This window comes from Carnobacterium pleistocenium FTR1 (assembly GCF_000744285.1).
Classification (GTDB): Bacteria; Bacillota; Bacilli; order Lactobacillales; family Carnobacteriaceae; genus Carnobacterium_B; species Carnobacterium_B pleistocenium.
The window spans coordinates 1,326,443-1,384,113 of record NZ_JQLQ01000002.1 but is presented as its reverse complement, the minus strand read 5'-3'; the positions used below and the strand labels follow the sequence as shown (position 1 = coordinate 1,384,113).

Genomic DNA, 57,671 nt, shown 5'->3' with positions numbered 1-57,671 from the left:
ATCAACAAGGTATTTTGAATACCGTATCAGTGATATGGACAGCTATACAAACAATATTTAGCAGTGTTATCACTCTTATTGTTGCTGTAGTAAGTGTAGGGCTTAACCAGATTAAAACTTTCTGGAATACTTGGGGTGCTGCTATTACTGCAGTCGTTCAAGCAAATTGGGTATTTATATCCAATGTTTTTGGTACTACACTTAGAAATATTTTAACTGTTGTTAAGTCAGTTATCACACAAATAAAAAATGTGTTTGTACTTGCTATGAATGTAATTAAAGGAATTGTACAAGTCGTTCTCTCTGTAATTAAAGGAGATTGGGGCGGCGCTTTAGATGGCATTAGAAATATAGTTTCTGCATTTGGGTCTTTTATCAGAGATACATTTAGTAATTTTATGAATACTGCTAAAGAACTTGTTAGTAATGGAATAGATGGTGTTAAGGGTTATTTTGATGGCCTTAAAAACATAGACCTTACAGCTGCCGGTAAAGCAATCATAGATGGATTTTTAAGTGGTTTGAAATCAGCTTACGAGAACGTGAAGAATTTTGTAGGCGGTATTGCAGACTGGATAGCAGAAAATAAGGGGCCTATCTCTTATGATAAAAAACTATTAGTCGGAGCCGGTGAAGCTATCATGTTTGGTTTAAACAGAGGGCTAGAAGATAACTTTTCAGATGTTAAACAAACAGTCATGAGCCTAACTGGCATGATTAGTAAGACGTTCGAAAAAGGAATCAGCACAAATCCTTTAGAGTATAGTGGAATCGCTGTAGGAGACGTTGATTTTAGTGATAGTAGTGCTAATAAGGCTATTGAATCTATACAAGCAGCAAGAGAATTCGCAAGTAAAGTGGTTAATTCAATTCCAACTGCAGAAATGTCAATGGGGATCAATAATAAAATGAGCACACAATACGTTGTAGGTTCAACAAGTAGTGCTGATAAATCGGCTACAAGTAATGATGACTATGGAACAATGATCACGTTATTGCAACAATTAGTTAGTAAAGATGGAAATGTCTACTTTAATGACAGTTTTATAGGAACTATTGGACCTAAAGTAGATACATTTTTAGGAACAGAAACGACAAACAGTGGAAGGTGGGGAGGATAATGGGGTTTAATACAAAACAAAACAGTCCGGAAAAGTTTGGGTTGCGGTTAATCAACCGTTATCTACCATCACCGGAAGATGTGGAATTACCGGAAGATATACCTGGCATGCATGGATCAGTTGATTTTTCTATGATGTTTGGTGAACGGATTGCTAAAAACAGGCCGTTAACATATGAATATAAATTATATGAACCAGATGCTATTAAACGTAATTTCGTCAAACGACAAATTGAAAACTGGCTATTAAGAGGTACTCATGAACCATTATGGGATGATTCTGAGCCGTTGTATCATTACATGGCTAAAGCTACTAGTGTAGAAACAAGTGCAGATGAGGCGAAAGGCGTGATGAGTTACACCATCACATTTGACGCATACCCTTATAAGATTAAAGATACGCCAGAAGATGATCCTTACTGGGATACGAAAGATATTACAGATTATGTTCAAGACACAGCGTTTACAATAAGCGGGAGCAAGGCGATTAATCTAGTTAACGTTGGAATTATCGGAAGCGTACCAACGATTATAGCAAGCTCAGCAATGACCATTCAAAAAGGAAACAAACTATTTCAAATTACATCTGGCACAACTAACTCAGATCGTTTCAGGCTTGAAGTTGGAGAAAACCCAATGACAATTACTGGAAACGGTACAATCTCATTTAGTTGGTATAAGGAGGTCAAATAGTGTATTGGTTAACCTTGTACAACGGACCGAATGACAAAGAAGGAACGGTTATTCATAATCCTTTTCCTAAAGGGAGTAAAACGTCAGCAGCAAAAGGAAAATTAGCGATTAAAGGAATAGCGAATATGTCATTCACTATCAACCACTTGAATCCCATGTGGGGGCAAATTAAGCCTTATCACACACTAATTAAGGTAGAGGATAGTCAGACAAACGAATTGGTTTTCAATGGCCGTGTGCTTAATTTAAAGCAGTCCATGTCAAGTGGATGGATGTTTTCAGAGACTTATGAGTGTGAGGATGTCTTAGCTTATTTATACGATAGCATACAGTTGTATATGAAAGTACAGAACGCTTCCGTATCCGCGTTTTTGCAATTAATGTTAGACCAACATAATTCGCAAGTAGAAGCACATAAACGATTTAAGTTAGGAAATGTAACAGTTACGGATCCAAACGATTCGCTATATAGATTTTTAGGTTACGAGAAAACATATGACGCAATCAAAGAAAAACTACTCGATTCATTGGGTGGTTTTTTAGTTGTACGTTACGAAGCAGATGGTATGTATCTGGATTATTTATCAAGCGTTGGTATGAAATCAGAAACAGCTATTCGATTAAGAAAAAATCTTAAAAGTATGGACAAATCAATTGCGCCACAAAATATCATTACTAAACTGGTTCCTTTGGGAGCTGAGTTAGAGGGTAAAAACGGAGTTGTTGATAGTTTTGATAACTTAGGTGATGGAACAAGAGTAGCAAGAGTTGAGATTGAAGATCAAAACGATTTACTAAATATACCAGTGAGTTTATTGCCAAATGGGACAGACGTCGGAAGTTATTTAATAATATATGGAACCGCACCTAATTATGTTATTTCAGCTAGTAACGGTTCAGAAACAGAAGACTCCGCACAACCTAGAATGACAATTGCTTCTGTTAATAATGGTTTGAATTATCTTTTAAATAATGCTTTAGTAGCTGAATTTGGCGTTATACAAGGAAAGGTAGAATACGACGATGTCACAACACCTGCAGCGTTAATGTCTAAAGGTATAACCGACTTAAATAGCCAAACAATCAGCATGACCTACAGCGTTGTATCCGTTGACTACTCATTGATTGACGGTAGTTATGATCAATTGAAAATTGGAAACTGGCACGATTTAGAAAATCCAATATTGACGATTGACGAGCCAATCCAGATTACAGAAATAGGGATTGATTTCATTGATCCTAGAAATCCGGATTTAACACTTGGAGAAAAGCAAACAAAATTGTCTCAGTATCAAAAAGAATCAAATAAGCGAGTGGCAAATATTATTCAACTACAAAAAACGGTAGAAAGCCAAACAAAATCAATTGTTAAACTAACGTCTGCAAATAACGAGGTTGTTAAAAAGTATGACAAAATGCAACTATCTTATGATAGTTTGAGTGCTACTTTGGAAATAGACAATCAAACTGGTACAAGTTTAGCTTTAATAAACCTAAAAAAAGCAATAGATGATTTAGGTGAAGAAATTCCAACGTTCAGTTTAGCCACATCTACAAGCGACGGATTAATGTCTAGCGCCGATAAAATCAAACTAGATGATTTAGAAGAATACACCGAGGCTACTCAATCCAAGAGTGGTCTTTTTAGCGCATCTGACAAGACTAAACTAGATTTGGTCACTGTTAGTAGTCCGGTTGATTTGAACGACATAGTAACGAGATTGATAGCATTAGAACCACAAGAATAAGGAGTGAATTGAGTTGATTCAATTTAAAAAAGAAGGAAAAGTTGCCGCACAGTTTGCACATTAAATTAGAAAGGACTGATGGCTTTTGGCAGAAACAACAGAGCAATATCGTGCAAGAATTAATCAAATAAAAACAAGCGTTGAACAAGAACCTGAAATTAGAAAAATGCGTGATGATATCGCTGAAGGGCTGGGTAAAACAGGAAACAGACAAGCGGATATCGAAATTAGACAAGATACCTTAGAAGATGATTTTGTAGCGGTGCAGCAAGATGCTTCATCCGCTTCTCCATCTGGTGCAGAGGTGGTACTTGCTCGCGGAGGTTATGAAACGTTAGGTAAAAGATTGACCGAAGAAGAAACACAAATTTCCGCTCAGCTTGAAAAAAAGACGGAGTTAAAGATATTCAGTCATATACCTTCTTCGTCCGAACTATCAATTAATGAATTAGGATTAGTTCTAATTCCTCGCTTTCCGATAGCAGAAAGTTTTAATGAAGTAGATGGTATTGGTTGGAATAGTTTTAAATTTTCAACTGGAAAATACGAAGTAATCACAGACTTAATAAATGATAACGAAAGTAAAATAATCATCAAAAATAACAAAGGTATCATCAGGCTTGCAAAAGGAGTTAATCAAGGTTTAACGGTAATTGATAATATTTTGAATCAACATCTTGATTTTAAAAACTTAGTTAAATATCGAATTAAAGTAACTCTTGGAAATGACTATAAAAACTTGGGACAGACCGGTAACACAGGTTTTACTATAAGTCCGGATGTTGGTGCTACCGTTTACTATCCGGATATAGGTAGAGTTAGTGATGCATATAGCGTTTATATAAATCCTACTAGTAGTGACGGTGGTTATTTAAGAGCTAAAGTTAGAAAGATAGCGGGAAGGAATCAAATTTACGATAGTGATATATCAAAAAATGGTGGTTTCACGACAATATCAACTGACCGACTTGTAATTCCAATGGGAGAAGTACGAGAGTTTATTTTAGAAATATCTACAAGTTCAATTAAATTGATGATAAATAATGTTTTATATTTAGACGTAAACGAAGATTTAAGTTGGCTAACTAATAACCCTTGCCGTTTGTCGTTATGGGGATCTAATTTTGATTTAAATTCTACTTCTGTAGAACATTCATTTGATAACCTTCTAATTGAGGAAGTGAAATAATGGCTACTATCAATGTAATGGACTATGGGGCTGTTGGCGATGGGATAACTGATGATACAACGGCAATTAGACGAGCTTTGTCTGCAGGGAATTATAATACAATTGAATTTCCTGCAGGTACTTTTTTAATCAAAGGAACTCTGTCCGTGAATTCAGGAACAACATTCAAAGGTGCAGGAATAGGATTAACGAAACTAAAATTGGGTGATGGATATTCTCTTGATGAAATTTACTTTAGAGACACAAACATTAGCCCAATAATTGTTACCAAAACATTATCTCAGGAGATATTATTTCAAGACTTTACATTAACTGGAAATACTAAAAAATTATTGCGCACTGGTTGGGGGATGGGTGGTATTATTGCTCAAAACACAGCACACGTTAGATTTGAAAGGGTTCGTACAGAATGGATAAATATCACTGATGATTTGGTTGGATATGCGTATGGTTTTGGAATTACGTCAATAGATGCCGATGATATCGTTTACTCATTTTGCGAAGGTGAATATGCGGGCTACCAAAACTTTGGCTTTTTTGACCGCACTACTAATAGTAAGATGTTAGATTCTTTCAGCGGTATGGGTCATAGGACGTCATCTCAGATTCATAGAAGTTGTGATAATATTGAAGTACTAAGAAACAGGATTATACAAACAGCAAACCCCGGATCATTAGAACCACATGGTGCATTTACAATACATGGTAGGTCAGGCGGAGAAGAAGCTAGTAACATTTTACTAGAGGACAATGTAATCGAAATGACTGGTGGATATAAGTCAGCTTTGCAAGCTTTCCAAGCATCGTTAAATCTCACCGCAAGAAGAAATACAATCAAGTCTAATGGTGAAGGTATTCGATTAGGTAGTGGTAAAGGGGCGTTATTTGAAAATAACACTCTCATATCTCAAAAAGAAGCAGGGTTAGAGCTAGAATACGGAAATATTGGTATTAATGTTATTGAGGGGTCTGATGCGGTTCTCAAAAGCAATAGTTATCAAGGTTTTGACACAAATAATTTTGCTGATTCAACGTCAATTATATCTGCAAAAGAAGACACTCAAGGTTTGTCAAATGACTTATATTTTTGCAAAATCTATCAAAATATAAACGGACAAATATCAGAGGTAAAGTCAGTTGTAAATGTTGATGGTGAAAAGAGGATTGTTCGTCCCATCATTAAATATTAGTTCGTTTCAAATTCTATTATCTCGGACATTTTTATCATTTAATGTGTTATCATAATATTTGTTATTGAGGGTACTTCACTTGTAAAGTACTCTCAATGCAAAAAATAAGATAGGGTGATAAAATTGAAGAGATACATAGAGCTAGATTCTATGCGAGGACTAGTAGCGGTTTCCGTAATAATTTGGCATACAATGCTAATACTGATAGAGCCAATTTCAACGCTAATAAGAATTGCACCAATTAATATATTTTATGCAGGTAATGAAGGAGTTATTTTTTTCTTTATCTTAAGTGGATTTGTTATGTCTCTTCCATTTTTTAAAAAAGATATAGAGTATTCAGAATTTCTTATTAAACGCTTTTTTAGAATATATATCCCATATTTATTGATGATATTATTCACTTTTTTGTTATATTTTCTGTTTAAAGATATACAAATTAATGGTCTTACTGGATGGTATTATAGAAAATGGGATACGCCGCTAGATGTTAAGACATTTCTAGAATATATAGGAAGTATAGGTATCTATCCCACTTCATATAATCCGGTTATTTGGTCATTGATTCATGAGATGAGAATTTCAATTATTTTCCCAATAATAATGATAATGATAAAAAAATATAATTGGAAGAAATCCCTTTCTATTGGTTTTATGCTTTATTTAGTAGGTCAGTTAAATGAGTGGTTTCATATACAAGAGTCACATGGTGCTCATTTAAGTCTATTCGATACATCTCATTATATGTATTTTTTTATTATTGGGGCATTGATGGCTAAACATAAGGATGAGCTAATAAACGCCGTTAAAAAATATTCAGTTACAAAAAAAGTAGTATTGACTGTTATAGCTTTTCTTTTCTATTTATATTCAAGATTTTACGCATGGATAGTAAGGGTATTATTTGGAACCGACTCTATATTGATGGATTTCAGTTATAGTATTATTGATTTAGGCGTATGTATAGGAGCCTCTATGCTGATAATATTAGTATTATCTAGTAAAAAAATACAAAATAGACTTTCTAATCCGATATTAGTTCTTACAGGAAACTTATCATATAGTCTATACATGCTTCATATACCTATATTGTTAGTTGTATTTAGATTATTATATGGAAAAATATCGTTAATTATAGTTATTTTTGTAGCATATGCTTTAATTTTTTCTCTTTCTTACTTAACTTATAAATATATTGAGATACCATCTATGAAGATTGGGAAAAACCTTGCAACAAAAAGAGCTAAATCTTTACAAAGCAAAACTGTTTAGTTGAACCAAACTGCGCGGTAGATGAAAAGATAAGGGAGAAGTCAAAAGATAAAGTTGTTATTGTTTTAAATAATAGTTAAAATAAAGAAAGCACTCACATATAGGGCGGGAACCCTGTGAGTGCTTGGTATATTAGCTTGTTGTTAAACCTATTATATCATGTGAATAATTAATTTAATAGATAATAGGGAGCGGTTTTTTGGAAACAACTAAAGAGTTATTTAATGAGTATTTAGATGGTAATAGCTTTAATGGTGAGTTAGATGAATTCGAGAAATATATGATGGGTGTAGTTAAAGATTCTTATGAGGTTATGCTTCAAGAATCGCCTGAATCTTATCCTGAAGTATATTTAGGTATAGTCAATGATTATACTTTTAATGCAATAGCTTTCAAATATAAAAATAATTATTTTATCGGTTTGAATATTGGTTTGATTCGTATAGTGAAGAATTTTTATAATTATTTGTTCTCACGGAATGATGTATTTAAAGAAATAGATACGAGCGAAGAACAAAATCCTGATATAGATATTAATTTATCAGAATTAGATAATTATATAGATACAATAGGTGACCTTTTCAATAATTATGATTTCGAAAGCGTGTATCCAAAGTCAAAAGAAAGAAAAAACAATGCTAAGCATTTCGCAGCTAATGCTGTAAGCTATCTTTTTTTTCATGAATATGGACATATTGTACATGGTCATTTAGATTATTCCATCAAAACTAACAAAAACTTTGTTTTTTTCGAATCAAACTCAAAGAATGAAGGAAACTTAATTAGTCAATGTTTAGAAATGGATGCCGATAGTTTCGCTGCTACAAAAACTATTAGCCTTATAAAAGATCCGGAGTTTTGGTCTGGTTCAGCGTTAACTACAGGATTTTCATCTGTTTTTATGTTTCAGTTATTATCTACAAAAATCGATAATTTAAATGAACTTTCTAATTATTCTCACCCTATACCTGCTATTAGACAAATGATTTACCTAAATATGGTCTATGCGTTCTTTTATCAATTTAGCGAAAAATCTGCAGAAGAAATAGCTTTTAAAGTAGTTGATGTTGTTTTGAAAGAGCATAAAATAGTCTTTATGGATGTACTGGGATTAGAAAAAGAATCCTTGGCTATTGTTAACTCGGTAAATGAAAAAGTAAATCAACATTTCAAAATAATAATGAATACTTGGAATGAAATCAGAGATGATTTATCGAAATATGCATATGGTCCAATAGCAGAGAAAAAAATTTGGAAATAAACTTCATTTAATTATTTGGAGGGGTAATGGTGTATATAATAATTTTGCAAGGTAGCTATAATGAAAAAACAATAAAATATGATAATTACGAAGATGCTTTAGAAAGTTTTAATAAACATCAAGCGGCAGGAAGGAATTGTTATCTAACAAAAGTATTAATGTCATCTTTTTAATAGAATATGCCAATAAATAAAGGAAATACTTTTAATAATGTGTGTTATAATTTTAAGAAAGGAGGTTTTTTATTTGGACAATGAGACAAAAGTATCTTTAGGAAAAATATTAGGAAATATATATCTAATTCAAAAAAATCAAGGGGTTTGTGAACAAAGTGACTCACATATTTTTGGTTTGCTTAATGGAGTAGAACAATCTCTTAATACTGAATTGGAAAATGGGGATTATATATCCAATGAAAAAATAACTGTGGTAGAGGATGCCTTGCTTCCGTATGTAACTGGTGAAAAAGAATATGAAAATCATTTGAATACCACAATAAGATTAGATTTAGAACACACAAAAGGCATTAATCAAGTCGAGTTTATTAATATTTGTAAGTTTTTGTCAGGCAGAGATGGATTTCAAGAGATTGTTAAAAAACTAGGGATTTCTGAAATCAGGCTTTAATAAATAAATTTCATTTTGAAATAATCAAAGCTATCGGTTAACTGAAAATAAATAAAAACGAAGATCTGCTCAATCGAGTAGGTCTTTTTATATTGATTTAATTTATTTAAAGAAAGGTGGAACGGTATGGAGTGGAGTGGACTAGAAACACAAATGACGTCAATAATTACAAGTTTTACCATTATAGGAGGAGCGTTAATCTGGATATACAAAAAGTTAGTATCTGAACCAGATAAAAGAATGGCGGAAAAAATACAAAGAGATAATACAGAATCACTCAAACGATCAGTTGAGCCTTTGACACGATCAATCGAACTGCTTAACCACAACTTAGCTGATAGCGCGAAAGATAGGGAACAACTAAACTTAAAGGTTGGACTACATGACGAAGAGTTGAATGATCACGATAAACGAATAAGCATTTTAGAAATAGGAAAGTAGGAGATTTTAATGGAGAGCATTTTAACAACATTAATTTTGTCAGCAATTGGAGGAAGCGTAGTAGTTTCTGGAATAACAGAAGTAGTAAAGCAAAATAGTAAACTGTCTGGTATTTGGGTTATTGTATTTGCTCTTGTGGTAGGCGTGGTATTATTTGGAGCTATCGCACTGGTATTTAACCTGCCACTTGCTGAATCTTTGCTAACAGGGTTTTTAACAGGTTGGGCGAGTGTAGGAGCTTTTAATTCTTATAGTCAAACTAAAGGAGGAATTTAATCATGAGTATACAAACAGAGAATTTTATTAACAAAGTAAAAGGAGGGGCTACTCAATTGTGGTCCATCTATAAAGTATTACCATCTGTGGCCATTGCACAAGCTGCATTAGAATCAGCATGGGGTACAAGTGGCCTAACAACTAAATACAATAACTTGTTTGGTATCAAAGGTTCATATGGTGGCAATGCTGCTAATATGGCAACGTGGGAAGTTTACGGTGGTATCACATATAATATCACTGCTAACTTTAGAGCTTATCCAAGTTGGGAAACATCTATTAAAGATTACGGTGCGTTCTTAAATGTTAATAGTCGTTATAAAAAGGCTTTAGGATTAACAAGTTATAAAGCACAAATTAAAGCTATTCATGAAGCTGGGTATGCTACTGATCCACAATATCAAGCAAAAATTATTTCAATCATTGAAGCTAACAATTTAGTTAAATTTGATAAACAAGTATTGGGCAGTAAAGTATCAACTCCAGTTAAACAAGTTGTATCAAATCAATCTAGCAACAAGATTACAGGTGCTAGCTACGTTGTTAAGTCCGGTGACACATTGTCAGCAATCTCTAATAGAAGTGGCGTGAGTGTAGATAATTTAGCTAACTGGAGTGGCATTAAAAACAAAAACGAAATCAGCGTTGGTCAAAAAATAACGTTAAAAGCTCCAGTTGCAAAAGTATCTAGTAAAACATATACTGTCAAAAGTGGAGACAATTTAAGCACTATTGCTGCTAAAAATGGAACAACTACTAAGGCGTTGCAAAGTTTGAACGACATTAAAGACGCTAACAAAATAAATATTGGACAAGTCGTTAAATTATCTGGAACTGCAGCTGTCAGTGGTGGAACGTACACTGTTAAGTCTGGTGATACATTAAGCGGAATTGCTCAAAAAGTAGGTTCAACAACCAAGAAGTTGCAGGATAAAAATGGTATTAAAAATGCAAATAAAATTAATGTAGGACAAAAGATTAAATACTAAAATAGTTAAAAAAGCCACTTCTTAATTGAGGTGGCTTTTTTTGTGCGTAAAAATACCCTCACTGGATGAAAGGGGTGAGGGTCGGGTATCTATACTATATGCAAACTATTTTAAATACTTTAATTATGTTAGAATAAGTTTATCATACTACTCGCTAAAGTTTAGACTTGCCTATTTAATAGATAGCTTATTTTTTACGTTTAGGGCAGGAAAAGGGCATAATCGTACTTATTCGTATACATACATATTTATTTTAGAACACTTTTTATCAAGCGCGTTACCTTGTATTATCTCTTGTTTATTCTAGCTCTTATAAAAGATTGTATGAGGCACAATTCAGTTCGTAAAACGAGTGCAAATGAACCAACTAATGGTTCTAGGTCAAACGGTTTCGATGTGATTCAAAATAAAATTCTTCTGGAATGTACGGGTTTGCTTGTGCATAGCCATCGAACCGTCTGAAAGTGTCATTCTAAAACGTGTTCTAAAAAGCAGACCCAACGGCCACTTTGTCATGACTGTAGTTGCTTCAGCTACGTACAGGCATGATACACTTAGGCGTAGCCTACAGTACTTTCGCTCGATGGTCACTGGCCATCGAGCGGCTATTCGTTCGATTGATTCGGGTCTGAACGCTTTTAGTTCATTTATTTAGCTACACCAAAAATTATACAGCTCAACTAATAAGGTTTTATTTCTTATTAGTTGTTTTTTAGTTTGTCTGTTCAAGGGTGATGACTAATAAATGGGGTTCATTGTTGATTCGAAAAGGAAAAATACTGTTTCCGATGCCACGGCTGACGACTAGTTTTTTTGAGGGGTCTACTTCGCTGCTATAAATTCCGGTGGAGTATTTAGGAAATAGACCTTGTCCAGGAGCGTATAAAGGACCAATAAGCGGGATTCTTATCTGGCCACCATGCGCATGACCACTAAATGTGATATCCGGTTGGATCAGCGGGTTGGAAGTTAAGTACTGCTCGAAGTATTCAGGGTGATGAGCAAGTAGGAGAACAGGTATATCAGTGTTTATAGGAGCAATCACAGACACTTCAGCAGGATAGCTTTCATCGCTAACACCTACTAAAGCAAGTTGCGTACCATTAACCGTTAAGGTGATTTGCTTATTATTCAGTAAAATGACACCACTACTGACAATTTCATTTTCCCACTCCGTTAATTGCCCACTGCTTGTTTCATGATTACCAGAGACGGCATAGGTTGGTGCGATGGCCACCAGTGAACGACCAAATTCTTCTAACTGTATTTTACTTAAATCGGCCGTACGGTCAATCAAATCTCCAGTTAAAAAAATAAGGTCGGGTTGTGCTTGTTTGATTTCTGAAAGTAACATGTCAATTGAAATACGATTTCGTTCAAAATGAGTATCCGATAGATGAATAATTTTCAATTGATCTAACTCTTGCGGCAGGTTATCTAATTTGATCGTTTGATGATCAACGTCTAATGAACGATTTTGTTGGTAACCATATAAGCAAAATATGATAGTCAAACCAATAAGTAGAAGAAGAATAGGTTTTAATTTTTTCATTTGACCTCCTTGTCGAAACCATTTTTTAAAGTATAGCATACTTTGAACGAGGTCTTACGTCTAACAATTTCAGTTTAAAAGCTTTAATCAAAACCAATTAAGGTATAATGAAAATAAAAAGAGTATAAAAATGGAAGAGGACTGATTTTTTTATGGATGCAACTAAAAGAAGAGACAATATTGTTTCGATTTTATCACAAGAAAATAGACCCGTAAGTGCAAGGAATCTAGCTGCACGATTAACTGTCAGTCGACAAATTATTGTAGGCGACGTGGCTTTATTGAGAGCGAGCGGCATTGACGTTATAGCTACTCCAAAAGGGTATGTATTGGAATCGGCTTCGATGACGAATAAGTATGTCGGTCAATTAGCTAGTTCTCATAGTGCCGCAGAAACAAAAACAGAATTGTACGCAGTCGTTGATAACGGAGGAGAAGTGGTCGATGTCATTGTTGAACACCCGATATACGGAGAATTAAAAGGGCGTTTAATGATTTCTTCAAGATATGATGCAGATCAATTTATGGTGGCAATAGAAAATAAACAAGCAAACTTATTATCTGAACTAACAGGTGGTGTTCATTTGCATACGATTGCCTGTGCAGATAAAAAAACGTTTGATCGAATTAAAAAAGAACTGGATACCTTAGGCTTTTTGTACAAAAATTAAGAGGTGTCTTGACATCTTCGGAAAAACACCTATAATTAAATTTGCTAGCGTGTCTTGACACGTGTAAATGCGTATTTGATGATAGGAGTTGTTGATATGAAAACGAATAAAGTTCATAAAATAACCATAGCAGCCTTGCTAGTAGCTGTAGGTATTTTGATTCCCATGATTTCACCGGTTAAATTAGTCTTAGAGCCGGCCTCTTTCACATTGGCCAGCCATGTTGCTATTATTATCGCTATGTTCATCTCACCAGTGGTTGCAATAACGGTAGCTTTGGGCACGGCTGTTGGTTTTTTACTAGGAGGCTTTCCAATCATCATTACACTAAGAGCTTTGACCCACGTCGTTTTTGCAGGGATTGGCTCTTATATTTTAGTTAAAAGACCTGCGATTCTTCAATCCACTATTAAAACAGCACTTTTTTCTCTTTTTATCGGTGTGCTGCATGCGATTTGTGAAGTAGCCGTCGTTTCGGTTTTTTATTTTGGCGGGGAAATGACAACCGCTTATTATACGCAAGGATTTTTACAATCGATTTTCTTGCTAGTCGGAGTAGGGACGATCATTCATAGCATGATTGATTTCTTTCTTGCCGATGTTGTCTGGAAATCCTTAATGAGCCGTGCCTCATTTGCTGCGACCGTAGCGAAAATCAAATAAATAAAGTAATTTCAAAAACCAACTGAACTTTTAAAGTTTGCTTGGTTTTTTTTGCGAATCTCTAAATAAATTTACAGACGAAGCTGAACAAGATAATTCAATCATTTCTTTACAAGAATACGTCTTACAGGTGCGGTTTTTGTTATAAATACAATGTTTATTTACTCATTTTAAAAATTTGTTTTTTTTCGCTAAATATGCTATTATAAATCATGTATAGTTCTGTCTGATAATAGATTTAAAGAATAAAGTCGCACTTGTTTATGAGTGCGGCTTTTAGAGACTTGATAGTCTTTCTGACAGGACCTAACGTTCTTTATTTTTTTACTAAGAGGTGAACAGCTTGGCGATAATGATTCCAGAAGAAACTGTCAATAAAATCCGGCAAGAAACTAATATAGTGGATGTTGTCAGTCAGTATGTTCAATTAAAAAAGAAAGGTAAAAATCTTTTTGGCTTTTGTCCTTTTCATGAAGAACGAACGGCTTCATTTTCGGTAACAGAAGAAAAACAAATTTTTCACTGTTTTAGTTGTGGACGCGGTGGTAATGTTTTCACTTTTTTAATGGAGGTCGATGGATTAACTTTTCCAGAAGCCGTTATTAAAACAGCTGAGTTGAGTCAATTTCAACTGGATGAATCCTTGGTACAAGACCAAGATCATAAAAATCAAACGACTGACTCAACAAAAGAAAAACTGATTCGTGTCCATGAAGAAAGTGCTGAATTATTTCATCATATTCTTTTGAATACCAAGATTGGGGAAGATGCTTTAGAGTATTTAACTCAAAGGGGTTTGACTCGAGACGTAATTGATACATTCAATATTGGATTTGCTCCGCGAGAACGAACCATGCTGCAGCAATACCTAATGGGGAAAAATATTGAGCAAGACGTATTAAAAAAAACGGGTTTATTTGTTGAAAAAGATAATGGCGATTTGCTTGATCGATTTTACAATCGCATCATATTTCCTATTCGAAACCAGCAAGGAAAGACCGTGGCTTTTTCGGGACGTATCTTTCAGCAAGATGCTGATGATGGCGCTCCTAAATATTTAAATAGTCCAGAAACTCAGTTATTCAACAAACGAATGGTTCTGTTTAATTTTGATCTTGCACGTCCATCTATCAGACGAGAAAAAGAAGTGATATTGTTTGAAGGTTTTATGGACGTTATTGCAGCTTGGAAAGTCGGAGTGACCAATGGGATTGCTTCAATGGGGACCAGTCTTACAAATGAACAGATCCATCTGATCGATCGCGTAACGGATCATGTACTGATCGCGTATGATGGAGATCCAGCAGGAATCGAAGCTACCAAAAGAGCCAGTGATCTTTTAGCGGCAGAAACTAATTTTGATATCGATATTATTCGTTTTGCTGAAGGAATGGATCCAGACGAGCACATTAAAAAAAATGGAGCTGCTGCTTTCAATGAACTGATTGCTCATGGAAGAGAGACGCTCTTTGGCTTTAAAATGGCTTATTACCGTAAAGCACTCAATCTATCAAATGAGAGTGAACGGTTAGGATATATTGAGAAAATATTATCTGAATTGCTCTCGGTCACTTCCGCTGTTGAACGTGAACTGTACTTTAAACAACTAGCGAATGAATTCGAACTCTCGATTGATTCTTTGAAAGAACAGTTTCAACAAAAATTTCACGATTCTCGTAACCAGCGAACAAAAGAAAAACAACAACAACAACAGCATCAAAAGCAAGCTGTTGAGATAAATTATCCTCAAGTACACATGCAAAAAAGAAAACCAGACAATATTGAATACGCAGAGCGTTTATTATTAAATCGCTTATTTCATTTTGAAGAAGCTTGGATAATCATTAAAAATGATGCAGCAGATTTTCATTTTGTACACGATGAGTATCAAATGCTGTTCATTTTATATGAAAGTTTCCGAGAACATACAGATAATGAAGGCCCAATCGATGCATTTATTGATTTTGTTAAAGAATCAGAATTGAAAAGCTTGATTGTTGAAATTGAACTTTTGTCAATAAGCAATGAAATCTCTACAAGAGAAGTCGAAGATTATCTGGACGTGATTTCAAGGAAATCTGTTCTTCAGATGCAGTTGAAAGAAAAGCAAGAAGCATTGACAGAAGCTTCTAGGCGAGGCGATAAAGAACAACTGCGTGTATTAATGATTGAAGTAGTCAATCTATCTCGTTTATTAAAGAATAAATAAGTGAAACCTAGTAATAAGTGCTAGTAAGATTGAAAGAGGAGGCTTTTTGATGGCTGATAAAAAAACACTAACAACAAAAAAAGCGTACGATAATGAAGTCAAGAGTTTTATTAAAGAGTATAAAGCAATAGGAACGGTTCATTACGATGAGCTAACAAATAGAATCGCAACACCATTTACTTTAAATGCTGAAAAAATGGATGCTTTGATCCAAACAGTTGAAGATGCAGGTGTTGGAGTAGTTGGAGACGATGGTGGTCCAACAGCGCGTCAACTAAAAATCAAAGAAATGAAAGCCGAAAAAGATGCAGAAAAACCAGAAGACTTAACTGCTCCTCCCGGTGTAAAAATCAATGATCCCGTTAGAATGTATCTAAAAGAAATCGGACGTGTGAATTTATTAACGGCAGCTGAAGAAGTTGAATTAGCTATAAAAATCGAAGAAGGCGATCAAGAAGCACGTCAACGTCTTGCAGAAGCCAACTTACGATTAGTGGTGAGTATTGCCAAACGCTATGTTGGACGTGGAATGCAGTTTTTAGATTTGATCCAAGAAGGAAATATGGGATTGATGAAGGCTGTTGAAAAATTTGATTATAAAAAAGGGTTTAAATTTTCAACGTACGCTACTTGGTGGATTCGTCAAGCCATTACACGTGCGATTGCCGATCAAGCTCGTACGATTCGTATCCCAGTGCACATGGTTGAAACAATCAATAAATTGATTCGTATCCAACGTCAGTTATTGCAAGATCTAGGACGCGAACCAACACCGGAAGAAATTGGAGCAGAAATGGATCTACCAACTGAAAAAGTTCGTGAGATTTTAAAAATTGCTCAAGAACCGGTTTCCCTCGAAACGCCGATTGGTGAAGAAGATGATTCTCATTTAGGAGACTTTATTGAAGATCATGACGCAACGAGTCCAGCAGAAAATGCGGCTTATGAATTACTGAAAGAACAATTAGAGGATGTACTAGACACATTGACAGACCGTGAAGAAAATGTATTGCGTTTACGTTTTGGTCTTGATGATGGGCGTAACCGTACGCTTGAAGATGTTGGCAAAGTATTTGGTGTTACACGCGAACGTATCCGTCAAATTGAAGCGAAAGCACTTCGCAAATTGCGTCACCCAAGTCGTTCAAAACAATTAAAAGACTTTTTAGAATAAAAAAATAAAAAGGTCGTCCAAAATGAGTATTACTTGGGCGACCTTCTTTTCATGCCTAGAGATAAAGATGAACGATTGATAAAAAACTGGTATAATAATAAACGATGTAAGCAATGAAGGGATGAATGACATGTTATCATTTGAAGAAAAAAAGGCTATTTTTGATAGTTACGAGGAATTAACAGCAACAAAGGTATCAATGAACCGCTTGAATTACCATTTTAAAGATAGTGCAGTACCTAAAACAATGGCGATCCGTTTCCTTCACCCGAATGGAAATGCGCTGATTTATGCAGGCTATTTGCCTAAAGAAGAAACCGATAAAGGGTACATCTCAGTTAGAGACGAAACGGAAGAAACTATCCGTTCATTAGTGGATCAAGCGATTGCTTATTTAAAGAAAACAGCTGATGGCTATGAAGAAGGCTATACGGAGTTATGGTTTGACAATAATGGCGATATTTTACGCTTAGTCTATGATAATCCTACATGGCTTGTCACATTGCCAAATGATCAAGTTGAAGGGGTATTTCATTCTAAAGATGCCGCAGAAGGTTACCTAATGGATGAAGAGTTCTTCGAAGGATAAGCAATTCATTAAAAGAAAGAAGTGATAAGTATGGATGAAAGTCAATTATCGCTCCGTTTAAGCAGAGCTGCGTCTTATGTTGAACCGGGTGATCGTTTAGCAGATATCGGTTCTGACCACGCTTATTTGCCTTGCGCTTTAGCAAGTGAGGAAAAAGTTGCTTTTGCAATAGCGGGAGAAGTTGTTGAGGGTCCATTTCAAGCGGCACAGAGCCAAGTGAAGCGCTTAGGGTTAACAAAAAAAATTAGTGTTCGTTTAGGCAATGGCTTAGAAGTGATTGCTCCAGAAGATGAAATAACGGCTATTACAATATGTGGCATGGGCGGTTTATTGATTACGGCTATTTTAGATAGTGGGCTTGAAAAAGGCCATCTAACTGGCAAAGAGCGGTTGATTCTGCAGCCGAACATAGGCGAAAGGACCTTGCGCGAATGGTTAGTCGCTCATAGTTACACCGTTACGGCTGAAGAACTGATTGAAGAAAATGACAAAATCTATGAATTGATGGTCGCGGTGAAAGATCCGGCAAAGAAACCAACAGCCACCGCAACTCAATTAACATTTGGTTTTCATTTGAAAGATGAAAACTCTGCTATTTTTAAAAAGAAGTGGCAAAAAGAACTTGAAAAAAATCAACGCATTCTTGCTAGTTTATCAAAATCAAGTACAGCTCAAACAGCTAAAAGTGAAAAATTCCAAGCAGAAATCCAAGAAATAGAAGGGGTGCTGAAATGACTGAGACATATGGAAGTGAGTTTATCCAAAAATTTGAATCATTTGCTCCAATAGAATTGGCCGAAGCGGGGGATCCGGTTGGGTTAGCAGTAGGAAGCTTAAAGAAACCGATTAAAAAAATGATGGTCACGTTAGATATCCGACCTGAAGTCGTGCAAGAAGCGATCGAACGACAAGTTGATTTTATCTTTGCTCATCATCCACCTATTTTTCGTCCCATCAAAAACTTAGCTACAGACGATGCACAAATCAAGATGTACGCTGATTTATTGAAGTATGATATTACCGTTTATGCAGCTCATACGAATCTTGATGTAGCGACCAATGGTATGAATACTTGGTTAGCGGATGCATTAGCATTAAAAGACACCGAAATTATGCATGTAACAAAAAGATTCTCCTATAAAAAAATTGCGGTATTTGTTCCTAAAGAAAATGAATCAGAGGTTCGAAAAGCGTTAACGGATGCGGGAGCAGGCCAAATAGGCCCCAATTATAAAGATTGTACGTATACGTTTGAAGGTGTAAGCCGGTTTACACCAATCAATCAGGCTGATCCTACGATTGGAGAAGTTGACCAAGCTGAACGTGTAGCTGAAGTTCGAATTGAAGTCGTTTTTCCGGAACACTTGACTCAAACGATTGAAAAAGCTTTGTTTGAGGCTCATCCATATGAAGAACCGCCATATGATTTATATACCATTGAAAATTTTGGTGATGAATATGGTTTAGGAAGAGTAGGGAACTTAGCGGAACCCATTTCGGTTCATGACTTTGCTCAAAAAGTGAAGGCTATTTTTGGAGTAGCAGGGTTGCGTTATGTTACGCCTGATAAAGATAAACTGATCCAACGTGTAGCAGTATGTGGCGGAGATGCAGGGAAATATTACCCGGATGCGCTTAAAAAAGAAGCAGATGTTTTTATCACTGGTGATGTCTATTACCATACGGCCCATGATATGTTAGCTGATGGACTAAGCGTGATTGATCCAGGTCATCACGTCGAAAGTATTTGTAAACCACGGTTGGTCGACTTGTTTACACAATGGAAAACAGAAGCTGACTGGGATTTTGACATCATTCAGTCGGAGTTAAATACGGATCCTTATAGATTTATCTAAAAACAGTTTTGGAAGGAAGGTATCTTTTATGTATGAAAATCTTGTGCCACGCTTTATTCGTTATGTGAAAACAGAAACCCGATCTGATGAGAACAGTTCAACGATTCCTTCAACGCAAAACCAAGTTGAATTTGCTAAGACGTTGATGGAAGAATTAAAAACGATTGGACTAAGCGACATTGCTTACAATAAAGACAATGGCTATGTGACGGCCACTTTGCCAAGCAATACCAAAAAAGAAGTTCCAACTGTTGGTTTTATTGCTCATTTAGATACGGCTGACTTTAATGCAAAAAATGTAAACCCGCAATTCCACGAGCAGTACAATGGAGAAACAATTGTTTTAAACGAAGAACAACAAATTGTTTTAGATCCTAACGAGTTTCCTAATTTAAAAAATTATATTGGCCAAACATTGATCACGACCGATGGAACAACTTTATTAGGAGCGGACGATAAAGCTGGGATTGCTGAAATTATGACGGCAATGGAAATATTGCTTCATGATCAATCGATTGAACACGGCGATATTCGTGTTGGTTTTGGTCCAGATGAAGAAATCGGTATCGGAGCCGACCGATTTGATGTCCCAGGATTTAATGCAACCTTTGCTTACACTATGGATGGCGGTCCAGTTGGCGAATTAGAATTCGAAAGTTTTAATGCTGCAGCAGCTGTCGTTAAGATCCAAGGAAAAAATGTTCATCCAGGTACAGCTAAAAATACGATGGTAAATGCTGCGAAAATCGGTATGACTTTTGATGCTTTACTGCCTCAAGAGGAAGTGCCAGAAAAAACAGAAGGTCGTGAAGGATTTTATCACTTGGTGGGAATCACTGGTGAAGTTGATGAAGCAACATTAACGTATATTATTCGAGACCATGACCGCGTTAAATTTGAAGCGCGTAAAGCCTTTATGCTGGAACAAGCGGCCAAATTAAACGAAGGTTATGGAAGCGAACGAATCACTATTGACTTAAATGATTCTTACTACAATATGGGCGAAATCATTGAAAAAAATATGACCGTAGTCGATATCGCTGAAGAAGCAATGAAAAATCTTGCTATTAAACCCATCATTGAACCGATTCGTGGCGGAACAGATGGGTCTAAAATTTCCTTTATGGGTCTTCCAACACCGAATATCTTTGCTGGTGGAGAAAACTTTCATGGCCGTTATGAATTTGTTGCAGTTGAAAGTATGGAAAAAGCGACTGCTGTTATTGTCGAAATCGCGCGCCTAAATGCTGTAAAAGGAGTGTAGAGAATGATTTTTGTAGTCGGTTACCTTTTGTTGTGCAATGTTCTTCTGTTCTTGCTGATGCGCATCGATAAACAAAAGGCTATCAAGAGACAATGGCGGATCCCTGAAAAGACGCTTTTAGGTTTAGGTCTTGTTGGTGGTGGATTTGGCGGCATCTTAAGTATGCAGTTGTTTCGCCATAAAACGACCAAAGCCTCTTTCAAAGTAATCTATACTTTAGGAACGGCAGTTGCCATTTTTTTAGTTGTCTATTTTTTATAAATGTATGAAAATAAAGGTCTTAGATCAAATAGTGTGGCTGCTTCAAGATGAAAATTCTTCTGGAATGTACGGGTTTGTTTGTGAAGCCATGAGGACCACCTGAAGCCTGAAAACCATAGTCTTAAGGTTTTCAAGCCTCAACAGTCCGTAATCGCTGAAGCGTTAACGGACTGTTATTCGCATTGAATCCAATGCACGGCTACAAGCAACCCTATTCCGCTAGAATTTTTAGATGAGTCATTTCATTCATTGATTTAGCTACACCAAAAATTATAAAGCTAAAATAAACTAAAAAGACTTATACGATTTTTATTTCGTATAGGTCTTATTTTTTGCGTATGTTAAAATAAGACAGAAGGAAGTTGAATGAGAGGACGTGTGAAACACTATGGGATTGCAATTTGTTTTAGGCCGTGCGAATCGTGACAAACGTTCCGTATTGCTTGATGAGATAGCCGAAAGTTTGACCAACAATACTGAAGAGTCTATTTTTTATTTAGTGCCAGACCATATTAAATTTCAAGCTGAGATGACGATGTTAGAAAAATTAAGTGACTATCCTTATTTTAAAAAGAAACCACTAATGGGCATGATGCATTTACAAGTATTCAGTTTTACGCGCTTGGCTTGGTATTGGTTAAAAGATACGGATATTTATGCTAAACCGCAGTTGACAACGACCGGATTATCGATGCTTATTCGTAAATTATTGATTGAACATGAAGAAGATTTGACCATTTACCGTGGGGAAGTTAGAAAAGATGGTTTTGTTCAGCAAATGACTGATTTGTTTTTAGAATTGCGCAGCGGACGGATCTCACAAGTTGATTTAGATCAAATGATCCTTAATTTAGGAAATTCACCTAAAGAAGCCGATTTCAAATTGAAGTTGCAAGATTTGTCTATGATTTATCAAGCGTTTGATACAGCTTTGCTGAATAAATATATCGAGTCTGAAGATATCGTGTCCGCATTGATCCAAAAAGTAGGAGAAATCGATTTATCCGAAACGACGATTTACATTGAAAGCTACTATCAATTTACGGCTCAAGAACAAGCTCTTATTCTGGCGTTGATGAAAGTCGCTAAAAAAGTGACGATTGCATTGACCGCAGATAAAGGCTATGCCGTTGAAAAACCAGAAATGCATAATTTGTTTCAAACATCGGGTACAACGTACTACAAATTGTATCAATTGGCTCGCCAAAATAATGTGCCTGTTTATAAAGACAAGATCATTCACGAAATAGATGCAGCTTATTGCGAGGAATTAAATCAACTGGAAGAATTTTGGGTAGAGACAAGTCAGCTCACTCCAGCCATTCATGCTCCTTTAGCGGATTCCGATACAGTGGGAAATTGCATTGAGGTATGGGCAGCAGAAAATAAACAAGCAGAAATCACACATGTTGCGAAAGAGATTCGTAAACTGGTTGCTTCTGGCCATTACCGGTATAAAGATATTTTAGTCTTAACGCGCAATATGGATGATTATTTAGCCATTATAGAACCTTTATTTACCAATCAGGCCATTGAGTTATTCGTTGATAGCGCAGAAGTGATGAATCAACATCCGCTCATTGAGGTGATAGACGCGTTAGTGAGTATTTATAAACGCAATTGGCGCTACGCAGACGTGATGCGGTTGCTTAGGACAGAACTAGTGATCCCTATAACAGATGAGTTAGAGCCGCTTGCAAAAGAACGCGCACAACGTGTGAGTCAGCATATCCAGCGTACACAGGCATTCAGGGAACGGGTAGACACCACGGAGAATGTAGTGCTAGCTTATGGATACGAAGGGTATCACTGGACAAAAACAGAAGCTTGGCACTATACACGTTATTTTTATGAAGATGGGGAGTTTCAGTCAGATAATGATCAGCGTATTGAACAAATTGCCAATTCGATCAAAACAGATCTCTCAGGCTTATTGCTACCATTTTTCAAACGCTTAGAAAAAGCCAAAACAAGTAGAGAGGCTGCTAAAGAACTCTATTTATTTATGGAAAATGTTGGCGTTAAAGACCAAATTGGTTTTTGGCGCGATCAAGCTATTGAAGACAATGATCTTGAAAAAGCGCGTAAACATGAACAAACCTGGCAAACCTTTTTGCAACTGTTAGATGAGTATGTAGAGGTACTGGGAGATGAACCGTTTGATTTGGATAGCTTTTATGCTATTTTAATGACCGGCTTTGATAATGCCACTTACAGCATGGTCCCACCAAGTATTGATCAAGTGACCTTTTCAGGAATTGCAGGAACCCGCATCGGAACAGCGAAAGTCACGTTCATGCTGGGCGTTACAGATGCTCATTTGCCGGCTAAAACAGAAAATAAAAGTATTTTGACGGAAGAAGACCGCGATTTCTTTTCCTATTTCTTAGACGACACGCAGTATTTAAATCCAGCTGTTGAAGCGGTTATGGCTTCCGAACCATTTATTGCGTATCAAGCTTTCTTGGATTCTTCTGAAAAACTGATTTTTAGTTACCCGACAAGCGATGAAACAAAAAATGGCCCAAAATTATCGCCTTACGTGGATCGGATAGCAAAAGCATTCCAGCTGCCTATTCAAACAAAATTAATGGAGATTACATCCTTAGAAAACCCATCTGAAAAAGAATTATTGCAGTTTATTGGCACAAAAAAAAGTACCATTAGCCAGCTTCTAATGGTTTTGCGCAAAGAACAAGATCAAAAAGGACAACTTGCTGTCTTTTGGCAAAATCTATATATGTTCTTTAAACGCGATAAACAAGTCGCCCGTGATTTTAATCATTTGCTTGTTAGTTTAGTTAAAAAGAATCTGCCAATGCCTTTAAAAAGTTCGATTGCGACGGATCTGTATGGCAAAGACTTGTATTTATCCGTTTCTCGATTAGAAGCTTTTTATGCGGATCATTATAGTCATTTCTTGACTTATGGGTTGAAACTAAAAGAACGAGATGTTTTTGAACTGTCACCAGCAGGTACGGGAGAATTTTTTCATGACGCGCTGGATCAGTTATTTAAAACGATTATTCAAAAAAATCTGAGTTTTGATCAACTAAATGAAGAGACTCTTGAACAACTTACGGCAGAAGTGTTGACTGAACTTTATGGTAAGGCGAAATTTTCTATCTTAAGTGCCTCTAATCGAATGAAATACATTCGTGATCAATTAGGCCAGACCATCAAAAAAATGGTGTGGGTCATCGGCAATCAAAGCCGACGCACAAATATGAAGAACGTTCAGACTGAAGTTTTATTTGGTCAAGTGGCGCTTCAAAAAGGCATTGAAGGATTATCCTTTCCACTGAATAATGGCGGTACTCTCTACTTGCGGGGCAAGATCGACCGAGTGGATGCTATGTCACTTGGGGATGAGCATTATTTAAGTGTAGTAGATTACAAGTCAAGTGCCCATAAATTTAATTACCAGGATGCTTATTATGGACTAGCGATGCAGATGATTACCTACTTGGATACGGCGCTTCAAAATGCGGTTGGCTTGATCGGCCATGAAGCCAAACCCGCTGGTGCGTTTTACCTGCACGTATCCAATCCGTTTATGAAAAAAGGAACGTTTTTAGATGAGGATACGTATATCAAAGAATTACTGAAGTCGTATAAAATGGATGGCTTGTTGCTTGAAGACGAAAAAATGCTGTTATCCCTTGATCCAACGATCGAACCGACAATGGCTTCACTGGTTTATCCGTTTAATCAATTAAAAAGTGAAGCTTTAAAATCCACTAAATTCGTTACGTTAAACGAAATGACCGCTTTGCGTCAGCACAATAAAAAATTGATCATTGATGCCGGCAATAAAATCGTCGAAGGTGTCACAACGCTAAATCCTTTTTATGAAAAAAGACAGTTTATTCCAACCGTTAATGGACCGTTGCGTGCGGTTTCTCAGTTCGACGCGATGTTGCCTGAAAATAATTACCGCCGGATGGAATCATTAAAAAGAGAAGATATTCTTAAGAAAATGCAAGAAGAGGAGGAAGATGAAGAATGATGAACCCACTTCCGCTAAAACCTGAAAATAGTCAGTATACCGATGGACAATGGCAGGCGATCTATGAGTCAGGGCACAACATATTGGTTTCTGCTTCAGCTGGTTCAGGTAAAACGACCGTTCTCGTCCAACGGGTGATCGAAAAAATAAAAGCAGGCACAAATGTGGATGAAATGCTGATCGTGACGTATACGGAAGCAGCAGCTAAAGAGATGAAAGCTCGGATCCAAGTTGCAATCCAAGAAGCGGTCACGTCTGAAAGTGAACTAGCTTTAAAACAACACCTTACCAGACAAGTCACATTGATCAACCAAGCGTCCATCAGTACGCTGCATGCTTTCTGTCTTCAGGTCATTCGCCGGTATTATTACTTGATCGATTTAGACCCGATTTTCCGTTTATTGACAGATGAAACCGAGATTCTTTTATTAAAGGATAGCGTCTGGGAAGAAGTACGCGAAGCGTTATACGGCGAAGAAGACACGTTTTTTAAAACGCTGACCGCCTCTTATTCCAATGATCGAAGCGATGCTGGTTTAACAGATTTGATTTTTTCCTTATATGAATTTTCAAGAGCCAATCCTAGACCAGCTGTATGGTTGGAACAATTGTCTTATTTATACCACGTTGAAGACAAAGATCTAACGAAGGGTGTTTTATTCCAAAAATTGTTAAAACCGCAAATACTATCCGTATTAGACAGTCTGGTCGAGCTTTCTCAAGTGGCTGTTCAACAAGGAGAAGGCAGCGATGAATTGCAAAAACAAACTGAGATGGTGCGTAGTGAATGGGTAGCTTTACAAGAAATCCAAGCCCATATCAAAGAAAACAACTATCAAGAAGCGTACAATTGCTGCAAAGTAGTTGAATTTGCTCGTTGGAAGTCGGTCAAAAAAGATACGGATGAAGCGATAAAAGAAACAGCTGAAGAAATGAAACAGTTAAGAGATGAATATAAGAAGCGCTTTAAAGAATTAGCCACTGATTATTTTTCTGCTTCACCGCAAGAACAAATTGATCTTATGTTAAATGCAGCGCCGCTGGTAGAAGAAATGGCACGGGTCACGCAGTTGTTTACCGATGCCTACCGCCAACGTAAAGATGACCGCAATGTATTGGATTTTAATGATTTAGAACATTTGACGCTGCAGATCTTAGCCCGGATCCAAGATGAAGAATGGGTCCAAACGGAGGCAGCTACGCACTACCGCAATAAATTTAAAGAAGTCATGGTCGATGAATACCAAGACATCAACCAACTGCAAGAAAATATTTTACGCTGGTTAGCACAGGACCAAGCGGATCAGGGAAACTTGTTCATGGTAGGGGACGTTAAACAATCGATTTATTCTTTTCGTTTAGCGGATCCAGGATTATTTTTAGAAAAATATGAAAAATATGAACACCATCAATCTGGTGAGCGGATTATATTAGCTGAGAATTTCCGTTCTAGAGGGGAAGTCTTGCAGTTCACTAATTTGATTTTTGAACAATTAATGGATAAAGCCGTCGGACAAATGGATTATGATGAAGCCGCTCGATTAGTACAAGGATTTACCGGTTTTCCAGAACTGCAAAAGCATCAGCCTGAATTGTTGATTTATGAAAAAGGAACCAGCGACAGTGAAGATGAGGAAGAAGAGACCGAATCGATCAAATGGGATATTCGTATCGAGGATAAAACAGAAGGCGAATTATTGATGGTCGGACAAAAAATCCAAGAATTGATTGCTACCCAATTTCCAATCTATGACAAACGTTCCAAAACAACTCGACCGATCAGTTACAAAGATATCGTTTTATTGACGCCGACAAAAAAGAATAATTTGATTTTAATGGAAATATTTAAGCGGCTAGCGATCCCACTTCAAGTAAATGATACGCAGAATTATTTTCAAACGACGGAGATCACGATCATGATGTCGCTATTAAAGGTTATTGATAATCCTTATCAAGATATTCCTTTAGCAGCGGTCTTACGCTCACCGCTTGTTGGGTTAGATGAAAATGAATTGGCTGCGATCAGGATCAGCCAAAAAACGGGGGATTATTACGAAGCGCTAAAAACATTTTATCAGACTTATCCTGGTACAGAAAAAGCTAGTCGGTTTATTTCAAATGCTTACAATAAAATCGCTGGTTTTATGAGTCGCTTAAATAAATGGCGTGAAATTGCTCGTCGCGACCATTTAGTCGCGCTTATCTGGACGATTTATGACGATACAGGGTTTTTAGACTATGTCGGAGGCATGAGTTCGGGAAAACAACGCAAAGCTAACCTGCACGCTTTATATGAGCGGGCAGCTAGTTATGAAAAAACGAGTTTTAAAGGGTTATTCCAATTTGTGCGCTTTATTGAAAAAATGCAAGAAAAGGACAAAGATTTGGCAGAACCTACAGCCATATCGGAGGATGAAGATGCGGTTCGCGTCATGACGATCCATGCTAGCAAAGGACTGGAGTTTCCGGTTGTATTTGTCCTTGATTTAACGAAGAAATTTAATTTGCAAGATATCAAGAAAAGTTATATTTTTAATGAAAAATATGGTGTCGGTACGGACTATAAAGATTTGGAGCGGCGCATCCGGTACCCGTCTTTACCAGAAACGGCCTTAAAAGTAGAAAAGAAAACGAAATTATTATCGGAGGAAATGCGGAAGCTATACGTCGCTTTAACTCGGGCAGAAGAAAAATTATTTTTAGTGGGTTCCTATAAAGATGAAGAAGCTGCTTGGAAAGAATGGGGCGTTGTCAGTTCCCATGCACCAACTGTTTTGCCAGCTGATATCCGGTTCACATCTGGCAGTCTAATGAAATGGATTGGATTAGCCCTGATTCGTCACCCAGCAAGCAAAAATGAGTTTACTCCTTTCACTGCTCGCAATGGTGAAATCACAAACCACCCGGCTCATTTTACCATCCACTTTTACGATGAAAGTGCCATCCAAGAACAACTGGTTTCAAAAAATACGAATTTAGACGAAAACTGGTTAGAAAAGTTAGATCAACTAAAAGAACAAGCAACGACAGATGAACCAACAAAGCAAACGGTTCAAAAAGCGTTAGCCTTGATGAATTATACCTATGAACATGAAGGTGCTTCTCATACAACGAGTTATCAATCTGTTTCTGAGATTAAACGCTTATTTGAAGAGCCCGAAAGTGATCAAATGGTAAAAATTGATGTTAATCAACCAAGAAATCGAAATCGGTATGTTGAAGAAACCTTAGAACGTCCTTTATTTATGGCCGAATTGACCGCTCCTTCCAGTGCCGAGATAGGAACGGCCACTCACTCAGTCATGCAAGCCGTTGACTTGAAACGGCTGCCTACTGAAGAATCGATTCAGGATTTAATTGCAACCCTGATCAAGGATGGGGTTCTAAAAGAAGAAGTTGCTTCAAAAATCAAAGTAGGACAGCTGGTTCAGTTTTTTACTACACCACTAGGAAAAATGATTTTAAATGATGCAAAAGCTGTCCATCGTGAAGAACCTTTTTCACTTTTGCTGGAAGCTGAAAAAATCTTTACCGATATGAATGGTGACGCTGAAGATAAAATTTTGATTCACGGAATTATTGATGGCTTCATCGAATTGGACGATCATATCGTATTATTTGATTATAAAACAGATCGAGTTAGTCATTATGGGCCGCAAGCTGGGCAAAATATGATAGAGAAGTATAAAGGACAAATGAATCTATACCGCTCTGCATTGGAATCAATTTTAGATAAAAAAGTCACTGAAACCTATCTTTGTCTGCTGGATACAGGTGAAATCGTATTTGTTCCATAAAAAAGAGAGGCTAGTCTGTTAGGAAATGTATGTAGACATGCTGATCTAATAGCTGATTTTATAGTAACTTATCTGTCATAAAATATATAAGAATAGCTTCTTTTGAAGAGGGTAGATGCTTAATTGAATCTATTCTCTTTTTAGTGCGCCCGGCATGGGTGATAACTCGGTGGTGAAAGTCCACTATAGACTTTGCAGTAGGAACTGTTAGTGAATGACAAGAGTGTCCATTGTGAAGTGGAATCTGAAGGAAGTCGGACGCAAACACTCGCACTGATGAACAGAAACCTTGTATAAGGGTGAATTGAGACGGACTAGCTTTTGCATGTTAAGAAAGTATGGCATAGAGGAAGAAGAAGCTTGGGAGGTGTCTAATTCTCGAAAGGGCTATTGGCGAGTGTAGTTTCATCAAAAATTTTTTCTTTGAATTGGCGGAAAAGAGCACTGAATAGACTCTTCTGCCCGACCAATAGTAACGTCAGGAGTCCAACCCTGAGTGACTTTCTCTTTGATGTAGGACTGTTGTTTCTTTGGAAGAACGATTCTTTGACGCCACAATGCCTTTTATTCTCCTTGTATTGTTGGTAATATTCAATTGTCGTATGGCCTTCTTTAAAAAAATTAATGACGGTGTAAATGGGTGTTCGCGCTCGGTTTAAAAAAGTGGCTATTTGGGCAACTGAAATCTTTTGGTGGTAATAAGATTCTATCATCACAAGCTAATCATTGGTAAGATGTGTGTAGGCCATTCATGATCACTACCTGTCTTCTTTAGTTTGTCTAGCTTAATTTTACAATCGGCGCAATATTGTAAAATTTATTTTGTTGTTATTTTTAATACATGAAATTAGATAGAATCGTGTATCCATAAACTAATTAAATTAAAGGCTTATACAAAAAGGGAAACAGCTGCTAAAATCAAGCGGCTGTTTCCCTTTTTATTGCGCAGATAAAAACTAAAAAACATCCGAATGCGTCCCCGTTCGGATAAAAGAGACAAGCTTTTGAGAAGGGTAAAATTTATAGATTAATCGCCAATCGCTATTTCGTCCAGAAATATGACAATCCCAACAATCGAGATAATCTTTTGTCGGCTCTAAAATATGAGCACGGTATTCTTCTTCCGGTAAGGGTACTTCTTCAACGATCATTTGCATAACCGTTTTGAGTTTTTTAAGATGAGCATTTCGTTTCTTTAGTCGTTTCAGGTCTTTTTTGAATTTAGCTTTCTGCTTCATTTCTAACATACCAACAAATCTCCTAAAGCATCTTTAAAAAGATCGTCAACAGAAGTGTAGCTTTTTCCGGTTCCATTTTTGACCATTTCGTCCGATTCCTTAATTGCTGCAAGAGTTTCGGTATTGAATTTTGCTTGTTTTGGTTGAAATGGTAGACCATTTTCTGCAATTACTTGTCTGAAAAAGACTTTAATAGCGTTGCTCGTGTCCATACTTAGGTTATTTAAAACGGCTAAAGCCTGACGTTTAAAGGTTTCGTCAATACGAACTTGTACGACCGCTTTTTTTTGTTTTTTTTCCACTTAAATCGCCGCATTATTAACTTTAATTATGAGCTATTGTAATGCAGATGTAAATACACTGTAGTGCGTTTAATTTTATGTAAATACATGAAATTGCTTATAATAGTGTATACAGAATCTTTAAAATAGATTTTTTTGTATTTTCATTTTATGTAAATTAAAATGATATGTTGATATAGAATATAATGAGAAATGGTATACTATTTGATAACAACTCGTTAGGAGACAATTCAATGTTAACTAAACTGTTAGAAAGAATTAAAAAAAATTGGATTAATAGAAAATGGCTCATTTATGGAACTACTTTTGCCTTCTTGATTAATTACCTTTTAAAATTATTTTAAATAAGGACAGGGGAAAATTGATATGAAAACAATGAAAATACTCGTTCATTTGGTTTCGATTGTGTTGTTAATTGTACTTGGATTTTTATATGCTGCATATGCCAAACGTGACGGTAGCTTATTATGGATCCCTGGTGTTTTATTATTTTTTGGAATTTGTTTTAATTGGTACCTTTATTCGAGATTGTTTAATAAATTAAGTAAGGATAAAAAGTGAATACGTATAAAAGATACATGAAATTACATATAACCTTGTATTGAGTATAATGCCAGGCTTATTTGTTTATGAAGAAGGGAGGATTTAGATGTCTTCATACATATATTTATCCAGCGATGCGTTATTACCAGATGGACCTATTGGAGATAAAGGTTTAAAAGTTTTTCAAACTACATTTTATCCTTCATTAATTTCTATGGAATCTTTTTTCTTTGAAAACAACTATGATACAGATGAACAAAAAGTTTTAAACTTTAGCAAATATTTTTCTTCTGAAAAGTATCAAGTAGCTTCCATAGATTTAAATTTACCGGAGAAAGATGACAAAAAAATAAGTAAAAGAAATAAAAAAGCTCTAGAGGAGCTTTTGGGATATATAAAAAATCATTTTGATAATAGTAATGCCAATTATGTTGAAATATTATTTTGTTTAAATGGTTTTGAAAATGCCCCTTTAAAACATAGTTATTCTATCAACTACAATGAATTATCTGCAAATGATTTATTTTATGAAGAATTAAAATTTTTAACAATAAAAATAAACAATACATGAAATTTGATAAAGTCATGTATTGTAAAACAAGAGCTCTAACACTTTTCATTATAGTGTTAGAGCTTTTGTTTAGTTAATTTGTACGATTTTCAGCGATTTTATAGACGGTTTCTTTATCTCTTTTTCTAATAACAACAACTTGGATCACTTCAAATTTACCTTGTACTTCTCTAAAAATAACACGAAGTCTCATTTTTTTATTTTTCAATTTATTACATTGAGCTAAAGAGCCATGCAACGAATAGGCCTTCTGATCTACCGCAACTAAATACACAACGAATAAGCTGTAATTAAGCGAGAAAGTTAATTAATCGCACTTTCTATTATTCATTAATCACCAAACGACGTGTATAAATGGCTTGTCCTGAATGCATAACGGCATCATCAATAATAGAAATAAGTCGAGCTTGATGAGTTACTGGTGGCGACCAATTTTCATCAACAATTTTATCTAAAGTATCTTCATTTAAATTATCTAGATAATCCTTTGCTAATTTGATACTGACATCTAAATAATCACTTAAGAGATTTTTGTCAGAAACGGTGACTTTTTCAGCTTCCTCTGATGTATGTTTGTATTCGAGCGTATCATCTGGGAGTGGCAAATCAAAACGTTTATTCCACCCATTACTTGTATACATTGCTTCTTCGCCTTTTAGATCAGAAATCTGCATATCAATTTCACGAGCAGTATGCCAAAAGAGCCAAGTTACTGATTTAAGTAAAGGATGTGGCATTTTATTGGCCTCTTCTACCGTCATTTTGTCCAAAGTTTCTTCAAAACGTTCTTGAACACGATCTAATAGTTCTACTTGTATAGTTGTCATCTCTATCACTCCTTGAAGTGATTTTACCACCAACCAAAAGATTTGTTAATTAAAACGCCAGAAATCAAAAAGTGAATTTTTCTCTATTATCAAATAATCTAAAGGGCAAAAGGAGTTCTCAATTTAAGTGTTCCTCTCTTCTTTATATAAAGTTAATTTATTGAGATCTTAGGGCAATAATTGCATTTTCAATAATATCTTGTTGAGTATCCTGAATTAGAAATTTCGTTTCTAGACACTCTTTTATTTCTTCAACAAGGACCTGAATAGTGCTATTGATTAGTACGTGGCTGTTTTCTGATGGCATGATGATCACCTACTACTTGTTATAGTTAATAACGAGTAGATAATAAAAAGTGTTACCTAAGAATAACAAGTACAAATATATTTGTACTTGTTTAGATACATGAAATTACATAGAATCATGTATATAGAATATTATTAAAACAGGTTTATCTTTTTATGTTCACATTTTTCAACATTAAATAATGTATACTATTTTATAAGTAATTTAATATTAAAGGAGAGTGAAAAAATGAAAAAAAAGAGCTTATTTATTTGTTGCTTACTCATTATTTTAACTACTGTAGGAGCTTGTTCCTCAAAATCTGAAGAGGATTCAAATGTTCAATCTATTAAAACTGTTTTAAAAGAAGCTTTAACGGCTCCAAATGAACAACTAGTAAATGCAATATTAGGCCCTATAGATAAAGTACAATCGGGTGAGGAAGTAACGGAATCAGCTGTTTTGAAATCTGAAAACGATCTGGATACACTTTTAAAAGATACATATGAAGATTATTTTACAGAATATGGGTATGAAAAATTTACTATCCAAACTTCAATTCCTTCAAGTTATTCATTGTATGCAGATGGTGCAGGATACCAAATAATTGTCAAAAATGTTGAAGTGACTAAAGATAAAGAGAATCCTAACAGATATTCTTTCAAAGTAACACTAGAATATACTACAGATGAAGACGAGACGAAGAACGTTGTTGCAACTGGTCGAGCTGAGTTTGAAGATGGAAAAATAGCTTCTTTAGATATTAATGACGATGGAGATTTACTAGAAAAAATGTCTTCTGAAGCGATTATAGTAGAACCTTAAATACTCATTAATAAGATTTTATCCTCTCAATTCAGATAACACTAAGAAAACATTTGAAATACATGAAATTATATAGAATAGTGTATCCATAACCTATCAAGGTTATGGATTTTTTTCGCTAATTAGAGTTAATTTTTGAGTGAGCTAATCCATTTTATAGAGAAAATAGATTGAAATTCCTCTTCTTTTGTATTACAATGTATATACAAAAGAAGAGGAGTTGATTCTAATGACTGTAGTATCCCTAAGAATTGATAACCAAGAAGATCAACTAATCAAAGAATATGCTAAAGCTAATAATATCTCTGTTTCAGCTTTATTTAGAAATGCTGTTTTAGAAAAAATTGAAGATGAAATTGATTTGAGTTTATATAACCAAGCTATGTCTGAGCACAAAGAAAATCCGCAAAGTATTTCTTTTGAAGATATGCTAAAGGAGTTAGCGGATTAAATGAATTCACGTTATCAAGTAACGTTTGAAAAAGGAGCACAAAAAGCTTTAAAAAAGATGGATAAACACCAATCTCTTTTAGTTATGGGATGGATTCAAAAGAATCTAGTGAATTGTACAGATCCTAGGAAACAAGGAAAAGGACTGACCGCCAATCGTTCAGGAGAATGGCGGTATAGAATTGGAGATTATCGCTTAATTGCCGATATCAATGACGAGACAGTCATTATTTTAATGTTAGAGATTGGCCACAGGAAAGATATTTATAAATGATTCATTAAAATTCAGTCTAGCAGATTAATAATAAAAAAAATCGACTACTTAAAAAATAGTCGATTTTTTTTATTAATTGTACGGAATATTTTTATTTTTTAAACATACTGTATAATTAAAGCAATAGAATAAAAAAACGGGAGTGATTTGATATGAGAACTAAAAAACAATTTGCTATTGGATTAACATTAGTAATACTAGCCGTTATGCTAAAAATGACTATAGATTTTACACCAGCTGTAGATAATTTAATTTTGCTATTTTTTGTGCTACTTGGATGTTGGTTCTATTATGAGAATGCTAAAAAAAAGGATAAGAATAAATAAATGCTCAAATAAAGTCTTTTTATCAATTTAGATATTAGATATTAGATACATGAAATTACATAAAATCATGTATCAAGTAGTAATCGTATCTTGAAATTTGAATAGAATAACTCATAATTGAAGATAGCCAAGGGGGAGATTTTTATGGAAGCAAAACAAATGTGGGAGAATTTTATAAAACAACAGTCAGAATATAAGGATAGCAGCTACAATGCATGGAGTTTTGGAGCCATTCCTGATGAACTAGCAGAATTGACATTGCAAGGTATTAAAACTGCTACAGCTTCAGCTTATGAGTTATATGCATTAGATAGTGATCCATTGCCACAAGTAAATGATTTTAACATTATATTAGATAGCAAAGATGAGGCTTTTTGTATAACAAAAACTACCAAAGTTTCGATTATTCCATTTCTTGAAGTTTCTGAGAAGCATGCCTTTAAAGAAGGCGAAGGCGATAAATCATTAGAATCTTGGAGAAAAGAGCACACTGAATTATTTACAAAATGGTATGAAGAAGGAAATCTTGAGATTCATGATAACATTCCAGTTGTTTGCGAAGAATTTCAAGTAGTTTATAAATAATTATTTTTTATGGATACATGAAATTGGATAAAAACGGGTATCCAGAATCCTACCTCTATAGGGTTCTTTTTTTTATAGTGCTCTCCAATACACGATTTCGTGATATGATAGACAAAAGCATGTGTTAAATTTAAATTATGGAGGACTTAAGATGAAGGAAAAAGCAAAAGACATTTTATTAACAATCATAACAGTTATTTTGGCTATTTTTTTAACTTTTTTCACTCAAAGTCAGTTACCTATGCTAGATTTTTTAACAGTAGGGAATAGTTTAGTTAGTTGGGGATACTTTTTAATCTTCTATGTAATATACTTTTACATTATATCTAAAATTATATTTTTTGTTAAAAGTAAGTGGGGTCATAATGAGTTATAACGTCCAACCATTAAGAACGCAGCAAGAAATAAACGACTTTTTATTTTGTTTAAGGCGCAATAAAAATGCGAATCGGGACGTTTTCCTATTTTGATCGTGATTAATAGCGGTTTACGTATGTCAGACATTATTAAATTAAAGAAAAAAGACCTGATTTCCTCAAAAACCCCCCGTATTGTCGAAAATAAAACAGGAAAAACACGTATTTTATATTTGAGTAGTTTGCAGGACTTGATCCAAGATTATACAAAAGACCTAGAACCAGAGGACTATTTGTTTCCCAGTACTAAAGGTGGGCATTTAGAAGTCAATACAGTCTACCAGATGTTTCAAAAGGTCGCTAAGCTGTTAGTAAGAGACGATATTTGGCCACACACGTTGCGCAAGACAGTTGGTTACCAACTATTACAAGAAAACCAAAGACGTGGCCACACTGATGGAAATATTCGGTCACAGCAGCGAGGAAATCACGAAACGCTATATCGGGATCAATGAAGATGGAATCAGCGAGACTTTATTGAATTTTAGATTAGGTTTTTAATTTATGGAGATGAGAAATAAACTACCACTTATAAATTTTAATTTTGTCTCTATTTCTAGTATAGTATGGTTATATATAAAATTTGCAATTTACCATTACTGTTGCTACTTTTAATTAAACTTATGGTTAATTGAATGAGGAGGAAACTCTAATAGAAATATGGGAAAGAATAAAACAGAAGCGGAAAGAATTTGGTATGACCCAAGAAGAGTTGGCTAAGAAAACTAATGTTGCTCATTCTACAGTTTCTGACTGGGAAATTGGAAGTCAGTATCCTGATATTCAAACCATTGTTTTGTTATCTGATGAATTGAACATTTCTTTAGATGAATTGTTAAAGAATGATAAATTCTTAGTAAAAAAAATCACCAAAGATACAAACGTAAGAAAGAAAAACAAAAAGACAATAATTATTTTGTCTATTCTTATAATTTTGATTAGTCTAGTTGCTGTTTGGATTTCAACAGGACAACCCGGTCGAGTAGAAACAATTTCTAACTATAATCAAATTAAGTCTGCTTCTTTAGAAAATAATGATGAAGGGTATACTTTAGAGTTGAAAGTTAATTATCTCCCGGCATATAGAACGCTCTCTCTCTATTCATTAGACCGAACTGAAGGAGGAAAAGAAGTTAATTTAATGTTACGAACTGACCTCAATTTATTACGTGCAAACAGTGAGGAATTAAAAGTAAGATGGGATAATTCTTTTGCTGAAAAGGCTGAAACGCTTAACATTGTCGATGACAAAGGAAAACCAATTTATATTATTAAAATTCCTTAAAATTACATAATTTGTTTAATATGCCTTTTTAAGACAGATTAGAAATAAAAAATGAAAGAAGTTTTTTTAATGATGAGTTACATATTAATTTCGGTTATGGTCTTTCTAATTTTGATGAAAATAATCGCTATGATTAAAGTTTCAAAAGATAATTTTTCTTCCGCAATAGTGAGGTACTGAACTATTGCACCTTTTAAATTAAAAGATTTTAAAGAATTATCTAGAGAACAACAAAAAATTGGAAATTTCCATCTACATAAGTAGTAGTTTAGACATACTAATTGCGGTTATTACTATACTAGTTACACCTTGGGCAACAACAGGATTATTTTTAATATTAGCTTTAATATTGTACCTAAATCCACTATTATTTAGTAATTATATGAATTAACCAAAGACGTGGCCACTCTGATGGAAATTTTTGGTCATAGTAGCGAGAAAATCACGAAGCGCTATGTTGGAATCAATGAAGTTGAAATTAGCGAGACGTTATTAAATTGCTGTTTGGGATTTTAATTCATACAATTGTATTGTTTTTTTTAAAAAATTATGATAGTCAAAAGTTTAGTAGAAAAGATTGGAACCCCACATACTAATAGAAGAAGCTCCTCTGTAATTCGCAACTTCTTTGCCAACAATCGCATTTAAATTAAACTTGTTAGCCATTAAGTAAGAGTTGATTTTTCTACTTAATTTTACACAAATAAGTTTTTAATCATCCCCATCAGAAATCTTTTTAGCCTAGTCAAATAATGCTTGAGAAAATTCACTATCTTTTTTTATTTCTGGATCTGAATAGGCTTTGCTAATGGCATCTATAATTTTTTATTCATCATTATTCTTCATAAATTAGCTCCTTTCTCGTATTAAGATCATTAATCATTTTGGAGCCAACCACTAACTATAATTGTACCCATTTTACTCTGTGCTTTATTCCAGTCTACCCACTATTTGGATAATCAATTGCAACTTCTATATTCTAGAATCAAACAACAAACCTAATCCACTTACCAAAATAAAAACTGTTACAAACTCAATTATTTTTTTCATAATGAACTATTCTATGTAACTTTTTGGTGTCATTATAGATTTCTGTTTTTTATTAAGTTCTAAAATAGAGAGCAAAGAAACTATAAACGTATAAAAATATTGAAATAGATGTTATTATATACATTGCTTTTTCGAATGCTGTTAGTGATTGGTTCTTTCGCTTTCTTCGTAAACTTATATAATAAATTAGTGTGCTTAAAAGTAACAAGATTGTTGCTACTTCATTGATATTTTCTAATAAAGTAATCACTAGTAGTTCAGTTCTCCTTATCCTACTTTTATAGTTATCCGTTAAAAAAAAGTTAGTTATGATTAGATAATGACAAGTATAAAGAAAATGGTCTGTAAACTTAAAAGTGAAAAAGTAGCGTATTATTTTTTACGATTGTAGATAAATTGTTTGATCAAGATTTCAAGTATTTTATATGTAAATAACATTAGTCCAAGGGCTAAAGCTAAGGAACTTAATTGCATTAAAAAGCTACCTATAGTCGTATGAAGTACATTATTCAAAATAAATGTTACAGCTGCATATGAAATTGCTAGGATCCAAAATTGTTTTTTGTTTATTTTCATTATGTCACTCCTTTAGTACAAGAAAAAGTCTATTTTTATTGTCATGCTGCTTGAAAAAATATGTATAATTATTTTTTGATAAAAACCTTCTAAAAGATTCGATCATATAATATATTCTGAATCAAAAAACAAAATTAAACAACCGTCATTTTAAACTTTGCAGCAGACTAAAAAATAAAAGAGCCCACTGATAATTCAATAGTTAACATAAAAACCAGTAACCAAAGTACCCCCTCCATAATAGAAGGGGGTACTTTGGTTACTGGTTTGAAAAAGATATGAAGCTTTTTATTATATGCCTGTTTATTCCATATTATAATTGACGCCTGGCGTATAACTGTTAGAAGCATCCCAAAGCAAGAATTCATTTACTCCCGCGTCATGCAAAGCACGTATTTGATCTTCGACTTGCGCTGCACCATAGTTTTGGTAATTTCCTGCTCCTAAGTAAGAAGCGGTAAAATCTTGCAACCAAGGTCTAGATTTAGGCGGTGTGTCTAATCCCGAAAGTAAGTTATTTTCTACTTTCATATATTCAGAGACCAAATTATAAGGTTCTAAATCAGGTTTGTTGATCCCAAAGTAAGCGTTCCAATGGCTTGGGTAAATCATTGAAGAAATGACATCCACATTTTCAGAGATTTTAGCAAAGTTTTGTCCGATACCAGGTGCTTCTGGAACAGTAGCGGCATAACCAAAGATATCTACCGAAATTTCAACACCATATGGATCTAACTCTTCACGAGCATATTTCACGAAATCACCAACCGCTGTAACTCGCTGTTGAACGTCATCTAAGTCGCTAGTTTCGTAATCGCCAAGAGAGTAGTTCAATGATTCGCTCTCGTTTTCAAAACCTTCTGGGAAGCGAACATAATCAAATTGGATTTCTTTAAAGCCCATTTTAGCAGCTTGTTTAGCCACTTCGATATTGTAATCCCACACCTCTTTCGATATTGTAATCCCACACCTCTTTAGAAAAGGGATTAACAAAAGCATCTCCATTACCGTTTTTCCAAACAGTGCCGTCTGCTTTTTTAAATGAAAGGTCAGGTTTAGCTTCGGCTAATAAGGTGTCTTTAAATACCACAACACGAGCGATAGGGTAGATTTCATTTTCTTCAAGTTGTTTCATCATAGACGCTGGATCAGAAACGTAATTTTGAGTACTCTTTTGAACGATCTCATTTTCAGATTTAAGATCCATTGTCATATGTCCAACATCATCTTTGACGTCAATGACCATAGCATTTAAGCCACTAGAATGAACAAAGTTCGTTAATTCTTTCAGTTTATCTGTTCCACCAGCCGAATAGGCCGTAACATAAATGCCTTTGACGCCATTTTCGGGATAGACAATATCAACTCCGCTATCATAAATAAATTTTGAAGGAAATTCAGCAGGAGTGTTCAAGATGGGTTTTGTATTTATTTCTAGTAAAGTCGGTTCAGGATTTTCCTCAGCAGATACAACAAGAGGGGAGAACCCAACAGTTGCTGTTGCTAGTAATCCAAGCCAGAATGATGCTTTGTTTTTCATAGTCATTTATTCCTCTCTTTCAGGTAGTTCAATAAGTTTAGGATCCGCTAATGTATAACCTTTGTCAATCAAACCTTCCGCAATTGAAAGGACTGCTTCATTAGTCCACTTACGATCATGCATCAATAAGTTGGCTCCGTCATTTAAATACTCGGTGTTTAGCATGATATCCGTTAAGGCTTCACTAGTTTGATAATCAGCTTCCCAGTCGTATCCATAAGTCCAATTCATTGAAACCATGCCTTCTTCTGCCATAACAGTGTCTGACATTTCAGTTGTTACCCCATGTGGTGCACGGAAGAAGTGCGGCTTTTCACCTGTTACTTCATAAATCAATTCATTGGTTTTTAAAATTTCTTCTCGTTGTTCTTCAGGACTGATCGTACTTAAGTTGGGGTGAGTTTGGGTATGATTCCCAATGTCAAATCCCATATCATAAAGTTGTTTTAACTTTTCTTTTCCTTCATCTGATTCTATGTACATCCCGTTTACAAAGAAAATGGCAGGTGCGTTAATTGATTTTAATTTTTCAGCTATCTCTACCGCATGTTGGTCAGGAGAGTCATCAAAAGTTAAAAGAGCCACTTTCGAGTCGCTTTCTGCATCAATTGGTTCAACAACTGAAGTAGCCGCGTTGATTCGATAACGGTAAGCTTCTTGTTTCTCAGGGACTTCTTGGTCAGCTTCTGTTGACCGTTGAACGGTACTACTTGCTTCATTGGCCGCTTCTTCAATTAGTTGACTTTCACTCGTGACAGCAACAACTGAACTGCGCGTATCTTGATCTGCTGCGCTAGACGTTTGGCATCCACTTAAGACAAAAGCACTCATAAGGGATACTCCTAATAAGATTCTTTTCACTTTAAGGACTCCTTTGTAGTTAAGTTAGTTTGAAGATTCATCTAATTTATTAAGAGATTCTGTTGTGTTGTTATACACATCTTGGACTTCAACCAGTTGTTGATCCAATTGTAAGAGCACTTCTTTTGTTTTGCTATCATGTTCATTGATCGTTTCCATGCCAGTAGTGAGTGTTTCATAAGTGGCTTCCTCTTTACCAAGATCTGTAAAGTATGTTTCTTGCTCTGCTAATACTGTTTCATAATGAGTGACATATTCCTCTAGTGTACCCGTTAATTCTGCCATACTCGTTGTTAATCTATCTATCTCATCTTGTGGCAATTTAGCGCTTGTTTTTTCGTCTAAGAGAATCTGTTCATCTTTCATAGATGAGGTCGTTTCTTTTAGTTTTGAAAGAGAGTTGGAACGAGTAGCAACATTTTCAAAAACACTAGAAGTCCCATCTGCAAGAGTACTCAAAGACTCATCTTGAGAGAGAGTTGTTTCAAAGGCACTTTGCAAACTTTTTTCTTGCTCGGTAATGGCATTTAAGTCACTAACGATTTGTTCTTTTTGACTGTCAACTGATGAAGTTGATTCTAAAGCTTCTGCAACATCATTGTTTCCACAAGCAGCTAAAAAAAACGATACTGCAAATAGATGTGTCACTAAGTATTTTTTCTTCATTTTCTACAAAACTCCTTTATAGTTTAACCACCATTGATTTAATAAAAGCCTGTCCAAAAAATCCACTAGCATATTCAGGTTTAAATGAACAACTTTTTTCATTATAGCAAACGCTTCATGTTTTCTAAAGCAATATGCGCAATTATTTAATCTAGAAAAGCAACCGATAAAAAAATAAAAAACTATCTCTTGACTAGAGAATCGTGTAAAATGGCAGAGTAAGTGTAAAACAGAATGAGGTAAAGAGAGGGCTAATATGTTTATATATTATATCTTAGCAGCCATCATAGTGGCCGTTGATCAGTTCACTAAATATTTAACCGTGCAAAATATTGACTTATTTGAAATAGTAGAAGTTATTCCAAATGTCTTATCTTGGATGTACATTCAAAATTCCGGCGCGGCTTGGAGCATTTTAGAAGGGCAGATGTGGTTCTTTTATCTTGTAACCATCGTAGTAGTAAGTGTGGTTATTTATTATTTGCAAAAATTTGGCAAACAAAGCCGCTTATTTTCCACTGCGTTAGCACTTATTTTAGCTGGTTCAGTAGGGAATTTCATTGACCGCATTCGATTTGAATATGTTATTGATATGGTTCGTTTAGAATTTATTAATTTTCCGATTTTTAATGTAGCGGATATGTCTTTAAGCGTTGGAGTTTTCCTAATGATTATTTTTGTTTTCATAGACGAAAGAAATGAAAAAAAGAAACACTAAACCATTTTTATATTTCAAAGAGAAGGTTTAAAAAAAGGAGATCAAGTATGTTACAAGAACATAATTTTATTATCAAAGAAGAAACGGGCCGTTTAGATAAAGTGTTGACTGAATTGTTGCCAACTATCACCCGTTCACATATCCAACAATGGATCAAAGAAGGACAAGTACTAGTAAATGGCGAACAATTAAAATCCAATTACAAAGTACAAGTGGGAGACACTATTGTCGTTATCGAACCAGAGCTTGTCTCTTTAGAAGTGCTTGCAGAAAATATCCCCATCGAAATCGTTTACCAAGATGACGTTGTCGTAGTGGTAAATAAAGCACAAGGAATGGTCGTTCATCCTTCTGCTGGTCATCAAACAGGAACCTTAGTGAATGCATTGATGTACCACATCACAGATTTGTCTGGAATCAATGGGACTATTCGTCCTGGGATCGTTCACCGTATCGACAAAGATACTTCTGGTTTGTTGATGGTTGCTAAAAATGATGTCGCTCACGAAAAATTGGCCGCTCAATTAAAAGATAAAACCTCTTTGAGAGAGTATATTGCCCTCGTTCATGGTGTGATCCCTCATGAAAAAGGAACGATCGATGCTCCACTGGGACGCTCAAAATTAGACCGTAAAAAACAAGATATTATTGATGGCGGAAGAGAAGCTGTCACCCACTTTACTGTTCTTGAACGGTTTAAAGACTTCACGTTAGTTTCATTGAAACTAGAAACGGGCAGAACGCACCAAATCAGAGTGCATATGAAATATATTGGTTATCCGTTAGCTGGAGATCCAATCTATGGCCCTAGAAAAACCTTAGAAGGCAAAGGACAATTTTTACATGCCCAAGTACTAGGATTCAAACATCCAACGACTGATGAATTTCTTACTTTCGAGGCGCCGTTACCGCAATTGTTTGAAGAGACATTAACAAAACTAAGAGAAGAATAAGTTTTTAATTGACTTTTTTAAAGACGCTCTGTATAGTCAGTGGTAACAGAACAATAAAATTTATCCTTTAATCCTAGTCCTGTGAGACTAAGAAGGAGCATAGTAAGAAAAGGCAATTCTGCCTTCTCTTATATTACTCAACCGTAATATGCCCTCTTCGACCATTAAAGGTTAAGAGGGCATTTTTTATTGGCCAATTCTATTAAAGTGGTATGAAAAGTTGGAGGGAAAAACATGTCAATCAAATCAGAAGTAGAAGTAGTCGATCAAGCTGCTGTAAAACGTGCCTTAACTCGTATTACGTATGAAATCATTGAAAGAAATAAAGGAATCGAAGACCTCATTCTAATTGGTATCAAAACACGCGGCATTTATCTTGCGCGGAGAATCGCTGATCGAATCAAACAATTAGAAGGTGTGGATATTCCTGTAGGAGAAGTAGATATTTCGCTTTACCGAGATGATGTCCATTCAAGTTCTGCTGCTGAACCTCAAATAAACGGCTCAAACATCCCTGTATCCATTGAGGGCAAACAAGTGATTTTGGTTGATGATGTCTTGTATACAGGTCGAACGATTCGTGCAGCTTTGGATGCTTTAATGGATTTTGGTCGCCCAAGCAAAATTTCTGTAGCAGTACTCGTCGATAGAGGGCACAGAGAACTGCCAATTCGTGCGGACTTTGTTGGTAAAAACATCCCAACCTCTTTAGAAGAACAAATCAAAGTCGGTGTCGAAGAACTTGACGGAGAAGATCATGTTCTGATTCAAAAACTAACTAAATAACAATCAAATGAAACTTTAAATTAGCCCAGTGAGACTAATAAGGTCATGACTATAATATCGCCTAGATTTTGTGCTGAAAATGTACAGCCAACACGAAATCAGGGAGAATTATGCTAGAACCTAAAGTTCTCAATAAAACTTTAGGTTCTTTTTTTATACCGTCTGGCTACTCTCACAAAAAAAGACCAGGAGGAAAAAGATGATGACTAAAATTGCTGCACCAATTTCTTTAAACCATTTTGTTTCTGTAGAGGATCTGACCAATAAAGAAGTACTGACTTTAATTAAACGGGCAATGCAATTTAAAAAAGGAACGATTTTGCCTCCATTAGTGGAACCTCTTTATGCGGTAAACTTGTTTTTTGAAAATAGCACGCGTACCCATAAAAGTTTTGAAATGGCGGAAAAGAAATTAGGCATTGAAATCATTGACTTTGAACCTTCCACAAGCAGCATCAAAAAAGGGGAGAGCCTTTACGACACAGTATTGACCATGTCAGCTTTAGGAACGAACATTGCAGTCATTCGTGACAGTAAAGAAGCTTTCTATACGGAATTGATTACTAGTCCTTCCATTAAATGCGCCATCATCAATGGAGGAGACGGCACAGGTCAGCACCCAAGCCAATGTTTACTGGATTTAATGACGATTTATGAGGAATATGGCCATTTTGACGGCTTGAAAATAGCCATTGTAGGCGATTTGAAACATTCAAGAGTCGCTAAGTCAAACATGACTATGCTAAAGCGTCTTGGAGCAGAAATATTCTTTTCTGGTCCGGTTCAATGGATAGACGAGTCTTTTAGTGACTATGGCACCTATGTAGCGATGGATGAGCTGGTACCTGAAGTAGATGTTGTGATGTTGTTGCGTGTGCAGCATGAACGTCATGAAATCCACGAAGCAGTCAGCATTGAAACGTATCTGACTGATTATGGCTTGAACGAAACACGGGAACAAAAAATGCAACCTTCAGCGATCATCATGCATCCAGCACCGGTCAATCGCGATGTGGAATTGCAAAGCTCACTTGTTGAGTGTGACCGGTCAAGAATCGTGACCCAGATGTCAAATGGCGTATTTACCAGAATGGCTATTTTAGAAGCCATCATCGCTGGACGAAACTAAGTTAACTTAAAAAACTGCTATTAATGCTTACCTCAGGAGATGACTAGATGATTTGGATAAAAAATGCCACCATGTTGAATCAAAAAGAAGAATATATGCCCATTGAATTGTTGATCAAGCAAGAAACGATTCAAGCCATTGGAGAAGATCTGGCTGCGCTTAGTTCAGCCACAGATGAAATCATTGATGCTCACGGAGCATTCGTTACACCAGGTTTGATCGATGTCCATGTTCATTTAAGAGAACCAGGTTTTTCTTACAAGGAAACCATCAAATCAGGCACGATGGCAGCCGCACGCGGTGGATTTACAACCATTTGTGCCATGCCAAATGTACAACCAGCACCGGATACAGCTGAAAAAATGAACGCTTTACAAGCAAAAATAACCCAAGATGCTGTTGTAAAAGTGAAGCAATATGCGCCACTTACAATGGACTTACGCAGTGACACCTTGACCAACCAAACCGATTTATTAGCAGCAGGAGCTTTTGCCTTCACAAATGACGGTGTAGGAGTTCAAACAGCTGGTACGATGTATCTAGCCATGAAAGAAGCCGCCAAAAATCAAACGGTTGTCGTGGCCCATACCGAAGATGATTCGCTATTGTTTGGCGGGGTGATGCATGAAGGAACGCGCAACAAGGAATTGGGGCTGCCAGGGATCCTGAATGTGACTGAAGCCAGTCAAATCGCACGAGATGTTTTGTTGAGTGAGGCAACCGGAGCTCACTACCATGTTTGCCATGTTTCAACAAAAGAAAGCGTGCGGGTCATTCGTGATGCCAAACGGGCAGGTATCAACGTAACGGCTGAAGTAAGCCCACATCATTTGTTGTTAACGGAGAACGATATCCCAACGGACTCTAGCATCTATAAGATGAATCCTCCATTGAGAGGAGAAGAAGATCGGCAAGCGTTGCTCGATGGATTACTAGACGGCACAATCGATTTGATCGCAACAGATCATGCGCCGCATAGTCAAGCAGAAAAAGCAGGGGGTATGGTGGGTTCACCCTTTGGGATTGTGGGCAGTGAAACAGCTTTCTCATTGTTGTACACCTATTTGGTTGAGACAGGGATCGTAACGCTTGCTCAACTGATCGATTGGATGGCTTACAAACCAGCAAAAGTATTTCAGTTAGCCGGCGGAACGCTTGGAATTGGTCAAAAAGCGGATCTAGCTTTCTTCGATTTAACCACTACCAAAAAAATCAGAGCCGAAGAGTTTCTTTCGTTAGCCAGCAATACCCCTTTTATCGGATGGGCTGTTAAAGGGACAACAACCATGACGTTTGTCGATGGCAAATTAGTCTATCAGGAGGGATAAAGAAAATGAAACGATTATTACTGCTAGAAGATGGAAGTATTTTTAAAGGAAGAGGTTTTGGCTCTGCAAATGATGCAACCGGCGAAGTCGTTTTTTCAACGGGCATGACAGGGTATCAAGAATCCATTACGGATCAATCCTATAATGGCCAAATGTTGATCTTTACTTATCCCTTGATTGGGAATACCGGAATCAACCGAGAAGATTTTGAATCCATTGACCCAACCACGAAAGCTGTGATCGTAAAAGAATTTGCGCGCGTGCCCTCTCATTGGAAAACTCAAATGAGTTTAGATGAATTCTTGAAAATCAAAAACATACCTGGAATAGCGGGTATCGATACAAGAAAGCTCACACGACTGATTCGCGAACAAGGAACGATGCGCGGATTGATCATTGATGCTGAAGATGATATCAAGCATGCCTTTGATCAATTAAAAGCGACTGTTTTCCCACCGAACCAAGTGGCTCAAGTGTCAACCACTCGGCCATACGTTAGTCCAGGTGAAGGCAAACATGTGGTTGTGATTGATTTCGGACTAAAACATAGCATTTTAAAAGAATTAAATAAAAGAGATTGTCACGTGACGGTACTGCCTTATGATACAACGGCTGAAACGATCCTCAGCTTACATCCAGACGGAGTGATGTTGACTAACGGTCCAGGAGATCCGACTTCCATCCCAACGGTACTTACGATGATCCAAAGCATCCAAGAGCAACTGCCCGTATTTGGTATTTGTTTAGGTCATCAATTGATAGCGTTAGCCAATGGAGCTAGTACGTTTAAAATGAAGTTCGGTCACCGCGGATTTAATCATCCAGTTAAAGAGATCGCAACGGGACGAATCGATTTCACTTCACAAAATCATGGCTATGCAGTCGACGCCAATTCGATTGATAAAGAAAAACTGCTTGTGACCCATATCGAATTGAATGACGAAACGGTAGAAGGAATCAAGCACCGCTATCATCCCGTGTTCAGTGTCCAATACCACCCGGACGCTGCTCCTGGACCACACGATGCGGCTCACTTGTTTGATCAATTTATGGAATTAATGGATGCTTGGAAGGAGACAAAAAAGAATGCCTAAACGGACAGATTTAACGAAAATCATGGTGATTGGCTCAGGGCCGATCGTTATTGGTCAAGCAGCTGAATTCGATTACGCGGGTACTCAAGCGTGTCTAGCTTTAAGAGAAGAAGGGTACGAAGTCGTATTGGTCAACTCTAATCCAGCTACGATCATGACGGATAAAGAAATTGCGGATAAAGTTTACATCGAACCGATCACCTTAGAGTTTGTCTCGCGTATCTTACGCAAGGAACGCCCAGATGCTATCGTGCCAACGCTAGGCGGACAAACGGGACTCAACATGGCTATGGAATTAGCCAATTCTGGCATCCTTGAGGAATTAGGTATTGAATTGCTTGGAACCAAATTAAGCGCGATCGACCAAGCAGAGGATAGAGATTTATTTCGTCAATTGATGCATGAATTAAATGAACCTGTACCCGAAAGCGATATCGTCCATACCGTTGCAGCAGCTTTGTTATTTGCTGAAAAAGTTGGCTTTCCAGTCATCGTTCGTCCAGCCTTTACCTTAGGGGGAACTGGTGGAGGAATTTGTGATAATGAGGAAGAGTTGAAAGAGACCGTTACGAATGGGCTAAAATTATCGCCAGTTAGTCAATGTTTAGTCGAAATCAGTATAGCTGGCTATAAAGAAATTGAGTACGAAGTGATGCGAGACAAAAACGATAATGCGATCGTGGTCTGCAACATGGAAAATTTCGATCCAGTTGGGATCCATACCGGCGATTCAATCGTTTTTGCTCCCACCCAAACTTTAACGGATAGAGAGCATCAAATGCTACGCGATGCATCCTTAAAAATTATTCGCGCTTTAGAGATTGAAGGAGGGTGTAATGTTCAATTAGCCCTTGACCCAGCTAGTTCAAATTATTACATCATTGAAGTGAACCCGCGTGTCAGTCGCTCTTCAGCTTTAGCAAGTAAAGCAACGGGTTACCCAATCGCTAAATTAGCCGCAAAAATCGCCGTCGGTTTAACGCTTGATGAGATGAAGAACCCAGTGACTGGGACAACGTATGCTGAGTTTGAACCCGCACTTGATTATGTCGTTGCGAAGATCCCGCGTTGGCCGTTTGATAAATTTGAACACGGCGATCGTCGACTTGGGACACAGATGAAAGCTACAGGTGAAGTTATGGCAATCGGCCGGACACTCGAAGAGGCGTTGTTAAAAGCGGTACGTTCGCTAGAAATAGGAGCACCTCATGTCTTATTAGAGGAAGCTTCCCAAGCCGAAGATGAAGCGCTGATTGAAAAAATCATCAAAGCCGAAGATGATCGCTTATTCTACTTGGTAGAAGGTATTCGCCGCGGCTATACGATTGAAGACTTGGCAAACTTAACCAAAATAGATTTGTTTTTCTTAGATAAGTTGCTACATGTTGTAGAGTTAGAAGAGGAACTGAAGCAACATGTTAAAGATATTGATGTATTGACTACGGCCAAAGAATACGGCTTCTCGGATAACGCGATTGCTCAATTATGGAATATTACCGAACGAGAAGTGATGGCTATCCGCTATGAACATGCGATTGTCCCGGTTTACAAAACAGTCGATACATGTGCAGCAGAGTTCGAATCCAACACGCCTTATTTCTATAGTTCGTATGAAGAAGAAAACGAGAGCATCGTGTCAGAAAAGCCATCGGTTTTAGTTTTAGGATCTGGTCCCATTCGAATCGGACAAGGGGTAGAATTTGATTACGCCACAGTCCACTCGGTTAAAGCCATCCAACAAGCAGGCTATGAAGCCATCATCATGAACAGCAATCCAGAAACCGTTTCGACTGACTTTTCAATTTCAGACAAATTGTATTTTGAGCCACTGACTTTAGAAGACGTGATGCACGTCATTCGCCTAGAGCAACCCATTGGTGTGATCGTTCAGTTCGGAGGGCAAACAGCCATTAACTTGGCAGAGCCGTTAACGGAAATGGGTGTGACCTTATTAGGAACGCGTGTAGAAGATTTGGATCGAGCTGAAAATCGTGATTTATTTGAACAAGCCTTGAATGAACTTCAAGTTCCTCAACCCTTAGGAGCGACAGCGACAACTGAAAAAGAAGCTGTCGCCATTGCCGATCGAATCAACTACCCCGTGTTAGTTCGTCCAAGTTACGTTTTAGGCGGGCGTGGGATGCAGATCGTAGACACACAGCCAGATTTAGAAAATTACATGCGAAATGCAGTCAAAGCTTCACCTGAACACCCCGTTTTGATTGACCGCTATTTAGTCGGAAAAGAAGTGGAAGTAGATGCGATCTGTGATGGGGAATCGGTCCTTATTCCGGGCATTATGGAGCATATTGAACGCTCGGGTGTCCATTCAGGAGATTCAATGGCCGTTTATCCGCCTCAATCCTTGTCAAAAGAAATCCAAGATACGATCGTCGACTACACCACGCGCTTAGCTCTTGGTCTGAATTGTTTGGGCATGATGAATGTTCAGTTTGTGATCAATAACGATACGGTCTATGTCATCGAGGTAAATCCTCGTGCCAGTCGTACGGTGCCGTTTTTAAGTAAAGTGACTGGGATTCCGATGGCTCAAGTAGCGACAAAAGCAATTTTAGGCCAATCGTTAAAAGAACAAGGGTATACCGATGGATTGTACAAAGAGTCTGCGCTGATCCATGTAAAAGCTCCCGTGTTCTCCTTCACTAAATTGCAAAAGGTAGACGCCTTACTAGGACCTGAAATGAAATCGACAGGAGAAGTCATGGGAAGCGATACAACGCTAGAGAAGGCCCTTTATAAAGCTTTTGAAGGAAGCTACATGCATTTGTATGACCATGGATCGGTTTTATTCACCATCTCTGATGAAGATAAAGAAGAAGCCCTAGCCTTAGCCAAACGTTTTTATGAGATTGGCTACACGATCGTAACAACGGAAGGGACCGGACAGTACTTCGCGGAACATCACCTGCCCGTAAGAATCGTGGCAAAGATCCAACAAGCAGCTGATGAGACCGTATTGGGTCTTATCCAAGAAAACAAGGTTCAAGTAGTGATCAATACGATGACTATCGGAATCGGGGTAGTAAATGATGGGAAAGTGATCCGGAAAGCAGCCATCGAGCAAGGCATCCCTTTATTAACGTCACTGGATACAGTATCAGCCATTCTTAATGTACTTGAATCACGTAACCTCATGACTAGCCCGTTATAATTAACAGGTTAAAAAGATAACAAGATCCATCGGACTAAAAAAAATGGGGGCTATTAAATGAATCGCTTAGCAGTAAAACTACCAGGACTAGAGTTGAAGAATCCGATTATGCCAGCCAGTGGAACATTTGGTTTTGGCGAAAGTTACCTGGACAAGTATGATTACGATTTATTAGGTGCCATCATCATTAAATCAACGACGATTGATGCCCGTGCTGGGAATGCGAATCCACGCTACCACCATTTAGAAACGGGGGTCTTGAATGCAGTAGGTTTGAAAAATCCGGGTGTAGATGTGATCGTAGCCGAAAAGTTGCCTGTATTAGCTCAATTTAATACACCAGTGATCGCAAGTGTAGCCGGTACAACGATTGAAGATTACTGTGAAGTCACAAAAAAATTGTGCCAATCTCCGGTAGTCCGGGCACTTGAGATCAATGTTTCTTGTCCAAATGTAAAAGAAGGCGGATTAACTTTTGGTTCTAGTCCGGAATCTGTTTATGAAATCACTAAAGCCGTTAAAGAAGTGGCCACCGTTCCAATCTATGTTAAGTTGACTCCGAATGTAACCAATATCGTAGAAATAGCCCAAGCGGCTGAAAAAGGTGGAGCGGATGGGATCAGTATGATCAATACGGTATTGGGAATGAGCATTGACCTAAAGACCAAAAAACCTGTCTTAGCGAATAAGACAGGCGGACTTTCTGGTGCAGCCATCAAACCGATCGCGATCCGGATGGTCTATCAAGTCTCGCGGGCAGTATCGATTCCCATTATTGGCATGGGCGGACTTTCAACCGTCGATGATGTGCTTGAGATGTTTATGGCTGGGGCCAGTGCAGTCGCAATTGGTACGGCGAATTATGCTAATCCAATGATTTGCAAAGAATTGATCGAGGCGTTGCCTAAACGAATGGACGAGTTGGGCATTGCATCTATTGAATCACTGATAGAAGAGGTAAAGGCAGGCCAAAAAGATGACAAATAGGCCCATTATCGCGTTAGATTTTGAAACGTTGCCTCAAGTTAACCAGTTTCTAGACCAGTTTAATACGGAATCGTTATTTGTTAAGGTGGGGATGGAATTGTTTTATCAAAACGGACCGGAGATCGTAACAAGACTTAAGCAGTTAGGTCATAGTGTTTTTTTAGATTTAAAACTGTACGATATTCCTAATACGGTCCAACGTTCTATGAAAGGAATAGCTGCATTAGAGGTCGACATGCTAACGGTCCATGCTGCGGGCGGACGAGCAATGATGGAAGCTGCGATGGAAGGAATCGTTTCAGGCACACCAATTGGTCAGAAACGGCCTAAACTAATTGCGGTCACCCAATTAACTTCGACCACACAAGAAGCCATGCAGCAAGAACAACTGATTCCTGTGTCCTTAATGGAGAGTGTCATCCATTATGCCAAACTAACGCGATCAGCAGGGTTAGATGGTGTCGTTTGTTCTGCTTTAGAAGCACGCAAAATAAAAGAATATACAGCTAATGAATTTTTATGTGTCACTCCAGGAATACGTCCAGAAGGAATCGCTATTGGCGATCAAAAACGAGTCGCTACGCCCGCTATGGCTAAAAAAGAAGGAGCTTCCTATATTGTTGTTGGCCGTCCTATCACGCAAGCGGAAGACCCTTTAGCGGCTTATCAGGCAATAAAAGAACAATGGAATGGAGTGAACAAGTAACATGACGAATGAAAAAAAGATCGCTGAAAAACTGTTAACGATAGAAGCGGTAAGTCTAAATCCCACAGATCCCTTTACGTGGGCTAGTGGAATGAAAAGTCCAATTTATTGTGACAATCGAATTACGATGAGTTACCCAGCAGTGCGCCGGGACATAGCAAATGGATTAGCCGAAATGATCAAAGCCCATTATCCAGAAGTAGAAGTTATTGCTGGAACGGCAACGGCTGGCATTCCTCATGCGGCATGGGTAGCAGAATTATTGGATTTGCCGATGGTTTATATCCGAAGCAAAGCGAAAGATCATGGCAAAGGAAATCAAATCGAAGGGCGAATAGCGCCTAATCAGAAAATGGTCGTAATCGAAGATTTGATTTCCACTGGGGGAAGTGTCATTGAAGCGGTGAAAGCAGCAACCAGCGAAGGAGCTCACGTTTTAGGAGTTGCTGCAATCTTTACTTATGAGTTACCACAAGGAATAGGGAATTTTTCGGAAAATAAGATTCAATTAAATACGTTGACCAATTATTCTGCTTTGATTGAAGTAGCATTAAAAAAAGGACTAATTGATGCAACTGAAATCGCTCTTTTAAAAGAGTGGAAAAAAGATCCAACCAATTGGCTAAATAAATAAAAAAGTAACGCACACCTTTTTTAACAGGTATGCGCTACTTTTAGTTTTTACTCTTTTAATTGGTTCACTAACTCTTTATCAGGTGTTACAAATACGGTCCGTTGCCCCTCGTAAATGACAAAACCTGGTTTTGCACCATTTGGTTTTTTTATTTTCTTTACTTCAACATAATCTACTGGAACGGATGCTGATAACTGTGATTTAGAAAAATATGCCGCAATATTAGCAGCTTCTAAAATCGTTTCTTCACTAGGATCAGCAGATTGGATTATCACATGTGACCCAGGAATGTTTTTTGTGTGTAGCCAAATATCGGATTTTCGTGCTGTCTTAAGGGTTAACTGATCATTTTGTAGATTGTTTTTCCCAACTAAAATCGTTGTCCCATCTGAAGATTGGTACTGATCTGGCTTGCTTAATTTAGCTTGTTTTTGTTTTTTCTTCGTTTTCTTTTTCTTGATATAGCCTTGCTGGATCAATTCTTCTTTAATATCCGCCATATCTTTTGGAGTAGCTAATTCCACTTGGGTTGAAACGGATTCCAAATAAACGATTTCTTCTTGCGTTAGCCGCATTTGTTCGTTTACAAATGCGATTGCATTTTTTAATTTTTGATATTTCGAAAAATATTTTTGCGCATTTTGAGAAGGTGTTTTTCTTGGATCAAGCGGAATCGTCATTGGTTTTTCTTCATCATAAAAGTTCGTTAAGGACACTTCTTTTTGTCCTTTAGTCATTTTATAAAGATAAGCCGTCAACAATTCGCCTCGTACTCTATAATCATCGGCTAATTCTGTTTCAGCTAACGTGTTTTTGAGTTTTTTCATCTTTTTCTTATTGCGTTGAAGTTCTGTTTGAATCAAATGGATCAGATCTGATCCTTGTTGCTTAACACGGTCTCGGTCTGCTTTACTTTCATAGTATCTATCTAACAATTCACTCAAAGTAGAAAGGCCCACCCGTTCTCCTTCAATACTTAAATAGGGAAGGGGAGTGAAAAATTCTTTTTTCGGACCAATCGTCAAGGTTGGAGAAATATTCCCTTTACGAACACTGGTCATAAACGAATCAAATAAGACCGGTAAATTTTGAACGTTATTTTCGCTACGATACAAAAGTTCCTTAGCTGTATCCGCACCGATTCCTTGATAGAGATGTTGCAATCTTTTTTCATACGGTAACTCTTGATCTTCAAACGAAGTCATTAATTCAGCAAGTTCAGCACTACTTGTTTCAAAAGGATTCAATTTATCTTGATGGGGCGGAGTTTGGTACGTAGCCCCCGGCATAATAAAGCGAAACGAATTTTGACTAGTCGGAACATGTTTGATTGTATCTAAAATGCGTTGTGTGTCTTGCTCAATAAGCAATATATTACTATGGCGACCCATTAACTCTACGATCAAGATAACATTTTGGACATCTCCGATTTCATCTCGACTTTTAAATCTAAAATGGATGACACGATCATTGCCGACTTGTTGGATATCTTCTAAGATAGCTCCTTCAAGATGTTTTCTCATGATCATACAAAAATTTGGGGGAGAGCTTGGGTTTTCGTAAGGAATTTCCGTTAATTGAATACGGGCATAGCTTGGGTGAGCGGATAATAGCAGCTTATGATTTTTACCATTTGCTCGCATAACAATAATCATTTCATTTGGATAAGGCTGATGGATTTTTGATACTCGTCCATTTTTTAGTGCGGTGCTTAATTCATCTACCATCACATGGGTAAAAATACCATCAAATGACATATATATCCCTTCTTTCGTAATCAATTGTTTCAATCGATTCTATTTAACTAATAGAGTCAGTTAGTCCTATTAGTGCTGTATTTTTAATTATACCACTTTTTGTAAGAAAAATGGTATTAGAAAATTAGTACGAAATAGTTGCAACCTTTTCACAAAAAAAGTTACAATAATTCTTGAAAGCCTGTAGGAGGGGAAACAAATGGAATGGAATTACCAAGGAGATAGAGGACCAGACAATTGGAAAACGATTTGTTCCGCTTTTTATCAAGCAGAAACAGAAAGTTTGCAATCGCCCATAGCGTTGGATGAGGATCAGATAACCTCAACGATTTCGCAGCAGTCGCTGATATTTAACTATAATAAAACGTTATTTGAATCATCTTTTTTTACCCATACAGTTCATTTATCACCAAAAACAAATGAAAAGCTGAACACCGTTATATTTAATCACAAAAGATATTTTTTAGAAGATCTGCATTTTCATTTGCCAAGCGAGCATGAAATCAATCAGGAATCCTTCCCATTAGAACTTCATCTAGTTCATCGCTCTGCGAAGAATGAGCTTCTTGTGGTTGGTGTGACAGTATTGCCATCTGAACGTCCAATGAATACACTATTTGCCGCAGTGGATGAAAGAGCATTACAACCACGCGTAGCTGGCAGAGGACTAACAGTTCCAATTGAATTGACACGGTTGTTGCCTGAAAACAAACAATTTTTTCATTATGCAGGATCATTGACCACACCTCCAACTTCTGGACCAGTAGATTGGATCGTATTTCGTCATCAAACATTTATGCGTCAAGGCTTGCTTCAAGCTTTTAAAAGGACTATCGGAAAAACAAATAGACCATTGCAGCCTATAATGGATAGACCAATTTACTTATCAAATCACTAATTGTAATTAAATTCTCATTTAAAGCTTGACACATATACGAACATTTAGTAAGATAACTTTAATAGAAAAATAACAAAGGAGTTCTTATGATGATGATCAACTTTTCTTATGATGCACAATTGAATAGCAGTTGGCAAAGCCAAGATAGATAGGTTGATCCATGAGAACGCTCATAGATGCAACCTTCAGTATACTGAATGTATGTATCTATGTTGGTTTATTTGAAGATAAATTAGACTTCTGATCCACATAGAGAGAATAGTTCATTCTATTTCTATGTGGATTTTGTTTTGCAAAAAACAACTTCCACGTATCTTTTGTGGCAGTTGTTTTTTATTAATCTAATTTAAGAGGTGTAGAAAATGGAAAAGAAGCGATGGCGATTGTATTGAAAAAAACAAACGGAAATCAATAATTACTGGGGGATAAAAAGAAATGAAAAAAATGATTGGGTTCATTATTGGCTTGACAGCACTTTTAACGATTGCCTTCTTTACTTCTTCAAATGAACTAGAAACGACGGAAATGGATAAACCAATAGTTGGTATTTTACAACTCACTAGTCACCCAGCATTAGATCTGATCTATCAAGGAACGGTAGATGCACTAAATGATGCCGGATATATTGACGGAGAAACAATGACATTAGATTTTCAAAATGCTCAAGGAGATCAAAGTAATTTGAATTCAATGAGTACTCGTTTCGTCAGCAGAGGGGCAGCTGTTATGGTCGGTATTGCAACTCCTTCTGCACAAGCATTAGCGAACAGCTCACAAGAGATACCGATTGTATTAGGAGCGGTCACTGACCCTGAAGGTTCAGGATTAGTTGCTAATAATGATGCCCCTGGAGGGAATATAACGGGTGTGAGTGACTTGACACCAATCGAAGAACAATTTTCATTGATTACAGAAATTCTTCCCGAAGCTCAAACAATCGGTATCTTATATTCTTCTAGCGAAGATAATTCAATCGTTCAAGCAGATCAAGCGATTGAGATTGCGAAAGAAATGGGACTCAAAACCGAAGTAATGACTGTTTCATCAACAAATGATGTCTCACAAGTTGGAGCTACATTGGCTTCGCAAGTAGATGCCATTTGGGTACCGACAGATAATACGATAGCCAGTGCAATGAACACACTCGTTTCAGCTTCTGATCAAAATGGTATCCCTATTTTTCCAGCTGTAGATACGATGGTTGAAGAAGGCGGATTAGCTACTGTGGGATTAGATCAATATGCATTAGGACGTTTGACTGGGGAAATGGTTGCGGCAATCTTAGATGGCGACTCAGATCCGGCAACGACACCTATTCGTTACCTTGATCAAGGTGAGATTATTATAAACGAGGAGAAAGCCAGCGAGCTTGGTATTACTATTCCAACTCAATTACTAGAACAAGCAAAATAGACAGATTAATTAGCGAGGGTGGAGGAAGTCAAATGGATTTAATTGTTACTGCAACAGCACAAGGGTTATTATGGGGAATGATGGCTTTAGGTATTTTTATTACCTATCGTATTTTAGATCTACCAGACATGACCGCAGAAGGTTCTTTTCCTTTAGGAGCCGCTGTATGTGCTCAACTTATCATTTCAGGTGTTCATCCTTTAGCGGCGACGGCCATTGCATTTTTAACAGGAACTTTGGCTGGGGCGGTTACTGGATTTTTAATTACGAAAGCCCATATTCCTGGCTTACTAGCTGGAATTTTGACTATGACTGGATTGTATTCAATTAATTTACGGATAATGGGTCGTGCAAATTTAAGTTTACTTGGAACAGAAAAGTTAACAGATTTTTTCACTCGATTTAACTTACCAGGCCAATTTGATACGATCTTTATGGGAATTATTCTGGTAGTTATTATGATTACTTTACTTGTCTTATTCTTTAAAACAGAACTTGGTCAAGCCGTTATTGCTACTGGAGATAACGAAAAAATGGCACGCTCGTTAGGAATATCAACAAATCAAACAAAAATGCTAGGTCTTATGCTTTCAAATGGACTTATTTCCGCTGCTGGTGCGTTGA

The 57,671-nt window shown here is 36.6% G+C and carries 56 protein-coding genes and 3 pseudogenes (2 of these 59 running past the window's edge); 47 read left to right on the top strand and 12 right to left on the bottom strand.

Annotated features, from left to right (window positions below):
* From BP17_RS13085 to BP17_RS06625, 12 genes are all read left to right on the top strand, one after another.
* Nucleotides 1–1,121, top strand: partial view of a phage tail protein gene (locus BP17_RS13085; RefSeq protein ID WP_051910477.1) — the end only. The gene continues 1,294 nt to the left of window position 1, outside the view; only the last 1,121 of its 2,415 coding nucleotides appear in the window; its start codon lies off the left edge, out of view; the stop codon is at nucleotides 1,119–1,121.
* A complete protein-coding gene (locus BP17_RS13080) occupies nucleotides 1,121–1,813 on the top strand; it encodes a hypothetical protein (RefSeq protein ID WP_051910476.1) in 693 nt (230 codons plus the stop codon). Before BP17_RS13085 ends, BP17_RS13080 begins: the two co-directional genes overlap by 1 nt.
* Complete coding sequence (locus BP17_RS13075; protein ID WP_051910475.1) at nucleotides 1,813–3,561, top strand: phage tail protein; 1,749 nt, start codon at nucleotides 1,813–1,815, stop codon at nucleotides 3,559–3,561. Before BP17_RS13080 ends, BP17_RS13075 begins: the two co-directional genes overlap by 1 nt.
* An 85-nt stretch (nucleotides 3,562–3,646) precedes the next feature.
* Complete coding sequence (locus BP17_RS06660) at nucleotides 3,647–4,750, top strand: hypothetical protein (protein WP_035052803.1); 1,104 nt, start codon at nucleotides 3,647–3,649, stop codon at nucleotides 4,748–4,750.
* On the top strand, nucleotides 4,750–5,940 hold the full coding sequence (locus tag BP17_RS06655) for a glycosyl hydrolase family 28-related protein (protein ID WP_035052800.1): 1,191 nt from the start codon (nucleotides 4,750–4,752) through the stop codon (nucleotides 5,938–5,940). The genes BP17_RS06660 and BP17_RS06655 overlap by 1 nt, the downstream gene beginning before the upstream one ends.
* A 123-nt stretch (nucleotides 5,941–6,063) precedes the next feature.
* The gene (locus BP17_RS06650; RefSeq protein ID WP_156956011.1) at nucleotides 6,064–7,212 is read left to right on the top strand and encodes an acyltransferase family protein; all 1,149 of its coding nucleotides are present in this window, start codon (nucleotides 6,064–6,066) and stop codon (nucleotides 7,210–7,212) included.
* Nucleotides 7,213–7,411: 199 nt separating this feature from the next.
* Nucleotides 7,412–8,473 carry a hypothetical protein gene (locus BP17_RS06645; protein ID WP_035052796.1) on the top strand — a complete coding sequence of 354 codons (1,062 nt, stop codon included), beginning with the start codon at nucleotides 7,412–7,414 and terminating at the stop codon, nucleotides 8,471–8,473.
* Between the two features lie 29 nt (nucleotides 8,474–8,502).
* The gene (locus tag BP17_RS13385; protein WP_156956010.1) at nucleotides 8,503–8,646 is read left to right on the top strand and encodes a hypothetical protein; all 144 of its coding nucleotides are present in this window, start codon (nucleotides 8,503–8,505) and stop codon (nucleotides 8,644–8,646) included.
* Between the two features lie 73 nt (nucleotides 8,647–8,719).
* Nucleotides 8,720–9,100 carry a hypothetical protein gene (locus tag BP17_RS06640; protein WP_035052794.1) on the top strand — a complete coding sequence of 127 codons (381 nt, stop codon included), beginning with the start codon at nucleotides 8,720–8,722 and terminating at the stop codon, nucleotides 9,098–9,100.
* A gap of 126 nt (nucleotides 9,101–9,226) precedes the next feature.
* Entirely contained in the window at nucleotides 9,227–9,541 is a 315-nt protein-coding gene (locus BP17_RS06635) for a hypothetical protein (RefSeq protein WP_035052792.1), read from the top strand.
* A gap of 9 nt (nucleotides 9,542–9,550) precedes the next feature.
* Nucleotides 9,551–9,817, top strand: coding sequence for a hypothetical protein (locus tag BP17_RS06630; RefSeq protein ID WP_035052790.1), 267 nt, complete (start codon nucleotides 9,551–9,553; stop codon nucleotides 9,815–9,817).
* A 2-nt stretch (nucleotides 9,818–9,819) separates the two neighbouring features.
* Nucleotides 9,820–10,806, top strand: coding sequence for a LysM peptidoglycan-binding domain-containing protein (locus BP17_RS06625; protein WP_051910474.1), 987 nt, complete (start codon nucleotides 9,820–9,822; stop codon nucleotides 10,804–10,806).
* 712 nt (nucleotides 10,807–11,518) lie between these two features.
* Here BP17_RS06625 and BP17_RS06620 read toward each other — a convergent pair.
* Nucleotides 11,519–12,358 (bottom strand): metallophosphoesterase, encoded by an 840-nt coding sequence (locus BP17_RS06620; RefSeq protein WP_035052788.1) that lies wholly within the window; start codon nucleotides 12,356–12,358, stop codon nucleotides 11,519–11,521.
* Nucleotides 12,359–12,510: 152 nt separating this feature from the next.
* Here BP17_RS06620 and BP17_RS06615 point away from each other — a divergent pair, with 152 nt between their 5' ends.
* The 11 genes from BP17_RS06615 (at nucleotide 12,511) to addA (ending at nucleotide 28,851) form a co-directional block, all read left to right on the top strand.
* Nucleotides 12,511–13,029 carry a transcription repressor NadR gene (locus tag BP17_RS06615; protein WP_035052786.1) on the top strand — a complete coding sequence of 173 codons (519 nt, stop codon included), beginning with the start codon at nucleotides 12,511–12,513 and terminating at the stop codon, nucleotides 13,027–13,029.
* Nucleotides 13,030–13,125: 96 nt separating this feature from the next.
* The gene (locus tag BP17_RS06610; protein ID WP_035052784.1) at nucleotides 13,126–13,692 is read left to right on the top strand and encodes a hypothetical protein; all 567 of its coding nucleotides are present in this window, start codon (nucleotides 13,126–13,128) and stop codon (nucleotides 13,690–13,692) included.
* A gap of 352 nt (nucleotides 13,693–14,044) precedes the next feature.
* Nucleotides 14,045–15,901 (top strand): DNA primase, encoded by a 1,857-nt coding sequence (gene dnaG / locus BP17_RS06605; protein ID WP_198022554.1) that lies wholly within the window; start codon nucleotides 14,045–14,047, stop codon nucleotides 15,899–15,901.
* Between the two features lie 49 nt (nucleotides 15,902–15,950).
* The gene (gene rpoD, locus BP17_RS06600) at nucleotides 15,951–17,075 is read left to right on the top strand and encodes an RNA polymerase sigma factor RpoD (protein WP_035052780.1); all 1,125 of its coding nucleotides are present in this window, start codon (nucleotides 15,951–15,953) and stop codon (nucleotides 17,073–17,075) included.
* A 130-nt stretch (nucleotides 17,076–17,205) separates the two neighbouring features.
* A complete protein-coding gene (locus tag BP17_RS06595; RefSeq protein WP_035052778.1) occupies nucleotides 17,206–17,664 on the top strand; it encodes a hypothetical protein in 459 nt (152 codons plus the stop codon).
* Nucleotides 17,665–17,694: 30 nt separating this feature from the next.
* Nucleotides 17,695–18,399 carry a tRNA (adenine(22)-N(1))-methyltransferase gene (locus tag BP17_RS06590; RefSeq protein ID WP_035052776.1) on the top strand — a complete coding sequence of 235 codons (705 nt, stop codon included), beginning with the start codon at nucleotides 17,695–17,697 and terminating at the stop codon, nucleotides 18,397–18,399.
* Entirely contained in the window at nucleotides 18,396–19,520 is a 1,125-nt protein-coding gene (locus tag BP17_RS06585) for a Nif3-like dinuclear metal center hexameric protein (protein ID WP_035052774.1), read from the top strand. The genes BP17_RS06590 and BP17_RS06585 overlap by 4 nt, the downstream gene beginning before the upstream one ends.
* A gap of 28 nt (nucleotides 19,521–19,548) precedes the next feature.
* Entirely contained in the window at nucleotides 19,549–20,784 is a 1,236-nt protein-coding gene (gene pepT, locus BP17_RS06580) for a peptidase T (protein WP_035052771.1), read from the top strand.
* Between the two features lie 3 nt (nucleotides 20,785–20,787).
* Nucleotides 20,788–21,045, top strand: a complete 258-nt coding sequence (locus BP17_RS06575; protein WP_035052768.1) for a DUF1294 domain-containing protein — start codon at nucleotides 20,788–20,790, stop codon at nucleotides 21,043–21,045.
* Nucleotides 21,046–21,433: 388 nt separating this feature from the next.
* On the top strand, nucleotides 21,434–25,054 hold the full coding sequence (locus tag BP17_RS06570) for a PD-(D/E)XK nuclease family protein (protein WP_035052765.1): 3,621 nt from the start codon (nucleotides 21,434–21,436) through the stop codon (nucleotides 25,052–25,054).
* The gene (gene addA / locus BP17_RS06565; protein ID WP_198022518.1) at nucleotides 25,051–28,851 is read left to right on the top strand and encodes a helicase-exonuclease AddAB subunit AddA; all 3,801 of its coding nucleotides are present in this window, start codon (nucleotides 25,051–25,053) and stop codon (nucleotides 28,849–28,851) included. The genes BP17_RS06570 and addA overlap by 4 nt, the downstream gene beginning before the upstream one ends.
* A 395-nt stretch (nucleotides 28,852–29,246) precedes the next feature.
* Here the strand turns inward: addA and BP17_RS06560 are convergent.
* The 3 genes and pseudogenes from BP17_RS06560 to BP17_RS06550 all read right to left on the bottom strand — a co-directional run.
* Nucleotides 29,247–29,564 (bottom strand): annotated as a pseudogene (locus BP17_RS06560) (IS30 family transposase); the annotation flags it as partial.
* A 243-nt stretch (nucleotides 29,565–29,807) separates the two neighbouring features.
* Complete coding sequence (locus BP17_RS06555; protein ID WP_035052763.1) at nucleotides 29,808–30,098, bottom strand: type II toxin-antitoxin system mRNA interferase toxin, RelE/StbE family; 291 nt, start codon at nucleotides 30,096–30,098, stop codon at nucleotides 29,808–29,810.
* Complete coding sequence (locus tag BP17_RS06550; protein WP_035052760.1) at nucleotides 30,092–30,391, bottom strand: type II toxin-antitoxin system RelB/DinJ family antitoxin; 300 nt, start codon at nucleotides 30,389–30,391, stop codon at nucleotides 30,092–30,094. The genes BP17_RS06555 and BP17_RS06550 overlap by 7 nt, the downstream gene beginning before the upstream one ends.
* 366 nt (nucleotides 30,392–30,757) lie before the next feature.
* Here BP17_RS06550 and BP17_RS06545 point away from each other — a divergent pair, with 366 nt between their 5' ends.
* Nucleotides 30,758–30,952 carry a hypothetical protein gene (locus tag BP17_RS06545; RefSeq protein ID WP_035052758.1) on the top strand — a complete coding sequence of 65 codons (195 nt, stop codon included), beginning with the start codon at nucleotides 30,758–30,760 and terminating at the stop codon, nucleotides 30,950–30,952.
* An 88-nt stretch (nucleotides 30,953–31,040) separates the two neighbouring features.
* Entirely contained in the window at nucleotides 31,041–31,505 is a 465-nt protein-coding gene (locus tag BP17_RS06540) for a hypothetical protein (RefSeq protein WP_035052756.1), read from the top strand.
* Nucleotides 31,506–31,578: 73 nt separating this feature from the next.
* Here the strand turns inward: BP17_RS06540 and BP17_RS13380 are convergent, their stop codons facing one another.
* Together BP17_RS13380 and BP17_RS06530 are read right to left on the bottom strand one after the other, a co-directional pair.
* Complete coding sequence (locus BP17_RS13380) at nucleotides 31,579–31,743, bottom strand: hypothetical protein (protein WP_198022517.1); 165 nt, start codon at nucleotides 31,741–31,743, stop codon at nucleotides 31,579–31,581.
* An 85-nt stretch (nucleotides 31,744–31,828) separates the two neighbouring features.
* On the bottom strand, nucleotides 31,829–32,332 hold the full coding sequence (locus BP17_RS06530; RefSeq protein WP_084676310.1) for a DinB family protein: 504 nt from the start codon (nucleotides 32,330–32,332) through the stop codon (nucleotides 31,829–31,831).
* 535 nt (nucleotides 32,333–32,867) lie between these two features.
* On the opposite strand from BP17_RS06530, the gene BP17_RS06525 reads away from it, so the two are divergent.
* From BP17_RS06525 to BP17_RS13275, 9 genes and pseudogenes are all read left to right on the top strand, one after another.
* The gene (locus BP17_RS06525; RefSeq protein WP_035052754.1) at nucleotides 32,868–33,443 is read left to right on the top strand and encodes a hypothetical protein; all 576 of its coding nucleotides are present in this window, start codon (nucleotides 32,868–32,870) and stop codon (nucleotides 33,441–33,443) included.
* Nucleotides 33,444–33,672: 229 nt separating this feature from the next.
* A complete protein-coding gene (gene relB / locus BP17_RS06520) occupies nucleotides 33,673–33,894 on the top strand; it encodes a type II toxin-antitoxin system RelB family antitoxin (protein WP_035052752.1) in 222 nt (73 codons plus the stop codon).
* Nucleotides 33,895–34,167 carry a type II toxin-antitoxin system RelE family toxin gene (locus BP17_RS06515; protein ID WP_035052750.1) on the top strand — a complete coding sequence of 91 codons (273 nt, stop codon included), beginning with the start codon at nucleotides 33,895–33,897 and terminating at the stop codon, nucleotides 34,165–34,167. It abuts the gene before it with no gap.
* A 152-nt stretch (nucleotides 34,168–34,319) separates the two neighbouring features.
* On the top strand, nucleotides 34,320–34,493 hold the full coding sequence (locus BP17_RS13375; RefSeq protein ID WP_156956009.1) for a hypothetical protein: 174 nt from the start codon (nucleotides 34,320–34,322) through the stop codon (nucleotides 34,491–34,493).
* A 144-nt stretch (nucleotides 34,494–34,637) separates the two neighbouring features.
* Nucleotides 34,638–35,078: an ASCH domain-containing protein gene (locus tag BP17_RS06510; protein WP_035052748.1), complete on the top strand. Its 441-nt coding sequence runs from the start codon at nucleotides 34,638–34,640 to the stop codon at nucleotides 35,076–35,078.
* 151 nt (nucleotides 35,079–35,229) lie between these two features.
* Complete coding sequence (locus tag BP17_RS06505) at nucleotides 35,230–35,454, top strand: hypothetical protein (RefSeq protein WP_051910473.1); 225 nt, start codon at nucleotides 35,230–35,232, stop codon at nucleotides 35,452–35,454.
* Nucleotides 35,444–35,995 (top strand): annotated as a pseudogene (locus tag BP17_RS06500) (tyrosine-type recombinase/integrase). The gene BP17_RS06505 and the pseudogene BP17_RS06500 overlap by 11 nt, the downstream one beginning before the upstream one ends.
* Before the next feature lie 130 nt (nucleotides 35,996–36,125).
* A complete protein-coding gene (locus tag BP17_RS13070; protein WP_269544474.1) occupies nucleotides 36,126–36,779 on the top strand; it encodes a helix-turn-helix domain-containing protein in 654 nt (217 codons plus the stop codon).
* Between the two features lie 381 nt (nucleotides 36,780–37,160).
* Nucleotides 37,161–37,295 (top strand): annotated as a pseudogene (locus tag BP17_RS13275) (tyrosine-type recombinase/integrase); the annotation flags it as partial.
* A gap of 906 nt (nucleotides 37,296–38,201) precedes the next feature.
* On the opposite strand, the gene BP17_RS06490 reads toward BP17_RS13275, so the two are convergent.
* The 5 genes from BP17_RS06490 to BP17_RS06475 form a co-directional block, all read right to left on the bottom strand.
* Nucleotides 38,202–38,405 carry a hypothetical protein gene (locus tag BP17_RS06490; protein WP_035052743.1) on the bottom strand — a complete coding sequence of 68 codons (204 nt, stop codon included), beginning with the start codon at nucleotides 38,403–38,405 and terminating at the stop codon, nucleotides 38,202–38,204.
* Between the two features lie 303 nt (nucleotides 38,406–38,708).
* Nucleotides 38,709–39,329, bottom strand: a complete 621-nt coding sequence (locus tag BP17_RS13740; RefSeq protein ID WP_269544473.1) for a putative glycoside hydrolase — start codon at nucleotides 39,327–39,329, stop codon at nucleotides 38,709–38,711.
* Complete coding sequence (locus tag BP17_RS13735) at nucleotides 39,322–39,945, bottom strand: putative glycoside hydrolase (RefSeq protein ID WP_269544472.1); 624 nt, start codon at nucleotides 39,943–39,945, stop codon at nucleotides 39,322–39,324. Before BP17_RS13735 ends, BP17_RS13740 begins: the two co-directional genes overlap by 8 nt.
* A 6-nt stretch (nucleotides 39,946–39,951) precedes the next feature.
* Entirely contained in the window at nucleotides 39,952–40,806 is an 855-nt protein-coding gene (locus BP17_RS06480; RefSeq protein WP_035052740.1) for a polysaccharide deacetylase family protein, read from the bottom strand.
* A gap of 24 nt (nucleotides 40,807–40,830) precedes the next feature.
* A complete protein-coding gene (locus BP17_RS06475; protein ID WP_035052737.1) occupies nucleotides 40,831–41,472 on the bottom strand; it encodes a YkyA family protein in 642 nt (213 codons plus the stop codon).
* Between the two features lie 256 nt (nucleotides 41,473–41,728).
* Here BP17_RS06475 and lspA point away from each other — a divergent pair, with 256 nt between their 5' ends.
* The 10 genes from lspA (at nucleotide 41,729) to pyrE (ending at nucleotide 52,979) form a co-directional block, all read left to right on the top strand.
* On the top strand, nucleotides 41,729–42,190 hold the full coding sequence (gene lspA / locus BP17_RS06470) for a signal peptidase II (RefSeq protein ID WP_035052736.1): 462 nt from the start codon (nucleotides 41,729–41,731) through the stop codon (nucleotides 42,188–42,190).
* Nucleotides 42,191–42,237: 47 nt separating this feature from the next.
* Nucleotides 42,238–43,143: an RluA family pseudouridine synthase gene (locus tag BP17_RS06465; RefSeq protein ID WP_035052732.1), complete on the top strand. Its 906-nt coding sequence runs from the start codon at nucleotides 42,238–42,240 to the stop codon at nucleotides 43,141–43,143.
* Nucleotides 43,144–43,377: 234 nt separating this feature from the next.
* Complete coding sequence (gene pyrR / locus BP17_RS06460) at nucleotides 43,378–43,929, top strand: bifunctional pyr operon transcriptional regulator/uracil phosphoribosyltransferase PyrR (RefSeq protein ID WP_035052730.1); 552 nt, start codon at nucleotides 43,378–43,380, stop codon at nucleotides 43,927–43,929.
* A gap of 202 nt (nucleotides 43,930–44,131) precedes the next feature.
* A complete protein-coding gene (locus BP17_RS06455) occupies nucleotides 44,132–45,058 on the top strand; it encodes an aspartate carbamoyltransferase catalytic subunit (protein WP_084676433.1) in 927 nt (308 codons plus the stop codon).
* Nucleotides 45,059–45,105: 47 nt separating this feature from the next.
* Entirely contained in the window at nucleotides 45,106–46,386 is a 1,281-nt protein-coding gene (locus BP17_RS06450) for a dihydroorotase (protein WP_035052726.1), read from the top strand.
* Between the two features lie 5 nt (nucleotides 46,387–46,391).
* Nucleotides 46,392–47,480, top strand: a complete 1,089-nt coding sequence (locus tag BP17_RS06445; protein WP_035052724.1) for a carbamoyl phosphate synthase small subunit — start codon at nucleotides 46,392–46,394, stop codon at nucleotides 47,478–47,480.
* Entirely contained in the window at nucleotides 47,473–50,652 is a 3,180-nt protein-coding gene (gene carB, locus BP17_RS06440) for a carbamoyl-phosphate synthase large subunit (protein WP_035052721.1), read from the top strand. Before BP17_RS06445 ends, carB begins: the two co-directional genes overlap by 8 nt.
* 57 nt (nucleotides 50,653–50,709) lie before the next feature.
* On the top strand, nucleotides 50,710–51,639 hold the full coding sequence (locus BP17_RS06435; protein ID WP_035052719.1) for a dihydroorotate dehydrogenase: 930 nt from the start codon (nucleotides 50,710–50,712) through the stop codon (nucleotides 51,637–51,639).
* On the top strand, nucleotides 51,629–52,345 hold the full coding sequence (gene pyrF / locus BP17_RS06430) for an orotidine-5'-phosphate decarboxylase (protein ID WP_035052717.1): 717 nt from the start codon (nucleotides 51,629–51,631) through the stop codon (nucleotides 52,343–52,345). The genes BP17_RS06435 and pyrF overlap by 11 nt, the downstream gene beginning before the upstream one ends.
* Nucleotide 52,346: 1 nt before the next feature.
* Nucleotides 52,347–52,979: an orotate phosphoribosyltransferase gene (pyrE, locus tag BP17_RS06425; RefSeq protein ID WP_035052715.1), complete on the top strand. Its 633-nt coding sequence runs from the start codon at nucleotides 52,347–52,349 to the stop codon at nucleotides 52,977–52,979.
* 47 nt (nucleotides 52,980–53,026) lie between these two features.
* Here pyrE and BP17_RS06420 read toward each other — a convergent pair whose 3' ends face one another.
* Nucleotides 53,027–54,736 carry an NFACT RNA binding domain-containing protein gene (locus BP17_RS06420; protein WP_035052713.1) on the bottom strand — a complete coding sequence of 570 codons (1,710 nt, stop codon included), beginning with the start codon at nucleotides 54,734–54,736 and terminating at the stop codon, nucleotides 53,027–53,029.
* A gap of 199 nt (nucleotides 54,737–54,935) precedes the next feature.
* Here BP17_RS06420 and BP17_RS06415 point away from each other — a divergent pair, with 199 nt between their 5' ends.
* The 3 genes from BP17_RS06415 to BP17_RS06405 form a co-directional block, all read left to right on the top strand.
* The gene (locus tag BP17_RS06415) at nucleotides 54,936–55,634 is read left to right on the top strand and encodes a carbonic anhydrase family protein (RefSeq protein ID WP_035052711.1); all 699 of its coding nucleotides are present in this window, start codon (nucleotides 54,936–54,938) and stop codon (nucleotides 55,632–55,634) included.
* Nucleotides 55,635–56,069: 435 nt separating this feature from the next.
* The gene (gene trpX / locus BP17_RS06410) at nucleotides 56,070–57,047 is read left to right on the top strand and encodes a tryptophan ABC transporter substrate-binding protein (RefSeq protein WP_035052708.1); all 978 of its coding nucleotides are present in this window, start codon (nucleotides 56,070–56,072) and stop codon (nucleotides 57,045–57,047) included.
* Between the two features lie 32 nt (nucleotides 57,048–57,079).
* Nucleotides 57,080–57,671, top strand: the 5' portion of a protein-coding gene (locus tag BP17_RS06405) for an ABC transporter permease (RefSeq protein WP_035052706.1). It continues 299 nt past the right edge of the window; 592 of the gene's 891 nt are visible here — the first part of the coding sequence; its start codon is at nucleotides 57,080–57,082; its stop codon lies off the right edge, out of view.

Bases quoted from the DNA above. Each gene is read 5' to 3' on its own strand.
- BP17_RS13080 (WP_051910476.1), top strand. From the start codon at position 1,121: ATGGGGTTTAATACAAAACAAAACAGTCCGGAAAAGTTTGGGTTGCGG.
- BP17_RS06655 (WP_035052800.1), top strand. From the start codon at position 4,750: ATGGCTACTATCAATGTAATGGACTATGGGGCTGTTGGCGATGGGATA.
- BP17_RS06635 (WP_035052792.1), top strand. From the start codon at position 9,227: ATGGAGTGGAGTGGACTAGAAACACAAATGACGTCAATAATTACAAGT.
- BP17_RS06630 (WP_035052790.1), top strand. From the start codon at position 9,551: ATGGAGAGCATTTTAACAACATTAATTTTGTCAGCAATTGGAGGAAGC.
- BP17_RS06625 (WP_051910474.1), top strand. From the start codon at position 9,820: ATGAGTATACAAACAGAGAATTTTATTAACAAAGTAAAAGGAGGGGCT.
- BP17_RS06620 (WP_035052788.1), bottom strand. From the start codon at position 12,358: ATGAAAAAATTAAAACCTATTCTTCTTCTACTTATTGGTTTGACTATC.
- BP17_RS06615 (WP_035052786.1), top strand. From the start codon at position 12,511: ATGGATGCAACTAAAAGAAGAGACAATATTGTTTCGATTTTATCACAA.
- BP17_RS06610 (WP_035052784.1), top strand. From the start codon at position 13,126: ATGAAAACGAATAAAGTTCATAAAATAACCATAGCAGCCTTGCTAGTA.
- dnaG (WP_198022554.1), top strand. From the start codon at position 14,045: ATGATTCCAGAAGAAACTGTCAATAAAATCCGGCAAGAAACTAATATA.
- rpoD (WP_035052780.1), top strand. From the start codon at position 15,951: ATGGCTGATAAAAAAACACTAACAACAAAAAAAGCGTACGATAATGAA.
- BP17_RS06595 (WP_035052778.1), top strand. From the start codon at position 17,206: ATGTTATCATTTGAAGAAAAAAAGGCTATTTTTGATAGTTACGAGGAA.
- BP17_RS06590 (WP_035052776.1), top strand. From the start codon at position 17,695: ATGGATGAAAGTCAATTATCGCTCCGTTTAAGCAGAGCTGCGTCTTAT.
- BP17_RS06585 (WP_035052774.1), top strand. From the start codon at position 18,396: ATGACTGAGACATATGGAAGTGAGTTTATCCAAAAATTTGAATCATTT.
- pepT (WP_035052771.1), top strand. From the start codon at position 19,549: ATGTATGAAAATCTTGTGCCACGCTTTATTCGTTATGTGAAAACAGAA.
- BP17_RS06575 (WP_035052768.1), top strand. From the start codon at position 20,788: ATGATTTTTGTAGTCGGTTACCTTTTGTTGTGCAATGTTCTTCTGTTC.
- BP17_RS06570 (WP_035052765.1), top strand. From the start codon at position 21,434: ATGGGATTGCAATTTGTTTTAGGCCGTGCGAATCGTGACAAACGTTCC.
- addA (WP_198022518.1), top strand. From the start codon at position 25,051: ATGATGAACCCACTTCCGCTAAAACCTGAAAATAGTCAGTATACCGAT.
- BP17_RS06555 (WP_035052763.1), bottom strand. From the start codon at position 30,098: ATGTTAGAAATGAAGCAGAAAGCTAAATTCAAAAAAGACCTGAAACGA.
- BP17_RS06545 (WP_035052758.1), top strand. From the start codon at position 30,758: ATGAAAACAATGAAAATACTCGTTCATTTGGTTTCGATTGTGTTGTTA.
- BP17_RS06540 (WP_035052756.1), top strand. From the start codon at position 31,041: ATGTCTTCATACATATATTTATCCAGCGATGCGTTATTACCAGATGGA.
- BP17_RS06530 (WP_084676310.1), bottom strand. From the start codon at position 32,332: ATGACAACTATACAAGTAGAACTATTAGATCGTGTTCAAGAACGTTTT.
- BP17_RS06525 (WP_035052754.1), top strand. From the start codon at position 32,868: ATGAAAAAAAAGAGCTTATTTATTTGTTGCTTACTCATTATTTTAACT.
- relB (WP_035052752.1), top strand. From the start codon at position 33,673: ATGACTGTAGTATCCCTAAGAATTGATAACCAAGAAGATCAACTAATC.
- BP17_RS06515 (WP_035052750.1), top strand. From the start codon at position 33,895: ATGAATTCACGTTATCAAGTAACGTTTGAAAAAGGAGCACAAAAAGCT.
- BP17_RS13375 (WP_156956009.1), top strand. From the start codon at position 34,320: ATGAGAACTAAAAAACAATTTGCTATTGGATTAACATTAGTAATACTA.
- BP17_RS06510 (WP_035052748.1), top strand. From the start codon at position 34,638: ATGGAAGCAAAACAAATGTGGGAGAATTTTATAAAACAACAGTCAGAA.
- BP17_RS06505 (WP_051910473.1), top strand. From the start codon at position 35,230: ATGAAGGAAAAAGCAAAAGACATTTTATTAACAATCATAACAGTTATT.
- BP17_RS06490 (WP_035052743.1), bottom strand. From the start codon at position 38,405: ATGAAAATAAACAAAAAACAATTTTGGATCCTAGCAATTTCATATGCA.
- BP17_RS13735 (WP_269544472.1), bottom strand. From the start codon at position 39,945: ATGAAAAACAAAGCATCATTCTGGCTTGGATTACTAGCAACAGCAACT.
- BP17_RS06475 (WP_035052737.1), bottom strand. From the start codon at position 41,472: ATGAAGAAAAAATACTTAGTGACACATCTATTTGCAGTATCGTTTTTT.
- lspA (WP_035052736.1), top strand. From the start codon at position 41,729: ATGTTTATATATTATATCTTAGCAGCCATCATAGTGGCCGTTGATCAG.
- BP17_RS06465 (WP_035052732.1), top strand. From the start codon at position 42,238: ATGTTACAAGAACATAATTTTATTATCAAAGAAGAAACGGGCCGTTTA.
- pyrR (WP_035052730.1), top strand. From the start codon at position 43,378: ATGTCAATCAAATCAGAAGTAGAAGTAGTCGATCAAGCTGCTGTAAAA.
- BP17_RS06455 (WP_084676433.1), top strand. From the start codon at position 44,132: ATGACTAAAATTGCTGCACCAATTTCTTTAAACCATTTTGTTTCTGTA.
- BP17_RS06450 (WP_035052726.1), top strand. From the start codon at position 45,106: ATGATTTGGATAAAAAATGCCACCATGTTGAATCAAAAAGAAGAATAT.
- BP17_RS06445 (WP_035052724.1), top strand. From the start codon at position 46,392: ATGAAACGATTATTACTGCTAGAAGATGGAAGTATTTTTAAAGGAAGA.
- carB (WP_035052721.1), top strand. From the start codon at position 47,473: ATGCCTAAACGGACAGATTTAACGAAAATCATGGTGATTGGCTCAGGG.
- BP17_RS06435 (WP_035052719.1), top strand. From the start codon at position 50,710: ATGAATCGCTTAGCAGTAAAACTACCAGGACTAGAGTTGAAGAATCCG.
- pyrF (WP_035052717.1), top strand. From the start codon at position 51,629: ATGACAAATAGGCCCATTATCGCGTTAGATTTTGAAACGTTGCCTCAA.
- pyrE (WP_035052715.1), top strand. From the start codon at position 52,347: ATGACGAATGAAAAAAAGATCGCTGAAAAACTGTTAACGATAGAAGCG.
- BP17_RS06420 (WP_035052713.1), bottom strand. From the start codon at position 54,736: ATGTCATTTGATGGTATTTTTACCCATGTGATGGTAGATGAATTAAGC.
- BP17_RS06415 (WP_035052711.1), top strand. From the start codon at position 54,936: ATGGAATGGAATTACCAAGGAGATAGAGGACCAGACAATTGGAAAACG.
- trpX (WP_035052708.1), top strand. From the start codon at position 56,070: ATGAAAAAAATGATTGGGTTCATTATTGGCTTGACAGCACTTTTAACG.